Annotated in this window: 50 protein-coding genes and 1 tRNA gene (2 of these 51 cut by a window edge); 30 read left to right on the top strand and 21 right to left on the bottom strand. The window is 65.1% G+C overall.

All coding sequences use genetic code 11. The features are described from left to right. Window positions 1-884, bottom strand: the 5' portion of a protein-coding gene (locus ON058_RS03930) for a DEAD/DEAH box helicase (protein WP_274667711.1). Its footprint begins 736 nt before the window's first position; the window shows 884 of its 1,620 coding nt (coding positions 1-884); its start codon is at window positions 882-884; the stop codon falls past the left edge of the window. A gap of 212 nt (window positions 885-1,096) precedes the next feature. Next, the gene (locus ON058_RS03935; protein ID WP_274667712.1) at window positions 1,097-1,315 is read right to left on the bottom strand and encodes a DUF3107 domain-containing protein; all 219 of its coding nucleotides are present in this window, start codon (window positions 1,313-1,315) and stop codon (window positions 1,097-1,099) included. 52 nt (window positions 1,316-1,367) lie between these two features. On the opposite strand from ON058_RS03935, the gene ON058_RS03940 reads away from it, so the two are divergent. From ON058_RS03940 to ON058_RS03950, 3 genes are read left to right on the top strand one after another with little or no spacing between them, the layout of a single operon-like run. Next, a complete protein-coding gene (locus tag ON058_RS03940; protein ID WP_274667713.1) occupies window positions 1,368-2,360 on the top strand; it encodes a DUF3152 domain-containing protein in 993 nt (330 codons plus the stop codon). A 60-nt stretch (window positions 2,361-2,420) separates the two neighbouring features. After that, the gene (locus ON058_RS03945) at window positions 2,421-5,579 is read left to right on the top strand and encodes an ATP-dependent DNA helicase (RefSeq protein WP_274667714.1); all 3,159 of its coding nucleotides are present in this window, start codon (window positions 2,421-2,423) and stop codon (window positions 5,577-5,579) included. Then, window positions 5,576-8,881, top strand: coding sequence for an ATP-dependent DNA helicase (locus ON058_RS03950; RefSeq protein ID WP_274667715.1), 3,306 nt, complete (start codon window positions 5,576-5,578; stop codon window positions 8,879-8,881). The genes ON058_RS03945 and ON058_RS03950 overlap by 4 nt, the downstream gene beginning before the upstream one ends. On the opposite strand, the gene ON058_RS03955 is transcribed toward ON058_RS03950, so the two are convergent. Further along, on the bottom strand, window positions 8,878-9,813 hold the full coding sequence (locus tag ON058_RS03955) for a phosphotransferase (protein ID WP_274667716.1): 936 nt from the start codon (window positions 9,811-9,813) through the stop codon (window positions 8,878-8,880). The genes ON058_RS03950 and ON058_RS03955 overlap by 4 nt on opposite strands. Window positions 9,814-9,945: 132 nt before the next feature. Between ON058_RS03955 and nudC the strand changes: the two genes are divergently transcribed. Next, window positions 9,946-10,872, top strand: a complete 927-nt coding sequence (gene nudC / locus ON058_RS03960) for an NAD(+) diphosphatase (RefSeq protein WP_274667717.1) — start codon at window positions 9,946-9,948, stop codon at window positions 10,870-10,872. Window positions 10,873-10,886: 14 nt separating this feature from the next. After that, entirely contained in the window at window positions 10,887-12,866 is a 1,980-nt protein-coding gene (locus tag ON058_RS03965) for an ATP-dependent helicase (RefSeq protein WP_274667718.1), read from the top strand. Between the two features lie 925 nt (window positions 12,867-13,791). Here ON058_RS03965 and ON058_RS03970 read toward each other — a convergent pair. Together ON058_RS03970 and ON058_RS03975 are read right to left on the bottom strand one after the other, a co-directional pair. Continuing rightward, a complete protein-coding gene (locus tag ON058_RS03970) occupies window positions 13,792-13,950 on the bottom strand; it encodes a DUF5679 domain-containing protein (protein WP_143340430.1) in 159 nt (52 codons plus the stop codon). A gap of 138 nt (window positions 13,951-14,088) precedes the next feature. Next, window positions 14,089-15,516, bottom strand: coding sequence for a zinc-dependent metalloprotease (locus ON058_RS03975; protein WP_274667719.1), 1,428 nt, complete (start codon window positions 15,514-15,516; stop codon window positions 14,089-14,091). A gap of 108 nt (window positions 15,517-15,624) precedes the next feature. Between ON058_RS03975 and ON058_RS03980 the strand changes: the two genes are divergently transcribed. The 4 genes from ON058_RS03980 to ON058_RS03995 all read left to right on the top strand — a co-directional run bounded on the left by ON058_RS03980 (window position 15,625) and on the right by ON058_RS03995 (window position 21,501). Next, window positions 15,625-16,728, top strand: coding sequence for a PDZ domain-containing protein (locus ON058_RS03980; RefSeq protein WP_274667720.1), 1,104 nt, complete (start codon window positions 15,625-15,627; stop codon window positions 16,726-16,728). Between the two features lie 46 nt (window positions 16,729-16,774). After that, window positions 16,775-19,822, top strand: a complete 3,048-nt coding sequence (locus ON058_RS03985; RefSeq protein WP_274667721.1) for a UPF0182 family protein — start codon at window positions 16,775-16,777, stop codon at window positions 19,820-19,822. 66 nt (window positions 19,823-19,888) lie between these two features. After that, window positions 19,889-19,962, top strand: a tRNA-Met gene (locus tag ON058_RS03990). A gap of 213 nt (window positions 19,963-20,175) precedes the next feature. Continuing rightward, window positions 20,176-21,501, top strand: coding sequence for an APC family permease (locus tag ON058_RS03995; RefSeq protein WP_274667722.1), 1,326 nt, complete (start codon window positions 20,176-20,178; stop codon window positions 21,499-21,501). A gap of 10 nt (window positions 21,502-21,511) precedes the next feature. Here the strand turns inward: ON058_RS03995 and ON058_RS04000 are convergent, their stop codons facing one another. The 3 genes from ON058_RS04000 to ON058_RS04010 are packed head-to-tail and all read right to left on the bottom strand — an operon-like array spanning window position 21,512 to window position 22,766. Beyond that, window positions 21,512-21,877 carry a CrcB family protein gene (locus tag ON058_RS04000; RefSeq protein ID WP_274667723.1) on the bottom strand — a complete coding sequence of 122 codons (366 nt, stop codon included), beginning with the start codon at window positions 21,875-21,877 and terminating at the stop codon, window positions 21,512-21,514. Further along, window positions 21,874-22,272: a CrcB family protein gene (locus ON058_RS04005; RefSeq protein WP_274667724.1), complete on the bottom strand. Its 399-nt coding sequence runs from the start codon at window positions 22,270-22,272 to the stop codon at window positions 21,874-21,876. The genes ON058_RS04000 and ON058_RS04005 overlap by 4 nt, the downstream gene beginning before the upstream one ends. After that, a complete protein-coding gene (locus ON058_RS04010) occupies window positions 22,269-22,766 on the bottom strand; it encodes a DUF2505 domain-containing protein (RefSeq protein WP_274667725.1) in 498 nt (165 codons plus the stop codon). Before ON058_RS04010 ends, ON058_RS04005 begins: the two co-directional genes overlap by 4 nt. 63 nt (window positions 22,767-22,829) lie before the next feature. Between ON058_RS04010 and ON058_RS04015 the strand changes: the two genes are divergently transcribed. Then, window positions 22,830-24,278, top strand: coding sequence for a sensor histidine kinase (locus ON058_RS04015; RefSeq protein WP_274667726.1), 1,449 nt, complete (start codon window positions 22,830-22,832; stop codon window positions 24,276-24,278). A gap of 89 nt (window positions 24,279-24,367) precedes the next feature. Here ON058_RS04015 and ON058_RS04020 read toward each other — a convergent pair whose 3' ends face one another. Further along, entirely contained in the window at window positions 24,368-24,622 is a 255-nt protein-coding gene (locus ON058_RS04020; protein WP_061960808.1) for a WhiB family transcriptional regulator, read from the bottom strand. Window positions 24,623-24,802: 180 nt separating this feature from the next. On the opposite strand from ON058_RS04020, the gene ON058_RS04025 reads away from it, so the two are divergent. Beyond that, complete coding sequence (locus ON058_RS04025) at window positions 24,803-25,183, top strand: hypothetical protein (RefSeq protein ID WP_274667727.1); 381 nt, start codon at window positions 24,803-24,805, stop codon at window positions 25,181-25,183. Here the strand turns inward: ON058_RS04025 and ON058_RS04030 are convergent. Next, the gene (locus tag ON058_RS04030; RefSeq protein WP_274667728.1) at window positions 25,067-28,090 is read right to left on the bottom strand and encodes an FtsK/SpoIIIE domain-containing protein; all 3,024 of its coding nucleotides are present in this window, start codon (window positions 28,088-28,090) and stop codon (window positions 25,067-25,069) included. The two genes, ON058_RS04025 and ON058_RS04030, sit on opposite strands and share 117 nt — an antisense overlap. A gap of 63 nt (window positions 28,091-28,153) precedes the next feature. Then, the gene (locus ON058_RS04035) at window positions 28,154-30,280 is read right to left on the bottom strand and encodes a hypothetical protein (protein ID WP_274667729.1); all 2,127 of its coding nucleotides are present in this window, start codon (window positions 30,278-30,280) and stop codon (window positions 28,154-28,156) included. Between the two features lie 92 nt (window positions 30,281-30,372). Between ON058_RS04035 and ON058_RS04040 the strand changes: the two genes are divergently transcribed. Both ON058_RS04040 and ON058_RS04045 read left to right on the top strand, forming a co-directional pair. Next, entirely contained in the window at window positions 30,373-31,050 is a 678-nt protein-coding gene (locus ON058_RS04040; RefSeq protein WP_274667730.1) for a response regulator transcription factor, read from the top strand. Between the two features lie 9 nt (window positions 31,051-31,059). Further along, complete coding sequence (locus ON058_RS04045) at window positions 31,060-32,367, top strand: ATP-binding protein (RefSeq protein WP_274667731.1); 1,308 nt, start codon at window positions 31,060-31,062, stop codon at window positions 32,365-32,367. Here ON058_RS04045 and ON058_RS04050 read toward each other — a convergent pair. Then, window positions 32,345-32,884 (bottom strand): GtrA family protein, encoded by a 540-nt coding sequence (locus tag ON058_RS04050; RefSeq protein ID WP_274667837.1) that lies wholly within the window; start codon window positions 32,882-32,884, stop codon window positions 32,345-32,347. The genes ON058_RS04045 and ON058_RS04050 overlap by 23 nt on opposite strands. Window positions 32,885-32,923: 39 nt before the next feature. Here ON058_RS04050 and ON058_RS04055 point away from each other — a divergent pair, with 39 nt between their 5' ends. Together ON058_RS04055 and purE are read left to right on the top strand one after the other, a co-directional pair. Next, window positions 32,924-34,063: a 5-(carboxyamino)imidazole ribonucleotide synthase gene (locus tag ON058_RS04055; RefSeq protein WP_274667732.1), complete on the top strand. Its 1,140-nt coding sequence runs from the start codon at window positions 32,924-32,926 to the stop codon at window positions 34,061-34,063. Window positions 34,064-34,066: 3 nt separating this feature from the next. Then, complete coding sequence (purE, locus tag ON058_RS04060) at window positions 34,067-34,579, top strand: 5-(carboxyamino)imidazole ribonucleotide mutase (protein ID WP_274667733.1); 513 nt, start codon at window positions 34,067-34,069, stop codon at window positions 34,577-34,579. Window positions 34,580-34,599: 20 nt separating this feature from the next. On the opposite strand, the gene ON058_RS04065 is transcribed toward purE, so the two are convergent. Further along, on the bottom strand, window positions 34,600-36,240 hold the full coding sequence (locus ON058_RS04065) for an FAD-dependent oxidoreductase (RefSeq protein WP_274667734.1): 1,641 nt from the start codon (window positions 36,238-36,240) through the stop codon (window positions 34,600-34,602). A 95-nt stretch (window positions 36,241-36,335) separates the two neighbouring features. Here ON058_RS04065 and ON058_RS04070 point away from each other — a divergent pair, with 95 nt between their 5' ends. The 3 genes from ON058_RS04070 (at window position 36,336) to ON058_RS04080 (ending at window position 37,326) form a co-directional block, all read left to right on the top strand. Next, window positions 36,336-36,485 (top strand): hypothetical protein, encoded by a 150-nt coding sequence (locus tag ON058_RS04070; protein ID WP_274667839.1) that lies wholly within the window; start codon window positions 36,336-36,338, stop codon window positions 36,483-36,485. Next, entirely contained in the window at window positions 36,485-36,754 is a 270-nt protein-coding gene (locus ON058_RS04075) for a metal-sensitive transcriptional regulator (protein WP_274667735.1), read from the top strand. The genes ON058_RS04070 and ON058_RS04075 overlap by 1 nt, the downstream gene beginning before the upstream one ends. Window positions 36,755-36,837: 83 nt before the next feature. After that, the gene (locus ON058_RS04080; protein WP_274667736.1) at window positions 36,838-37,326 is read left to right on the top strand and encodes a hypothetical protein; all 489 of its coding nucleotides are present in this window, start codon (window positions 36,838-36,840) and stop codon (window positions 37,324-37,326) included. 172 nt (window positions 37,327-37,498) lie between these two features. Here the strand turns inward: ON058_RS04080 and ON058_RS04085 are convergent, their stop codons facing one another. The 4 genes from ON058_RS04085 to ON058_RS04100 all read right to left on the bottom strand — a co-directional run bounded on the left by ON058_RS04085 (window position 37,499) and on the right by ON058_RS04100 (window position 41,786). Further along, window positions 37,499-38,812, bottom strand: a complete 1,314-nt coding sequence (locus ON058_RS04085; protein WP_274667737.1) for an NAD(P)/FAD-dependent oxidoreductase — start codon at window positions 38,810-38,812, stop codon at window positions 37,499-37,501. Between the two features lie 300 nt (window positions 38,813-39,112). Beyond that, window positions 39,113-40,516, bottom strand: a complete 1,404-nt coding sequence (locus ON058_RS04090; RefSeq protein ID WP_274667738.1) for an aspartate ammonia-lyase — start codon at window positions 40,514-40,516, stop codon at window positions 39,113-39,115. A 68-nt stretch (window positions 40,517-40,584) separates the two neighbouring features. Next, window positions 40,585-41,511, bottom strand: a complete 927-nt coding sequence (locus tag ON058_RS04095) for a carbohydrate kinase (protein WP_274667739.1) — start codon at window positions 41,509-41,511, stop codon at window positions 40,585-40,587. Next, a complete protein-coding gene (locus ON058_RS04100) occupies window positions 41,508-41,786 on the bottom strand; it encodes an exodeoxyribonuclease VII small subunit (RefSeq protein WP_274667740.1) in 279 nt (92 codons plus the stop codon). The genes ON058_RS04095 and ON058_RS04100 overlap by 4 nt, the downstream gene beginning before the upstream one ends. 84 nt (window positions 41,787-41,870) lie before the next feature. Between ON058_RS04100 and ON058_RS04105 the strand changes: the two genes are divergently transcribed. Next, a complete protein-coding gene (locus ON058_RS04105; protein ID WP_274667741.1) occupies window positions 41,871-42,299 on the top strand; it encodes a hypothetical protein in 429 nt (142 codons plus the stop codon). A 49-nt stretch (window positions 42,300-42,348) separates the two neighbouring features. Here the strand turns inward: ON058_RS04105 and xseA are convergent, their stop codons facing one another. Next, a complete protein-coding gene (xseA, locus tag ON058_RS04110; RefSeq protein ID WP_274667742.1) occupies window positions 42,349-43,656 on the bottom strand; it encodes an exodeoxyribonuclease VII large subunit in 1,308 nt (435 codons plus the stop codon). Between xseA and ON058_RS04115 the strand changes: the two genes are divergently transcribed. Continuing rightward, a complete protein-coding gene (locus ON058_RS04115) occupies window positions 43,655-44,632 on the top strand; it encodes a 4-hydroxy-3-methylbut-2-enyl diphosphate reductase (RefSeq protein ID WP_274667743.1) in 978 nt (325 codons plus the stop codon). The genes xseA and ON058_RS04115 overlap by 2 nt on opposite strands. 100 nt (window positions 44,633-44,732) lie before the next feature. Here ON058_RS04115 and rmuC read toward each other — a convergent pair whose 3' ends face one another. Beyond that, the gene (rmuC, locus tag ON058_RS04120; RefSeq protein WP_274667744.1) at window positions 44,733-46,055 is read right to left on the bottom strand and encodes a DNA recombination protein RmuC; all 1,323 of its coding nucleotides are present in this window, start codon (window positions 46,053-46,055) and stop codon (window positions 44,733-44,735) included. A gap of 279 nt (window positions 46,056-46,334) precedes the next feature. On the opposite strand from rmuC, the gene ON058_RS04125 reads away from it, so the two are divergent. The 7 genes from ON058_RS04125 to ON058_RS04155 all read left to right on the top strand — a co-directional run bounded on the left by ON058_RS04125 (window position 46,335) and on the right by ON058_RS04155 (window position 54,568). Then, window positions 46,335-48,107, top strand: coding sequence for an ABC transporter substrate-binding protein (locus ON058_RS04125; RefSeq protein ID WP_274667745.1), 1,773 nt, complete (start codon window positions 46,335-46,337; stop codon window positions 48,105-48,107). Window positions 48,108-48,252: 145 nt separating this feature from the next. After that, window positions 48,253-49,770 carry an ABC transporter permease subunit gene (locus ON058_RS04130; protein ID WP_274667746.1) on the top strand — a complete coding sequence of 506 codons (1,518 nt, stop codon included), beginning with the start codon at window positions 48,253-48,255 and terminating at the stop codon, window positions 49,768-49,770. A 75-nt stretch (window positions 49,771-49,845) separates the two neighbouring features. After that, window positions 49,846-50,802 carry an ABC transporter permease gene (locus ON058_RS04135; RefSeq protein ID WP_274667838.1) on the top strand — a complete coding sequence of 319 codons (957 nt, stop codon included), beginning with the start codon at window positions 49,846-49,848 and terminating at the stop codon, window positions 50,800-50,802. A 2-nt stretch (window positions 50,803-50,804) separates the two neighbouring features. After that, on the top strand, window positions 50,805-52,526 hold the full coding sequence (locus tag ON058_RS04140; protein WP_274667747.1) for an ABC transporter ATP-binding protein: 1,722 nt from the start codon (window positions 50,805-50,807) through the stop codon (window positions 52,524-52,526). 154 nt (window positions 52,527-52,680) lie between these two features. After that, a complete protein-coding gene (ychF, locus tag ON058_RS04145; RefSeq protein ID WP_274667748.1) occupies window positions 52,681-53,766 on the top strand; it encodes a redox-regulated ATPase YchF in 1,086 nt (361 codons plus the stop codon). 146 nt (window positions 53,767-53,912) lie between these two features. Next, a complete protein-coding gene (locus tag ON058_RS04150) occupies window positions 53,913-54,146 on the top strand; it encodes an Arc family DNA-binding protein (protein WP_274667749.1) in 234 nt (77 codons plus the stop codon). Continuing rightward, window positions 54,143-54,568 carry a type II toxin-antitoxin system VapC family toxin gene (locus ON058_RS04155; RefSeq protein ID WP_274667750.1) on the top strand — a complete coding sequence of 142 codons (426 nt, stop codon included), beginning with the start codon at window positions 54,143-54,145 and terminating at the stop codon, window positions 54,566-54,568. The genes ON058_RS04150 and ON058_RS04155 overlap by 4 nt, the downstream gene beginning before the upstream one ends. A gap of 128 nt (window positions 54,569-54,696) precedes the next feature. On the opposite strand, the gene ON058_RS04160 is transcribed toward ON058_RS04155, so the two are convergent. Then, complete coding sequence (locus tag ON058_RS04160; protein WP_274667751.1) at window positions 54,697-55,404, bottom strand: YafY family protein; 708 nt, start codon at window positions 55,402-55,404, stop codon at window positions 54,697-54,699. 89 nt (window positions 55,405-55,493) lie between these two features. On the opposite strand from ON058_RS04160, the gene ON058_RS04165 reads away from it, so the two are divergent. The 3 genes from ON058_RS04165 to ON058_RS04175 all read left to right on the top strand — a co-directional run bounded on the left by ON058_RS04165 (window position 55,494) and on the right by ON058_RS04175 (window position 57,313). Next, entirely contained in the window at window positions 55,494-56,204 is a 711-nt protein-coding gene (locus ON058_RS04165) for an alpha/beta fold hydrolase (RefSeq protein WP_274667752.1), read from the top strand. A 127-nt stretch (window positions 56,205-56,331) separates the two neighbouring features. After that, on the top strand, window positions 56,332-56,688 hold the full coding sequence (locus ON058_RS04170; RefSeq protein ID WP_274667753.1) for a zinc ribbon domain-containing protein YjdM: 357 nt from the start codon (window positions 56,332-56,334) through the stop codon (window positions 56,686-56,688). 88 nt (window positions 56,689-56,776) lie between these two features. After that, the gene (locus ON058_RS04175) at window positions 56,777-57,313 is read left to right on the top strand and encodes a hypothetical protein (RefSeq protein WP_274667754.1); all 537 of its coding nucleotides are present in this window, start codon (window positions 56,777-56,779) and stop codon (window positions 57,311-57,313) included. Here the strand turns inward: ON058_RS04175 and ON058_RS04180 are convergent. Beyond that, window positions 57,310-57,671 carry the 3' end of a MerR family transcriptional regulator gene (locus ON058_RS04180; protein WP_274667755.1) on the bottom strand. It continues 412 nt past the right edge of the window, so only the last 362 of its 774 coding nucleotides appear in the window; the start codon falls outside the window, past its right edge; it ends in the stop codon at window positions 57,310-57,312. The two genes, ON058_RS04175 and ON058_RS04180, sit on opposite strands and share 4 nt — an antisense overlap.

Raw genomic sequence — 57,671 nt, forward strand, 5'->3', positions numbered from 1 at the left:
TGGATGGCGCCAGCGGCGAATCCACGGTCGCGGAGCTCGTCCGAGACCTTTGCGGCGGTGCGCTTGGTCCGTGCGAACACCACGGTGCGGCCGCGGCCCTGAGCCTGCAGGAGACGAGCCAGCACCTCGATCTTGTCGAGCGCGTGGGCCCGGTAGACGACCTGCTTGATGGCCTTGACGGTGGCGCCGTCGTCGTCGGGGTCAGCGGCCCGAATGTGGGTGGGCTGGGTCATGTAACGACGTGCCAGCGACACGACTGCGCCCGGCATGGTGGCCGAGAACAGCATGGTGTGACGCGAGGCGGGGGTTGCGGCGAGGAGCTTCTCGACGTCAGGCAGGAAGCCCAGGTCCAGCATTTCGTCGGCCTCGTCCAACACCACGGTGCGGACGAAACGGAGGTCCAGGTGGCCCTGGTTCAGGAGGTCGATCATGCGGCCGGGGGTACCGACGACAACTTCGGCGCCGCGCTGCAGTGCTTCGATCTGGGGCTCGTAGGCACGGCCACCGTAGATCTGGACGATGCGCGTGGAACGCTTCTTCGAGGCAGTCTCGAGGTCGCCGGCCACCTGCACCGCGAGTTCGCGGGTCGGGGCAACGATGAGGGCCTGGGGCTTGCCGGGCTCGGGGAGGTCGTCGAATCCCTCTTCACCGGGTGAAACCGTGCGGTGAAGGGCGGGAACACCGAACCCCAGCGTCTTTCCGGTTCCGGTCTTGGCCTGGCCGATGATGTCGTGGCCGGACAGCGCTACCGGCAGCGTCATGGCCTGGATGGGGAACGGTGCGGTGATACCTGCGGAGGCGAGAGCCTCAACAATCAGGGGATTGACGTTGAAGTCGGCGAAGGTCTGGTCTGCTGTTTGCACACTGGCGTGCGTGTCTGTCATGGATGTCCTCTGGAGGATTCGCGGGACGCAACTCAAAGGTGGTGCGTCCTCAAATGGCGGGTAGCCGATCGCGAATCATCGAGGTCCTGCGGCCTTCGCTTTCTGCAGCGGTTCCGCGCTTCACATGACGACCGGTCAACCCCGGGTCATGGGCATTCTACCGTGCAGCGCGCGGGTGAGCCAGAGCCCGTGCGAAACCGGGCTCTGCGGAGTTACGCTCCGAAGCCGACGCGACGCTTACTTTCCTCGCCAATCTCGACATAGCCGAGTGAAGCGGAAGGCACCACGATGCGGCGACCCTTCGCGTCGGAAAGGTCGAGTGTTGCCCCAGCAATGGCATCGGCCACAGCCTTTGCGACCTCGTCACCCGTGAGGTTAGTCTCGATGACAATCTCACGTGCCACGTTCTGGACACCGATGCGAATCTCCACTGTCGCCTCCGAAGTTGCGTTTGCTGGTGGTGGTGTTGACTATCGTAGAGGGGTGAAAGCGCGAGAGAAGGGCCTGTTCGCGGGCAGGGGAATCCACCTGCCGAGTTTCAAGGCCATCGCTCTCACGGTGGTCCTGGCATTCCTGCTGGGCATCGGTGTGGGGTGGTTTACCGGGCAAGTTGGCTCGAACTTGGCGGCTCCTGAGGTCACGCCCAGCGCAACCCCCAGCCCCACAGAGACCGCCGAGGTCGAGGTGTCGTTGCCTCCCTTGGAGCCCATCGACCGCGAGCTCGACGACGACGCTGCGGCGGGCGTCGTGACACTGGACGTGCCGACCACCGGACAAGGGACGTACACCATCGTCACTACCGATGGTTCGCCCCAGAGTGACGCCCTCGCCACACGGTACGTGCGTGTCGAGTACGAAGACGGCCTCGTCATGGACGGCACCGCCCTGGGCGAGTACGTCATGGACATCCTCAATGATCCGCGTGGCTGGGGGGCTCGCGGGCGCTACGAGTACGTGCCCACCACCGGCGCAGCAGACATCCGCATCGTCGTGGCATCTCCATACACGGCCGCCGCGACGTGCCCCCACCCTCACGCGCCGGCCTCGGTGGGGTTGGACGAGACGGCGACCACTGCCGACCCTTCGCCCTCCGCCGACCCGTCCGCATCGACGGAACCCAGCGCATCGGCCTCTGCTGAGCCGAGCGCGTCCGCGGAACCATCCGCCGACGAGACCCCGGAGTCGAACTGCGCCGACCGCGGCGTCGTGATGATTAGTGCATACGACTGGACTGCCGGCCTTGACTCGTACGGCAAAGAGAGGGCCGATGCGCGGACCTACCTGGTCAACCACGGTGTGGGCCACGTCAGGGGAGAAGAAGACGGCACCTGCGCGTCGGGTGAGGCGCTGATCATGACTGACCAGACCGACCTGTCAGACGACTGTGACGTCAACCCCTGGCCCTACCCCGACGAGCCCGTCCCGTCTGCCTCGCCGAGCCCCACAGCGTCGGCGACGCGCGCCGAAGACGAGTGACCCCCACTCACTCGACATGTCGACGGCGCTCATGTCAGCGCTGCGTGGTGAAGTAGTCCCATGTCCGTTCGCCTCACCTCGCCGGAGCACGCTCCGGTAGCGCCCACTCTCGACTCGTCGCAGCAGGCCGTCATTGAGGGAGTGCTGGGGGGCGGCAACCATGTCGTCGTCGGTCCTGCTGGATCAGGTAAGACCGTGACGGTCGCTGCAATCGCGAAGGCGGCATCGGTCCACGGGATCGCGCCCGAGCGGCTCGTGGTGTTGGCACCCACCCGCGAGGCGGCTGCCGGACTCCGTGACGGGGTGTCGGCTGCGCTCGACCGTCCGTCCGGTGTGCCGGTCGTGCGCACCCCTGCGTCGGTCGCTCACGCCATCCTCTCCGCACGGGCGCGCGCCGCGGGAGAACCCGAACCCTCCCTCATCACGGGCGCAGACCAGGACGCACTGCTCCGCGAACTCCTCGATGGGCATCGTGCCGGCGCCGGACGCCAACCCCAATGGAACGGCGTGGTCCCGGACGATGCGACCGCCCTGCCCGGCTTCCGCCACGAGTTGCGCGACCTCCTGATGCGCGCCACCGAGGCTGGCCTCAGCCCCGACGACTTGCGCGACTGGGGACAGGTCACCGGGCGTCGCGAATGGGTAGCCGGTGCAGACGTCATGGACGACTACCTCGACAACGTGTTCCTCCGCAGCCTCCCCAGTGACCAAGGACTGAAGTACGACCCCGCAAGCGTCGCGCGCGAAGCAGCGGCGGCCCTGCGCACCTGGGACCCGGCCTGGGGGCCCGCCCCCAGCTGGGACCTCGCCATCGTCGACGACTATCACGACGCCACCGAAGCCGTCGTTGACCTGCTTCAGGCCATTGTCGAAGGCGGAGCGCGCATCGTTCTCGCTGGCAATGCCGACGAATCCGTCCAGGGATATCGCGGAGCAGTCCCCGGAGCCCTCGCAGCAGCGACACAGCCACCGCAGTCCCGCGGCAGCGGACAACGCAACTGGGGCTTCGACGCGACCCTGTGGAAACTTCACGGCAACCACCGTCAGACCACCGCGCTCGCGGGCGTCACCGACGCGCTCGTGCAACACATCGGCACCCAATCCGTCGGATCCGCACGCGTGGCGCCCCGCCCCGCGGCAGGCGCCGACGTATCGATCACTGTCGCGCCACACCGCTACGCCCAGTCGCGAACCATCGCCGCGGCACTCCGCCGGGCCCGCATCGGCACGTCTCAGGACCGGCTCCCGTGGTCCCGCATGGCCGTGATCGCACGGTCCAACACTCAACTGCGCGAGTTACGGGCCGACCTCCTGGGCGCAGACATTCCGTGTGACGCGCTCGGCGACGGCGTCGCACTCCATGAACATGGCGCTGTAGCCCCGCTGCTGCTCATGGCGCGCCGGGCCGCCGGGCTGGAACCGTGGACCGAGGAAGAAGTGGTCGACGTCCTGTCGTCGCGCGTCATCGGGCTTGACCCTGTAGGCGTGCGAAGAGTGCGACGCGCGCTCGTCAGAGAAGAACGCTCGTCAGGCGGCATGCGCAGCTCGGCAGAACTCCTGATCGAGGCCATGGGGCATCCCGAAAGGTGGGCCAGCCTCGACGGGCCCGAGGTGCGGGCAGCCGAGCGGGCGAGCACCGCAGTCGCCAACGCCCGCCACCTGATCGAAGCGGAACAGGCGTCACCACGGCGCGTGATCTGGGCGCTGTGGACCACCGTCGACGTCGTCGAGACGTGGCGGGAAGCCGCACTCGCAGGTTCAGCGCGGGACGATGCAGACCTTGACGCCGTCATTGCCTTGCTGCGTGAGGCGCAGAACTTCGAAGAACGCATGCCGTCGGGCCGCATGCGCCGCTTCATCGACCACCTCGAATCCCAGGACTTCGCCGCCGACAGCCTGGGGGCACGCGCGCAAGGAATAGACGCGGTCAGTTTCGTCACGCCCGCATCCGCCGCAGGCCGCGAATGGGACGTCGTGGTGCTGGCCGGGGTGGAAGAAGGCGTGTGGCCCAACCTCCGTCTTCGCGACTCCGTGCTCGGTGCGCAACATCTGGCCGAGATTGTGTCCGGCCGCGCGGCCCCGGAACTCCTCACCCCCGAACGGCGCACCCACATTGCTTCCAGCGCGCGACGTGCTGTCCTCGACGACGAAGCCCGGTCCTTCGCCGTCGGATTCTCACGGGCCCGCACCCGCGTGATCGTCACCAGCGTCCAAGACGATGAGACCCGGCCTTCCCGCTTTGTGGAATGGGTCGCCGCAGCCGCGAATGTTCCCATCGTCGAATCGGGAACGGTGCCGTACGTGGCCGACCTCAGACACGCCGTCGCATCGCTCCGCGGGCAGGGAGCCACCGCCGACCCTCCCGAACGCGACGGGTATGTCCAAGTACTTGCAGCGCTAGCCGACCGCGGTGTCAGCTGGGCGCATCCCCGCACCTGGCACGGCGTCGCCGACCCCTCCACCACCGACGGCTTCTACCCCGATGGGACTCCCGTGCGAGTCTCGCCCTCACGCGTCGAAGGAGTGGAACGTTGCGGGCTACGGTGGGCTCTCGAAACCGCTGGCGGTTCCGGAGCCGACACTCACAAGCAACAGTTGGGCACACTCATCCACGAGATCGCCCAAGACCTGCCCTCCGGGACTCACGAGGAACTGGCCGCCGAACTCGACGCGCGATGGTCCCAGATCGCGGGCACGGACACTCTTCCCGACAAGCAACTGCGCGCCAAAGCAGACGCAATGATTAGTCGCTTGGCGCACTATTTCATGACTCATCCCGTCGACAGCGTCGAACTCGAACAACGTTTTCGGGTGGAAATCGGGGACGCCGTCCTGTCCGGAAGCGCCGACCGTGTCGAACACGTCGACGGTGCCACCACGATCGTCGACCTCAAAACGGGCGACCCCGGACGCATGGGAGACGTGGCGACCCACGCACAACTGGCGATGTACCAGCTCGCGGCCGCCCATGGCGCATTCCGAGGCGTCGAGACTGCCAACGGTGCAGCGCTCGCCTTCGTAGGAGGGGCCAAGGTGACGTCCACCCGCACCTCCCAAGACCCCATCGACGTACAAGAACAACAAGCACGCCTCGAAGCAGTGGTGTCCACCATGCGCGCTTCCACCTTCCTGGCCGTGGAGAACGACATGTGTGACATGTGCCCTGTGCGGCGATCGTGCCCCGTGCAACCCCAGGGAAGACAGGTGAGCGAGTCATGAGCGACGAGGGCATCATTCTGGGACACTCACGGTCGGTCACGGATCTCAGCGCCATCGTGGATCCCACCACGACACCTACGCCAGAACAAGCCGCGATCATCGGCGCGGGACTCGAACCGACCCTGGTGGTGGCCGGCGCAGGCTCGGGGAAAACCGAGACGCTTTCAATGCGGATGGTCTACCTGCTGGACCACGCCGAAGAGCTCTTTGGGCGCCCCCTCAGCCCCGACGAAATCCTGTGCCTCACCTTCACCCGCAAGGCAGCGGCAGAGATCGCCCACCGGTCGACGTCGCGCATTGCGGCGGCGTTCGGCGAAGACCCGTCCCGACCACCCGTCTCAGTCGCGACGTACAACGGGTATGCCGCATCCTTGGTCGCAGAACACGGTCTGCGCCTTGGTGTCGATCCTGACTCCGCCACGTTGACGCAAGCTGCCCTCTGGCAGATCGCACACGACATCGTCTCCGGCTGGGTTGACCCTGTTCACAGTTCCGCAGCTGAAAGCACCCTCACCCAGGCGGTCGTGAGCCTCAGCGGACAGACGCGGGAGCATCTCACCACACCCCAAGCGGTGCGCCAGTGGGCCGAGCGGTTGCTCGCGGACTTTGCACAGATGCCGGCTAAGCCCGGCGCGCGCGCTTCAGCGGGAACTGCACTCGTGAACCGCAACGGCAACCCCACTGTGCATGCCAAGGACCTCAGGCACCTGCACACCCTCATCGACCTGTCATCGATGGTCGAAGAGTTTCAACGGCGCAAGCGCACCGGCGCGTTCCTCGACTTCTCCGACCAAGTTGCCTACGGCGTCGAACTTGCCCAAGTCGAGGCAGTTCAAGCCATTGAACGCAGCCGCTACCGCGTAGTGCTGCTGGACGAGTTCCAAGACACTTCGCCGGCTCAACTCCGCCTGTTCTCCACCATCTTTGGCGCGGACCACCCCGTGATGGCTGTGGGAGACCCCAACCAAGCCATCTATGGTTTCCGTGGCGCATCGGCCAGCGCTTTGTCCTCATTTGTCACCGAGTTCGGTGGCCCCGGTGCGGTGACCTCCCAATCGCTCTCCGTGTCGTGGCGCAACGAGGCCGCCGTCCTTGGCGTCGCCAACACCGTCGCCAGTGCGCTCCCGCACCATCCGCAAGTCTCCGTCGCGCCGCTCAAGTCCACCGGACAGTATCTGCAACGCGACGAGCCAGACCGGGCCTCCGCCGCAGTCGAGGCCGTGATGGCAGCGGACCTTGAGGACGAGGCCGCGCGGCTCGTGGCGTTCATCCAGGACCGGCGCGAAGAACTGCGTAAGCCCGGCCGCGAGGTTCCCAATGCTGCGGTGCTGTGCCGACGCCGAGTCCAGTTCGGCGCAATCATCGCGGCCATGGAGGCCGCGGGACTGGACTATGAGGTCGTGGGCCTGGGCGGCCTCATGGACACGCCCGAGGTTGCAGAACTGATCGCACTCCTGCAAGTGGTGCACGACCCCTCCCGAGGCGACTCCCTCATGCGCGTGCTCGCAGGGGAGAAGGTGATGCTGGGACCAGCCGACCTGATGGCGTTGAAGGACTGGGCACAACGAGACGCACAACGTGACGACGACGAGTCCGTCACGATTGTCGATGCGCTCGACGATCTGCCTCCCGCCGGATGGGTATCACCCGAGGGACGGCAGCTGACCGCGGAAGGGCGGCGTCGACTGAATGCGCTCCACACCGTCGTTCGATCGATCCGCGAACACAGCTACCTGTCGCTCACCGAACTGATCGTGTTCACCGAACGCGCGTGGGGCCTCGACATCGAAGCGGCTGTGGCCCGCCCCGACGGCCGTGCGGCCCGCAACGTTGACGCGTTCGTTGACGCCGCCCGAGGCTTCGCCGTGGGTGCAGAGCGTGCCACGCTCGGCGCATTCCTGGCCTGGCTCGACGCTGCCAGTTCCGAGGAACGCGGGCTCACCGCACCCGTAAAGGACCCCGAACCCGGCGCGGTGCAGATCCTGACCGCGCACGCATCGAAGGGTCTGGAATGGGACATCGTCGCGATCCCGGGTCTCACGGAAGGCACTCATGGGACGTCCAGGAGCCAGTTCCCTTCGGGTGCCGTGCCCAAGCTCGTCGACACCGATGACGGTCCAACGTTGGTGGTGAAGAGCAGCGCGTGGATGGGTGAGGCCGGTGCGTTGCCTTATGAGTTGCGACTCGACCGCGCGGACCTGCCGGTCTGGGACCTGGCTGATGTCGCTGACGGCGCGTCGCTCGGGGCCTCGATCACCGCGTTCAAGGAAGAAGCCGGGTTGCATGCCGTCGACGAGGAACGGCGGCTGTTCTATGTGGCGCTGACGCGGGCACGCTCGCATGTACTGCTGAGCGGTTCCTGGTGGACTACCGGCAAGTCCCTTGCGCGGCCGTCGTTGTTCCTGCGCGACTTGCTGGACGCGGGCTTGGTGACAACAGAGGGGTGGAGTCCCGAACCGGACGCCGATGCCGAGAAACCGGAGTCCGTTCCTGCGCAAGCATCGTGGCCGCCCGCACCCACTCCTGAGCAGGAGCGCAGGCGTCAGTTGGCGCGCGAAGTGGTTGACGCGCTGGAAACTCGCGGCCATCTTGCTGACCCTGCTGAGGGCACGTCCGCGCCCGAATCCCTGCACCCCGACTGGCCGCTCGCCGCAGAAGTCGAAGCCATGCTCGCCGAACGTGACGAGTACCTTGGCGCGAGCGCCTCAGTCGCGCTGCCCAGTCACCTCACCACGTCCGCTCTGGTGGCGTTGAGGCGAGACCGTGAAGCGTTCGCTCAGCAGCTGCGGCGGCCAGTGCCGCAGGAACCCACGGTTGCAGCAGAGATCGGCAACGCGTTGCATGCGTGGATCGAGGCCCATTACGGCCACACTGCGTTGCTCACCGCCGAAGACATCGAGGCGGGGGATGCCCCGCAACACTCGGAAGATGTGCGGCATTTGCGTGAGACCTTCGCGAGTTCGGAGTGGGCGCCGCGCGTGCCCAGCGACGTGGAAGTGCGTGTGGAACTCCCGCTCGAAGGAGTCACGGTCCGTTCCCGGATCGATGCGGTGTTCCCGCCAGGTCACGGCCTTGACCGCGTCACGGTGGTGGATTGGAAGTCAGGCAAGCCGCCACGGGACGCCCAAGAGAAAGCGGCACGTGAGGTGCAGCTCGCGTTGTACCGCCTGGCGTGGTCCGAATGGAAGCAAATCCCGCTTGAGGACGTCGACGCCGCGTTCTATTACGTGGGTGCAGACGTGACGGTGCGGCCCGAGCGGCTGTTGGACCGCGAAGAGATTGTCGCGCTGATCCGCGGTTAAGCCTCGTCGGTGTCGTCGAACAGCATGGTGGCGAGGTCCGCCAGCATGCCTTCGCCGTCCGCAATGACATCCGCGTTGTCGGTTCGGACGCCGTACATGAGCCATCGCAGCAGCGCGAGTTCTGACGCCAGGCGTGCACGGTCCAGCAGGTGCGCGTCGGGAGTTTCGCGCCGACGCATCTGGTAGGCCTCGACGACCGCATCGACAATGTCCTCGGGTGCGGATGCGACCAGCCATGCGAGGTCGTCGGCAGGGTCGGCGACGCGGGCGTCCATCCAGTCCACCACTCCACGCACCGTGTCGCCGGACACCATGATCTGGTGTTCGCCCAGGTCTCCGTGGACCACACAGGGTTCAAAGCGCCACCATGACACGTTCTCGAGTTGGCGCTCCCAACGGTCGGCGAGGCGTGGGGGGATCTTGCCGGTGTGAATACCGGCATCGAGTTCCGCGAGCCGGCGTTGGCGGTATTGCTCGGCGTCATAGGTGGGCAGCCCCTCGTCTTCGACGAGAGTGGGGGGAAGCTCGTGAATCTCAGCAAGCGCGCGGCCCAGGTTGGCGGCCAGTCCGGGACCAGGCTCCAGCCTTGCCATCATCAGTGGTGCTCCCGGGACTTCGGAGTACACGATTGCGCGACCATCGTCCGTTCCCGACATCGAGGCCGCGCCCTTGGGGCGGGGCACATCGAAGGAAATGAGGCCGGTGTCGTGTGCGCGTCCCAATGCCTTGAGGAGTCCGCGCTCGGCTTCCAGGGCGGCCCCGGCGGCGGCGCGGCGTGGTGCGCGGACGATCCACCGTTGCCCGGTGGAGTCTTTGACGACCACAACATCAAAGTCGGCATCTGAGTGGGGGCTGCGCAGCACGTCGTACACGTCGAGGCCGGGCACGGCAACCGACGCGAGCGCGGCTAGCGCTAGCGGAGAACGAGGCACCTGCTCACCGTAGAGCCATTTTCCGGGGCGCGCTATGACCCACGCCGTTGCACGGTCCAAGCGGCGTGAAGTGCCGTCGGTGGGGTCCATCGCTGGTCCGGGCCGGTGGGGCGGGTGCCGTACCGTGAGCGAGTGACTCGATTCCGTCCTCTCCATGGCCCGTTGTTGATTGATCGTGCTGCTCACCGGCGTGACGTTGTTGACTTGACGCAGTGCCCAGCGGTGCTGGTACACCGGGGGTCTGTGGCGGTTGCTGACGGGAGCCTGGCGATTGTGGAGCTGGGGGACTCCGTAGCGCCGGACTTGCGTGTGTATGCGGGTTCGTTCGACGGTCGGGACCTCGCGATGGTGGTTGTCGACACTGAAGCCGATGCGGAGCGGGTGGCCACCAACCATGGACTCACCTGGGTGACGTTGCGGGCGTTCCTGGCCGTGGCATCGGTCCGGGAAGAGGACGATGCGTGGACCGAGCTGGCGACCACGGCCGTGGCGCTGGCGCAATGGCATGCGAATCACCCGCGTTGCGCGGTGTGTGGCGACGGCACTGTTCCCGTGAAGGGTGGCTGGGTGCGGGCCTGCGAGTCGTGCGGCCGCGAGCATTACCCGCGCAGCGATCCGGCCATGATCGTGACCGTGGTGGACGATCAGGACAGGCTATTGCTCGCTCATGCGGCGCGCTGGTCGCAGCGACGTTTCTCCTTGTTGGCCGGGTATGTGGAGCCGGGGGAGAGCGTGGAGCAGGCCGTGCATCGTGAAGTGGAAGAGGAAGTCGGTGTTCGGGTCACGGACGTCGAGTACGTCGCCTCCCAGCCGTGGCCGTTTCCTGCGTCATTGATGATGGGCTTCCGCGCCCGAGCCGTGACCACGGAGTTGAGTCCTGACCTGGAGGAGATCACGGAGGCGCGGTGGATGTCGCGCCGGGATGTGGCCGATGCTGTTGCTGCGGGGGAGATGGTGCCGCCCCCGGTGGGGTCGATTGCGCGCACGATGCTGGAAGCGTGGTTCGGAGGCGACCTGGTCGTGGACGCGGGTTCCACCGACCATGTCAGTGACACCTGAGAACATAGGTGGCGATGTCAGCCGAATCCATTCTTGATGCCCTTGACCCTGAGCAACGTGAAGTTGCGACGGCGCTTCATGGTCCCGTGTGTGTGCTTGCAGGCGCAGGGACCGGCAAGACTCGCGCCATCACGCATCGGATCGCATATGGGGTCCGGGTAGGGGCATACAACCCGCAGTCAGTGCTCGCGGTGACGTTCACTGCGCGTGCTGCAGGGGAGATGCGGCAGCGTCTCAAGGGTTTGGGTGCGCACGGTGTGCAGGCCCGTACTTTTCACGCCGCAGCGTTGCGGCAGCTGAGTTACTTTTGGCCGCAGGTCGTGGGCGGCCAGATGCCTCAGCTGGTGGAGCAGAAGGCGCCGCTGGTGGGACGCGCGGCTCGTCAGGCGGGGCTGAGCCCTGACCGGCTGATGGTGCGCGACCTCGCTTCCGAGATCGAGTGGTCCAAGGTGGCGCTGGTGTCCCCCGAGGATTACGCGGCTGTGGTGGCGAAGGAGGGACGGCCCACGCCCGCAGGCGTCGATGCTCAGCAGATGGCCGATGTCATTCGCGCCTATGAGGAAGCGAAGACGCAGGCGGTGGTGCTGGACTTCGAGGACATCCTGTTGCTGTTGGCGGACATCATTGGCCGCCACCACGAGGTGGGCGACCAGATCCGCCGTCAGTATCGCCACTTTGTCGTGGACGAGTACCAGGACGTTTCCCCGCTCCAGCAGTTCCTGTTGGAGCAGTGGCTGGGCGGCCGCAATGACCTGTGCGTGGTGGGCGACCCCGCTCAGACCATCTACTCCTTTGCGGGGGCGTCGCCGCAGCATCTGTTGGGGTTCACACGGACCTATGACAATGCGCACGTGGTGCGGCTCGTGCGGGACTACCGGTCGACTCCGCAAGTGGTGAAACTCGCGAATGGGCTGATGGCACAGCGCGGAGCCGGACAGGCAGGCGTGGAACTGGTGGCGCAACGCCCCCACGGCCCCGAACCGGTGTACCGCGCCTACGAAGACGAGCAGGCGGAAGCTGAGGGTATCGCCGACAGCATCGCTCGCCTCATGACGCAGGGTGTCGCGGCATCCGAGATTGCGGTGCTGTATCGCGTCAACAGTCAGTCGGAAGTCCTCGAGGAAGCGCTCGCGGAGCGGGGCATCGGCTACCTGGTGCGTGGCGGCCAGCGGTTCTTCGACCGGGAAGAAGTGCGCAAGGCGATGGTGCTGCTTCGCGGTGCGGCGGTCTCCGCCACCGAAGATCCCCTTGGCGAGCAAGTGCGGTCGGCGTTGCTCGATGCGGGCTGGAAAGAGGAAGCCCCCGCCGCGCGCGGTGCGGTGCGCGAACGGTGGGAGTCCCTGCAATCGCTCGTTCAGCTCGCGGATGATTTTGACGCCGATGCTGGTGGCGCCAGCTTGCGAGAGTTCGTCGAGCACCTCGTGGAGCGCGCGCAAGCACAACACGCGCCCACCGTGGAGGGAGTCACCCTCACCACCATGCATGCTGCCAAGGGCCTGGAATGGGACGCCGTGTTCATCGCTGGCTGCTCCGAAGGGTTGTTGCCCGTGTCAATGGCGGAAACTCCGGAAGCGATTGAGGAAGAGCGGCGCCTGCTCTATGTGGCGATCACTCGCGCCCGGGAACACTTGCAGTTGAGTTTTGCTCGCGCACGCAAGGCAGGCGGGCGGTCCACCCGTAAGCGCACCCGCTTTCTTGAGAAGTCTTGGCCCGATGCCGTGGCCCGCAAGCCCGTACGCCGCTCCACCAACGATCGCTTGAGCGAGTTGGGTCCGGAAGACTTGCGGCTGTTCGAGTCGCTCAAAGCCTGGCGTGCAGCCGTCGCGAAGGAGGCCGGTAAGCCAGCTTTCACGGTGATCGTCGACTCAACGATGGCCGAAATCGCTCGGGTCCGCCCCGGAACCCTGGGAGAACTCGCAGGCGTCCATGGCATCGGCGCTACCAAACTGCAAACGTTCGGACTCCAGATCCTCGAGATCGTCGCCGAACACTAACCCCGCCCCCACGGAGCCAGCCGCGCCGCAGTGACACTCTGGATGAGGCGGCGGTGGAGGCGAACTCGTCAAGGAGCCCTGCTCCACCCGCCACACCTCAGCCCCAGGATCCACTGTTGGCGCGGCACAGATCCGCGACACCAACGCCGCAACATCGATACGCAACGCCGCAGGAATCCGCGGTGCCCTGCCCTGGCATTGGATCGCGACATAGGGCCACGTGGGGTCTCCTTCCGTGCGCCATAAGTCCACACATACGCCGCACGCGCTCACACCGGGCACCACCACCGGCCCCACTGTCACACCCCACTCGTCTGCCACGACCAGCACATGCGGAACGTCCTCAGCCACGAGCGCCCGGGTCACAAGCGCCGGACTTCCCATGGCCACACACACCTCGATATCCACGCGATCCCAGTCCTCCACCCGGGCAACGTCAGACTCGTCCCGGCGGAGGTAAGCACGCGTCACCCGCGGCGCTGCACTGGCCACATCCCACGGCGCAGGAGACGCGGCACCGACGCGCAACCCCCGCGCACGCAAAGCATCCACCACCGGTCTCGCGATCGCGTCAGTGGCGCGCACCCGCACCGACCTGGCCGGAGCATCTGCCCTTGACTGGCCCGAAGCGGTCTCGTCACGTGGAGACGCCCGACGGGGCTGATGCGGGGGAGAGCCCTCGCCTGCGCTCAACTGCGCACGTTGGGTATCCGTCAACCCTTCCGTGATGGTGTGACGGTGAATCCCCAGGCGCACAGCGCCATCGGGGAGGGCAAACACGGGGACGCGCCAGGACTGATCCATGTCCTCAGCGTGTCAGCCAGCACTCAGGTCGACGCCGTTGTCCACAGGAGCAAAAACATCAGCGGGCCGCCTCCACGAAGGAGACGACCCGCTGAGACGCGTGTGCGTTAAGTGCTAAGCCTTAGGCCTTGCCGAGGATGCGGTTCAGCTTGGTGCCGCACTCGGGGCAGACAGCCTTCGCCATGCGACGACCGTTTTCGGAGACGACGACGTCGCCTTCGGTGGTGCGCTTGTCCTTGCACTTCACGCAGTAGAACTCACCCTGGTACTTGTCGGCCATTGCCTTCTCCTTCTCTTGTCCGCCCGGCGCCGGGACGCCGAGCACATGGTGGCCACGAGGGCCGATCATCAGACAGCGTAGACGGCGTACACGCGTTTTGCGCACAAGGTCCGCCTCCGCCGTGTCGCACGACCGCAGTTATTCGGGCCGTTCGTCACCGTTGCCATCGCCAGAGGAGTCACCCTCAGAACGCTCCGGAGCATCATCCTCAGAGCTCTGTCCAGCGGCGGCATTCAACAAGGCTTCCAGCTCGCGGTCGACCTCATCCTCCGCGTCCGGGCCCGCAAGCCACCGGTCAATCCAAGCGCTCGCGGTCTGGAGGTCATCGCCCGTGGGCAAGATGTCAGGGTGGGACCACACGCGGTCACGCTCGTCCTGGCCAGCGCGAATCGTCAGCTCACGCCACAACGCCGTCGCCTCACGCATGCGGCGGGGACGCAACTCCAACCCCAGCAGAGTCGCGAACGCGTCTTCGGCAGGGCCACCAGCGGCGCGGCGGCGACGCAGCATCTCGCTCAGCGAACCAATCGCCGGCAGGTGAGGAGCCGCGGCACGCAGCGTGACCTCATCCACCCAGCCTTCAATCAACGCCAGCAACGTCTCGATCGAGGCGAGCGTCGCTTCCTGCCCCTCCGAATGGCGGGGCTGGAAAATCCCGCGGGTGAGCGCTTCCTGCAACTTGGCCGGATCAGACATCCCCACCTGCGACACCGCATCGTCGAGCGCCTCAATGTCAATGTGAATGCCCGCGGCATACCGTTCAATCAGATGGTGCAGATGGCCGGGAAGCCACGGAGCGGCCGTGAACAGGCGCACGTGCGCGGCCTCGCGCAACGCCAGGAACGTCAGCACTTCATCCTCGGGAACTTCGAGGCCGTCGGCGAACTCCTTGATCACGCTCGGCACCAGCGCCACACGCAACTCCGTCAACAGCGGGAAGCCCAAGTCCGTTGCACCAAAAGTCTCCCGCGCCATCTGTCCCGCAGCCTGGCCCATGTGCATCCCACATACCGTGGGGCTGACCGAACCCACCAGCGCAGAAGCATCGGCCCCCGGCATCATCGCCGCAAGTGACTCATCCTCACGGGCGCCGCGCAAGATTCCACCAAGAGCCTTCGACACGCTCACCGCCACAGGACCTGTCAGCACGCGCCACGTAGGAAGGGTGGCCTCGACCCACTCAGCACGGCTCCACACCTTGGGATCCAACGGAGACGGGTTAAAGTCCGTGACCGCGTCCAGCCACAGCTCTGCACGAGACACCGCCGTCCGATGAGTCTGCGCGACCGCCTCCGTCACCGTGGGGTCGCCGCCCTGTGCTGCCACCCCGCGCGCCACATCGTGCGCCAGCGTCCAGTTCACGTCCTCGCCGGCCGACTGCGAGATCAGCGACCGAATCTGCGACAAAACATGGTCCATCATGGCGGGGTTGTCCAGCATGCCCGACGCCTGCGCGAGCGCACTCGGATCCATGCCCATGCGCTGAAGTTCCTCCATCGCAGCCTCGGCATCGTCACCAAAAAGTTCGCGCAACAGGCGCATCCACGGGGTGTTGTCGTCGCTCACGTCACGTCTCCTGGAGTTGATGACGGGCGTCCGTCGTGCGCCCGCGTCCAAACTAACCCGCCTTGCCCGGAGTTGGGCGCATCGTTCGCTATAAGCAATGATGGGCAGGTGACGCCTCACGATGAGACTGACATTGAGCACACGGAAGCGCCCGAGATCGGTGCCCACCGCTACACGGTGATGTCTGTTGCAGGCCTCACAGCAGCCGTGCTCATGGCTGTGCTGTCGGTCCTTCCGGCACAGTTCGCCATCGGCGGACCCGGCCCCACCTACGACACCCTCGGTGAAGACGCCGACGGAGTCCCGCTGGTGCAGATCGACGGTGCAGAAACGTTCGCCGCCTCAGGGGAACTGCGCCTCACGACGGTGTCCGTCGGCCGGTCCAGCTCGGAACTCTTCACCATGGGCCCGGTCCTGCGCGCCTGGATGTCTCCCGAGCGCTACACCCAGCCCGAAGAAGCGGTGTTCGGCACTCCCGACGAAGAAGAAGAGTTCGACGAACAGTCCCAGGTGGAATGGGTGACCTCCCAAGAAGCCGCCACCGTTGCGGCCCTTGAAGTCCTTGGCGAACCCGTCCCCGCCACCCTGACCGTTGCCGCGCTGTCACCCACCTCAAACGCCCAAGGCCTCATCGAAGCCGACGACGTCATCCTTGCGTTCGACGGCCAACCAGTCGCGACCTTCACCGAGTTGACCGACGCCATCGACGCCCTCCAACCGGGGGACGACGCCACGGTGACCTACGACCGTGACGGCGTCGAAGGCGAGGCGACATTCGCGCTCGATGACGACGGCGCCGGTAACCCCGTCATGGGGCTGTACATCGACCCGAACTTTGACCTTCCCATCGACGTGACGGTCCAAATCGACAAGGTCGGCGGCCCGAGCGCCGGCATGATGTTCTCGCTCGGCATCCTCGACAAGCTCACCGAAGAAGACGAACTCAACGGTGCCCACGTCGCAGGAACGGGTGCACTCACCGCAGACGGCGACGTCCACCCCATCGGCGGAATCCAAATGAAGATGTTCGGTGCCCGCGATGCCGGCGCTACCTACTTCCTGGCCCCCGTGGAGAACTGCGACGAAGTTGTCGACCACGTGCCAGAAGGACTCGAGGTGTTCGCGGTCGACACCGTCGACGACGCGTACGCCGCCATCCAGGCGATCGGTGCTGGTGATACCTCAGCACTGGCCACCTGCACCGCTCCCTGATTACGCTTAAGCCAGTTCCATAGCTGTGACATAAAGGACTCCATCAGTGACCTTCGACGACCGATCTGCCGACCGACCAAGGCCCACGCGGCCCGTAGCCGAGCCCCCGCGCCGGCGCTCGCCGCTCCTCGTAGCGCTTGTTGCGCTGGGCATCTTCCTCCTCCTGACCGTGATCTTTGCGCAGGTCTGGACGGAAGTTGCCTGGTATCAGCAACTGGGCTTCGAGTCCGTGTTCTGGACCCAGTGGGTGGTTCGCCTCATCCTGTTCGCCATCTTCGGCGTTGTCGCCGGAGGTGCCGTCTGGCTGTCGCTGTGGCTCGCCAAGCGTGCCCGGCCCGCGGTCAGCACCCGCCGCACCCCCGTCGACCAGCTGCGCGAACAGGTGCAGCCTCTCGAACGCGCCATCATGGTCGCCCTGCCCATCTTCGTGGGTGTCATCGCGGGCTTCTCGATGTCCGGCCGCTGGGAAGACTTCCTGGCCTGGTGGAACCACGAGCCGTTCGGCACCGTTGACCCCCAGTTCGGGTTCGACGTCTCGTTCTACGTCTTCACCCTGCCCATCCTGCAAACGCTCGTGGGCTTCTGGCTGGTCATCAGCATCCTGTGCACCCTGCTCGCCGCGTTCGTGCACCTCGTGTACGGCGGTATCGCCGGTGGCGGTCGCGTGTTCGTGGCATCGGGCGGCGCGCGCATCCAGCTCGCGATCTCCGGCCTCCTGGTGATGCTGGGCATCGCCGCGAACTACTGGCTTGAGCAGTACGCCCTCCTGAACTCTCAGGGCGAAAAGTTCTATGGCGCCGGCTACACCGACATTCACGCCATCCTGCCTGCCCGCATCATCCTGGTCGGTATCGCGATCCTTGTGGGGCTGATGTTCCTGGCCGTGATCTGGCGCGGTGACTGGCGTATCCCGATCGCGGGTGTATCCCTCATGGTGCTGTCTGCCGTCGCGATCGGTGGCATTTACCCCGCGATCGTCCAGAACTTCCAGGTGGAGCCCAACGCTCAGGAACTGGAAGCCGAATACATTCAGCGCAACATCGACGCGACGTTGGAGGCGTACGGAATCGACCAAGTCGAAACCACCCAATACGACGCTGCCACCGAGGCAGATCCCGACGCCCTGCGTGCCGACGCTGAAGCCACTGCCCAGATCCGTCTGCTGGACCCGAACATCGTCTCCCCGGCGTTCCGTCAGCTCCAGCAGAACAAGCAGTACTACAACTTCCCCGATCAGCTCGCAGTTGACCGCTACCGCATCGACGGCGAAATCCAAGACACCGTGATCGCAGTCCGCGAGCTCGACCTCAGCGGCCTGTCCGACGCCAACCGCACCTGGGTGAACGACACCACGGTGTACACGCACGGATTCGGTGTCGCCGCCGCATACGGCAACCGCAGCACCTCCGACGGTCAGCCCTCCTTCTACGAAGGCGGCATCCCCTCGACCGGTCTGCTCAACGTGGAAGAGCCCCGCATCTACTTCGGTCAGACCCTCCCGCCGTACTCCATCGTGGGTGCACCGGAAGGCACCGAGCCATGGGAGCTTGACTACCCGGACGACGATGCCCCCACCGGCCAGGTGAACACCACCTACCAAGGTGAAGGTGGCCCCAGCATCGGTAGCTTCTTCGAGAAGCTGATGTACGCCATCAAGTTCGGAGAACAGCAGATCCTGTTCTCCGACCGCGTGACCTCCGAATCGCAGGTGCTGTACTACCGCGACCCGCTGGAGCGCGTGGGCCGGGTGGCCCCCTACCTGGAGCTTGACTCCAAGACCTACCCCGCAGTCGTGGACGGCCGCGTCGTGTGGGTGGTGGACGGATACACCACCACTGACCGCTACCCGTACTCCGCGCCGGTGAACTCCTCCGCGTTGTTCGCCAGCTCGGAAACCAACCCGCTGCCGTCGCAGCTCAACTACATGGCCAACTCCGTGAAGGCCACCGTGGACGCCTACGACGGCTCCGTGACGCTGTACGCCTGGGACGAAGAGGACCCCATCCTCAAGACCTGGAGCAACATCTTCCCCACGGCCATCCAGCCCATGTCCGAAATCTCGGGCGACCTGATGAGCCACCTGCGGTACCCGGAAGAGATGTTCGCCGTTCAGCGCGCATTGCTCGAGCGGTACCACGTGACTGACGCATCGGCCTTCTACTCCGGTCAGGACGAATGGAACACGCCGGACGACCCCACCTCGGGCGACTCCGTGCTGCAGCCTCCGTACTACCTGACGCTGCAGATGCCCGGCCAGGACGAGCCCTCGTTCTCGCTCTACACCACCTACATTCCTGGTGGTAACACCGACCGCAACATCCTCACCGGATACCTTGCCGTCGACTCCGAGACCGGCGACAAGGACGGCGAAGTCGCAGAAGGCTACGGCCAGTTGCGTCTGCTTGAACTGCCGCGCGACGTGTCCATCCCCGGACCCGGTCAAGTCCAGAACGACTTCAACTCGGACTCCAACGCCCAGACGACCCTGAACCTGCTGCGCCAGGGTGAAACGGACGTGATCAACGGAAACCTGCTCACCCTGCCTGTGGGCGGCGGACTGCTGTACGTCCAGCCGGTTTACGTCCAGGCCTCCGAGGGCACGCAGATTCCGCTGCTGCGCAAGGTGTTCGTGTCCTTCGGTGAGGAAGTGGGCTTTGCCGACACCCTCCAGGAAGCACTGGACCAGGTGTTTGGTGAAGGAGCCGCCCCTGAGGCACCCGACGAGACCGAAACCATCACGGACGACGGTCAGATCGCGGAAGAAGGCGACGCCGGCGAGGGCACCGTTGACGAACCCACGGACGGTTCCACGACGGACCCCAGCACCGAGCCTTCGGAAACTTCCACACCCGAACCGACCGAAACCTCGGACGGCAACTCCGACCTCGCTACCGCGGACCTTGCAGCCGCCCAGGCCGAACTGCACTCCGCCCTCGCGGACGCCCAGCAGGCCATCGAGGACGGCAACGCTGCACTGGCTGACGGCGACTTCGCCGCCTACGGTGAGGCACAGGATGCCCTCGAGGAGGCACTGGCTCGCGCCGTTGCCGCCGACGACCGCATTGTGGAGCTGACGAGCGGCTCCACGGAGTAGTTCTTCACCTCGTCAGCGGAGGCGATTTGGACTGTGGCCCCGCGTCGGTTAGAGTTATCAGGCCGACGCGGGGTGGAGCAGTTCGGTAGCTCGCCGGGCTCATAACCCGGAGGTCGCAGGTTCAAATCCTGTCCCCGCTACTAGTAGCGAGATAGCCCCCTGATCTGGGAAACCGGATCGGGGGGCTTCGTCGTTCCCGGACTGCGCCAACCGGCCCCGCGGACCCACCAACCTCCCCGGCCGCCCCGCCCCCCTTTTTCCTCAAATGGCTCCATTTGGCTGTTATAGGAAGCCAAAACAGCTAAATGGAGCCATTTGGCGGGTCTTCACCTTGCCTCGCTAGAGTCAGCGCCATGACAGGTGCGCGGAAGATCACGCTGTGGGGAGCGATCGGCATCGGCGTGGGGTCGATGCTGGGCGCCGGGGTGTTCTCTGGCATGTGGGCCGATGTCCTTGGGGCCGGCCGCTGGTACCTTGCCGCAGTCCTGGTCGCCGCCGGCGTCGCCTTGGCGAACGCGCTCAGCACAGCCCAGTTGGCGGCCGCGTATCCGGTCGCGGGCGGCGCGTACGCCTATGGCCGCGCGGAGTTGGGGCGCACCGCGGGCCACGTGGCGGGTGCAGCGTTCGTGGTGGGCAAGACCGTGTCCGTTGCTGTCGCGGCGACCGTGCTGGGTGCCTACGTGCTTCCGGGGCATCCGCAGTGGGTGGCGACGGCCGCGATCGCTGCTGCGTGGGCTTTGAACTCGCGTGGCATTACCAGAACTGCCTGGGGTGCGACCGTCATTGCGGTGGTGGTGGTCGCGGTGTTGGTGGTGCTGGTGGGGATGTCGCTGGGAGGGCCGCACACGATGGGGTGGTTCGACGTTCCCGAACCTGACCTCCTTGGTGCCGCCCACGGCACCGGCACCGACGGCACCGGCAGCGACAGTGGGGTAGGGGCATTCCTGGTTGCGGCTGCTGCAGCGTTCTTTGCCTTCGCGGGTTATGCGCGCATCGCCACGCTGGGGGAGGAGGTGCGGTCTCCTGAGCGCACCATCCCGCAGGCGATTGTGGCCGCTTTGGCGATCGTGGTGGTGCTGTATCTGGCGTTGGCGGTCGCGCTGCACGCGTGGGTGGTTCCGGCGAGCGGGGGTTCCGCTGCGGACATGCGCTTGGAGGAAGCCCCGTTGCAGAGTCTGGCCGATGCTGTGGGCATGCCCGTATGGATGGTGACGGGAGCGGCGGTGCTCAGCATTGGTGGGGCGATGTTGGCCGTCTTGGCGGGGGCTGGACGCACGGCGATGGCGATGGCGCGTGAGGGTGACCTGCCGCGCATGCTCGCGGCTCAAGGAGCCGGCGGTGCCCCCTGGAAGGCCGAGGGCGTCATCGCCATTAGCGCAACCGCGTTGGTGTGGACGCAGGGAGTGGCACTGATTTTGGTCTCTGTCGCCAGCATTTTGACGTACTACGCCGTCGCAAACCTGGCAGCGATAAGGCAGCGCCGTGTGGGGCGGACGTCGACACTCAGGGTGCCTGTTGCGGTCAGCGTTGCTGGGCTGGGGGCATCCGTGGTGCTTGCGGTGGTGGCGTTGGGGTCGGCAGGGACGTCCGTATGGCCCACGATCGTGGTGATGGTGCTGGTTCTGGGTTGGCCGGTGAGTGCGGCGCTCCTGCGAGGCTCACGCGAACCTCAGCGATGAGCCGGGAGCGCTAGCCCACCAGAGCAGACGCCACAGCCCAACCGGCCCATGCCGCCACGAAACCCGCCGCAAAAGTGACGGCGAGATACCCCACGGTGTGGCGGCGTCGGCCCTCATTCCACAAGATCACGGCATCCACCGCGAGTGAAGAAAACGTGGACAGCCCTCCGCCCAGACCTGCGGCCAGCACCAGGTTCCAGCCCGGATAGAGAGCGGCAAGTGCGGCAAGCGCGCCCACCAATGCGGCGGCAACGGTGTTCGCGACGACCGTGCCCCACGGGAAGTTCGCGCCGTAGTTCACCCGGCCCAGCTGATAGCGCAGCACCGCGCCCACACCACACCCCAGTGCTGCGGCTACGTACCACCAGACGCTCATGCGGTGGCCTCCACGGCATCGGCCCGGCGCACGCCCCACCGCCAACCTGCGGCGGCCGCGACAACGGACACCAGCATCGTCCCGCCTAACACCACCGCGCCCTGGATCAGGCCAGTGTCAGCAGCCCACGGAAGGGCAGCAATGGCGGAGAACGTGGTGAAGCCACCGAGGACGCCGGTGCCCACCATGGGGAACCACCATGCGCGGCCCATCACCAGGGCCCAGCCGTTGAGCGCACCCAGCAGCGCAGAGCCGAGCACATTGATCGCGACCACATCCCAGGGCACTTCCCATGAGGGGGAGCCGATGCTGGGGATCCAGTAGTCGATGAGGATCCGGAGCGCTCCGCCGACAGTCCCGCCTAGGAACACCAGGACGACGGTGCGATCTTTCATGCCCGGGAGGCGAGCCATTCGTCGGCGACTGCGAGTTCGTCTTCGAGGCCGGTGCTGACGGACTTCACCAGGGACTTCTCGATCATCGAACCAAACAGCGGGATGCGGACGGAGACGGACCCTTCGAGCTCCAGGTCGGTGCCGCCATCCGAGGGGATCAGCGACAAGTTGCCGGACGCATGCCCGGGAGCGCCCACGATCTCGACGGAGAATGTGCCTTGACGGGTGCCGCCGGTGTTGGGCTCCCACACCTCGGTGTACCGCACCGACAAGTCTGAACCCACGAATCCGCGGAACTCTTGCGGGATGGAGGTGGAGGGCACCACCCGGCGAATCGACACCGTGAAGCCTTCCGCCACCGAACCGCTCAGCAGTGCGTCACCGTGCTCGTCGCCGGATGACTGGGCGCGGCGCTGCACAAAGTCGTCGTCGGCGAACATCGCAATGACGTCTTCGACGTTTGCGGCGAAGTGATGAGAGTAGGTGAAGTGCATGAGGACCCCTCGTGACGGTGCCACCAGGCTACCGCGCGTCGGCGGGGCACCTAGGCTAGGGACGTGGCCACGTTGAGAGACACTGCAGAAAACTACGGATCGCTGACGGATGCCGAGGCCGAATGGCTTGCGCTCCTCACCTCCGACTGGCAGATCATTGCCGACCTGTCCTTCGCCGACCTTGTGCTGTGGCGCGCCGTCGATGATGGTTTTGTGGCGATCGCCCAGTGCCGTCCCTCCACCGGGCCCACTGTCCATCAGGACGATGTGGTGGGCACCATGGCTGCCGCTGGCCGTATCGCTCACCTGCAGAAGGCTCTCGACGAAGGCGGCATCATCGCCTCCCGTGAACCGCGCTGGGATGACACGTATGCCGTGCGTGAAGACGCGCTGCCCGTGATCATGGAGGGGCGCGCCATCGCAGTGCTCACGCGTGAAGTGTCGCAAGCAGTGTCCCGCTCCTCGAGCCGGCTGGAGCTGAACTACAAAGGTGCCGCCGACGACCTCCTGCACATGATCACGCGCGGCGAGTTTCCCGTGGCCACCTCCGTCACTGGACCACGCCGCGGCGCGCCACGCGTGGGAGACGGAGTGCTCCGGCTCGACGCCGCCGGACACGTCACATATGCCAGCCCCAACGCGCTGTCCTGTTTCCACAGGCTGGGTGTCACTGGCTCGCTGATGAACCGGTCCCTGCCGCGCGTCACCAGTGAGTTGGTGCACGACAAGGGCCACATCGACGAAACGCTCGCCATGGTGGTCATGGGCCGTGCCGCCTGGCGCACCGACCTGGAAGCCAACGGCGCCGCACTTTCCCTGCGCGCGATCCCCGTGACGATCCACGGCGACCGCACTGGTGCAGTGTTGCTGTGCCGCGACGTGTCAGACCTGCGCCGTCGCGAACGTGAACTCATCACCAAAGACGCGACCATCCGCGAAATTCACCACCGCGTGAAGAACAACCTGCAGACTGTCGCCGCGCTGTTGCGCCTGCAGTCACGCCGTGTCCAAGCTCCAGAGGCGAAGGAAGCGCTCGCGGAGGCAATGCGCCGTGTATCCACGATTGCGCTTGTGCACGAGACGCTGTCGGGGACGTTGGACGAACTGGTGAACTTCGATGACCTCGCTGCCCGTTCGATGCGTATGGCGGCGGAGATCGCGTCCCCGGGTGTGCAGGTCAAGATCGTGCGTGAGGGCGACTTTGGCTTGATCCCGGCTCAGTATGCATCGTCGTTGGCGCTCGTGATCACTGAGCTGGTGACGAACGCTGTGGAGCACGGGTTTGAAGGCCGTGACCTGGGCACCATCACGGTGACGTCCCACCGTGAGAACGAGCGGCTTTCCGTGACCATCGCCGATGACGGTGTGGGCCTGAGCGCCGAGCCGTCTGGTCTGGGGTCGTCGATTGTGCGCACCCTCGTGGAGAACGAGCTCAGCGGTCAGATCACGTGGCGGGCCACCGGCTCTGGTTCTGCGGTGGAGCTCGAAGTCAAGGTGAGCGAAGAACGCTAATACCGTCGCCAGCATCGGTCCTCCCGTGCTGGCGCAGGCATAACAAAAGCCCCCTCCTGCACCGGAGGGGGCTTTTGTATGAAGAAGTGTTACTTCGCTGCGCGGCGTGCGCGTGCGGCGCGACGCTTGAGCGAGCGGCGCTCGTCTTCCGACAGGCCGCCCCAGACGCCAGAGTCCTGGTTGTGCTCCATGGCCCACTTGAGGCACACTTCGCGAACTTCGCACGTGCCGCAGACGGCCTTGGCCTTCTCAATCTGCACGAGCGCGGGGCCGGTGTTGCCGACGGGGAAGAAGAGTTCGGGGTCGTCGACGTCAAGGCATGCTGCGTTACTGCGCCAATCCATGGGTTCCTCCGGTGGGTGGTGGGAAGGCGCGGCGAAGCCCTGCTTCAAGTGTCTTGAGGAGGGGACTATACCGCTGCCATCGCGTATGTCACTGCGTCTAGGTTCTCATTGTTAACAAAGGATGACAAGAGTTCGTTTATGTGTGATGGCTCACATTGTGCGGCCGGTAGTTTGGATGCCATGGACAAAGGCCCTTCGCTGACCGACCGTTTTGCCCGTCCAGTCGCCATTGGATTGGTGGCTGTTGAAGCGCTAGCACTGCTGGTATTTGCGGCACTCAACACTCTTGAAGCGGTCCTCTACAACGGTACTGACCTCGCGCTGGCAGTTGCCGTGACGTTGGCGATTTTTGCGGTCGCGCTGGCGTTCGCGGCGAGGGCCCTTCAGCGTGGTCAACGGTGGGCACGGTCGTACACCATCATGTGGCAGATCCTGCAGGTGGCCTCATGCGTGCTGTTGTTCAGCGACGCCCCCGTGCTCGCGAGCATCGCGATTGTGGTGGGGTTGGTCTGCCTGGTGGCGGTGGTGCTGGACGCTGTCGCCGAGATGCCAGACGAGTGAACCGAGTTGGACGGCCTGGGCGCGTCCGTCGGTAATGACGACGACGCGACCCTGGACAGGGGTCGGGTCTACCACTCCCGCTGAATCGGCATGGGCGAGGTGGCGCACGTCGCGCGCTCGCGGTGCGGTCAGTACGGCGGGTGTTCCTGAGGGCACCACGGTGGCCAGTTCGTAGGTGCGGGTGGTGTCGCCGAGCGACTGTTGTACCGCGTCACGCAGAGCAGAAGGCGGCCCCACCACTACTGCGCCGCGGGGGGCCTCCACCGTCGTGGCGTGGTCTCCGCCGATGCCCCACACCTGCGCGGGCAGGCCGTCGGGGAGGGAAGACACCAGCGGGTGGCTGAGCGTAGCCAGAGGCGTGTTCTGAACGGTGGCGAGCTGTGCGCGGTGGACTCCGCCTGACCACTTCACCCATCCTCTGCCGGGGGCGCCGTGCGCGGTGGTTGAGGTCCGCGGCGCACCCCAGAGTGCGGCTTGTGTGGAGTCTGCACCGTCAAAGATCGCGATGATCGCCGCGTGGTGAGCAAGGCGCGACGGTAGGGCCGTGGTGCCGGCGATCACGGTCGGCAAGCGCATGCTGAGGCGGGTCAGCAGCATTTCGTAGGCGCCGCCATCGTCCACGCTGTGCAGACGGCTGATGGCGGCGTCGGCATCGTCGATCATGAGCAGGACGGTGGGGTGGCTCGCCGCGAGCGCGAGGGTGCGTGCGGCCTCGCGGGGGCAGGCGGGTAGCGCCACAGGGCGGAGCCCTCGGTGACTCGCGTGGGTGGCGATGTGGGCGAGCGCGCTTGTCCGGCCGGTGCGGGCGGGGCCCACGATCAGCAGTGCGCCGTCGTCGGGGGTCCACGTGACGTGGTGTTGGCTCCGGGTGGCGGGAGCGTCTGCGAGTGCCACCGTCAGGGGGCCTGGGGTGGCCCCGTCGCTGGCGGACGGGTCGCTCGCCGGTGAGTCACTGGCCGGTGAGAACGTCTCTGGCAGAGGTGGGCACCAGAGGGCTGGCGGGCGGGGGTGCTCGTTCCAGCGTTCGTGCGCTCGATCAGCAAGGGAGGGGCCGGGAGCGACGGGGCTGTCGGTTCTGCGTAGTGCGGGGGACCGGAGCGCGGAGGGGCTGGCAGTTTGCATGACGGTGTCGCCGTCGGGACGCGACACGATGGCGCGGCCAGGACTGTGGTGGGGGAGTTCGGCGGCGGCCGTTGACCCGAGGAGGTCACGGGACTCGCCGTCGCTTGCTACGCGCAGCACCACGGTGGAGCCGATGTTGGCGCGCACCTCCGGCGTGACGGCCCCTGAGGGGCGTTGGGTAGCAAGGATGAGGTGGAGTCCGAGTGAGCGACCTTGGGCGGCGATACGCGCGATCTCGGGAAGGAAGTCGCGCATGCGCATGGAGATTTCTTGATACTCGTCGATGACGACGAGGAGTCGTGGGGGAGCGGCCTCGTGTGCTTCCCAGTCTTTCCATGAGGTGAAGCCGGCGGCGGCGAGGGTGAGTTTTCGTTGGTGGAGTTCGTGGGCCAGGCCGGCGAGAGCTCGCGACGCGTGGTGCTGGTCGAGGTCGGTGACGGTGGCGGTGACGTGGGGCAGGGTGAGGCACGAGTGGAGTCCCGCGCCACCTTTGAAGTCCATGAGGGCGAGTGAGAGGTCGTGGGGTGCGTGGTCGAGGGCGAGTGCACTGACGAGGGTGTCGAGGAAGACGGACTTTCCTGAGCCGGTGGTTCCTGCGACCAGCAGGTGGGGGCCGTCGCGGTCGAGGTCGAGCGTGACTGGCCCGTCCTGCGCGAGGCCCACGGTTGCGGCCAGGCGGCGTGGGCTAGGGCTGCCGGGAGTGGAGTTGAGGGCGGAGGGCGCCGTAATGTCCGCCCACCCGACTCGGGCGGGGAGGGTGTGGGTGTGGTGTGCGGAGGCGGCACGCCGTGCGAGGAGGTCGGCCGATGCTGCTGAGACTCGCCACGGATGGGTGGCGGTGGTGCCGTGTGGGGTGGTGACGGTGCAGGAGTGGGCATCGACGTCGATGGTGGCGTTGCACCAGGAGGGGGCTTGCTGGCTGGGGCTGAGCAGGTGGACGTCATGCAGGACGGGAGTGTCGCCGTGGTGGTCGGGGGCGGTGAGCCACCGTGTCCATGGTTCCTGCCAGCCGGGGAGTGTTCCGGCCCGTTCGAGCATGACGGCGCGTGCATATCCGTGGACCCACGTGGTCTCGCCGCGGATGGCGAGGGAGCCTTCGGGGATGGTGGCGAGGGGAGTGCCTGGTGGAGGGCGCCGGAAGCGGCGAGCGAGTTCCACGAGGAGCATTGCCAGGGGCAAGGCAAGCCCGATGAACGCTAGGTACCAGCGACCTGTCATCGCCGCGATGATGCCGCCGCTGGCGATGCCGCCGATGAGCGCGGTCCACGGGAATGTCACCGGCGGCCGTGTGGGGGTGTCGTCGGGTGGCGTGAGACCGTGGGCGGTGATGAGGGAGTTTCCTAGCAGCACCCCTCCCGTGGTGGGCCAGGTGCGGCGTGTGGACCAGCGGGTGCCGATGCCGTTGGTGGACCCGAGATCGATGACGCGTGGCGGCTCGCTGTGAGTGACGCGGGCGTGTTCGCGCGATAGCGCGGGATCGTCGGCGCGCAGATCAGCGTGGGGGGAACTGCCAATGGTCACTGATCCTGTGAGCGGATGGAGGGCACCAGCATCGGGCCCCTGCGCAATGCTGAGGTAGGGGCCAGCGGGAAGGTGCGACAGCGGCCCTGGGGAGGTGCGCAGTTGCGCGCCGTGGACGAGCGGCGGTACGCCAAAGGGGTGTTCCGGGGTGAGTGCGGTCTGCCCGCACCACAAGGTGTCTACTCCCCAGGCTGCCGCTGCCTCCTGGGTGCTGGTCCCTCGAGTGATGTCCCAGTCATGGCCGAAGGGGTCGGTGACGCGCATGAGTCGACCTTCGCATCGGCCCTACCTGCCAGATGCCTGCCCGGCGGTATCTGTGGATACCGGTCAGGGCGCAGTGATGCTGGGGGCGGCAGTGATCGGTTCCACGGCTCCGGATGGCGTGACGACGCCGGCGTACCAGTGGTAGTTGCGCACCATTGACGTGCGCGGGATGCCTTGCAACGTGTAGGCCGAATGCGTGACGCGGGAGGACACGACGACCGCTGCTTCCTCGGTCCACGGAAGCTCATCGCCTTGGCGAGTGAACACCACCGGTGCCTCACCCCACGCCTCATATGCCGCAGCCAAGTGCGCCTCTGTGGGGTTGCCCAAATGCAAGATCACCGGCACATCACACGTCACCCGAATAGAGCCGTAGTGCGAACTGTCGGACGCCAGAATCACGGGCCGGCCGTCAGCGACTGCGCACAGCTCGTCGATCTGGGACCGCGCGCCCACCATCTCCCGGGTCGTCACATTCACCGCCCCGGAAATCGGATACTCCGCATCCGGCGAGATGCTGATCCACGTCGACAACGGCAACACCAGCATGCCCACGCCCACGGCCCGCCGCAGGCCCGCGCGCACTGATTCCTTGCGCGCAAGGCTCGCGAGCATCCACCCTGCCGCTGCAGCCGCCAAGATGAAGCCAGGAAGCGTGGCGGGCTCAAAGCGCCGAATCGCCCAAATCTGGTCCGGCACAATCGACGGCCGCCACAAGTACAGCAGTGTCGGAGCCATAATCGCGCCCAGGAACACCGCCCAGGGGGCGTCACGCCGGACCATCCTCATCGTCGCCCAGCCGAAGCCGATGATCGCCAGAATCACGATGGGCCACGTCAAGTAATACGACAGCCACGTCACGGTGGACTCGGCGTACGTGCGAGTGGGCTCGATCTCTAAGCCCTGAGCTTTCTGGAAACTCTCCACCACGCCGTTCGTGAACTGGTGGCGAGGGTTATCTGTGCTGCGGTACACCGTGGTCCACAGTGGCCGCGACGCGAGAACAGCCAGACCCGCCGCCACGACCGCTCCTGCAATCCAGGCCCCGCGCCGGCCCCACGCATCGGACAGCCGTTCGATCCACCTGCCCGGAGCACCCGTCCACATCAACGACCACACGACGAGTGCGATCACGAGCACCGCGTAGACCGCCAGCAGCGCATGCGTTTCGTCCGCCAGACGCTCCAGATACTCCGTGGACCACAACGCGACCGACAAGTACCCCATGCCGATCGTCATGGCTTGCCAACCAGCGAACGTCAACGCCGCGCTGCGCCGCCACCGCGGATCCGCCTCCACGCTGGCAAGCGCCAACCCCACACCCGCGATGGCGCCGATGGCGAAACTCGGCCCGTCGACCCGCACCAGCATCGTCGCGCCAGAAGCCACCGCACCCAAGGTCAGCAGAGGGATCGAACGCTCAGCGACACCACGCCAGGCCCACAGGATGCCGGCGATCACCAGCAGCAAGGTCAACGGCTCCGTGTACGCCGGCCGCGACAAGCCGATGTGCGACACGGTGAGCGCGAGGGCACCCGCGGGGGCGAGCGCAGCCATGGGGGACAGGAACTGTCGAGCAACAGCGAACACCGCCAGAATGCCCACCGCGCCGATGACGGCGTTGGCGCTCAACACTCCGGTTTCACCAGCCAACCAACCGCCGATCGCGATCGTCGCGGGCAGCATCTTCGCCCCCTGGGGCTGGACCACGTCACCCTTGAGGTTCCACGCCTCCGAAGCATCGGCCAACATGTTGCCGTTGGCAGCGGCCGCTTCGACAGCGCCCGCAGCGGGAATGTCGGTGGAGCCGTGATCCACCAGCCACAGGCCGGAGAGGGTCAAAAAGCCAGGGTCGCGCACCACGAGCAGGTATTCGGCGTGCATGGCGAGGTTGACGATCGCCCACAGCGCCGCACCGCCGACGGCGATGGCGCTCGCGATGGCGCCGCGCACCGTGACATCGCGGGGAGTGGCTGCGCGCCAGGCCACAGTGATGATGAGAGCAGCCGCTGGGAGTACGGTCCACCAATAGTGGGCACCCACCGTGACCAAGAGACCTGCGGCCAGCGCCACCCCCACGGTGATGAGGACGATGCGTTCCGGCAGCGCCCCGAAGACGCGAACGGCCATGGGAACGGCGTCAGTGTTAGTGCGGGCAGAGGCTGGCGCAGCAACGGGGGAGGCACTCACGTGCGCCACCCTATCCCTGCACGTTGTCCACGTATCCCCACCCCGCCGGGTCGGAACGTTGCAAACTTGGAGGCCACGGGTATCGTTGCCCCATGACTCGAATTGTCTTGGTCGAAGATGACCCGACCATTTCAGAACCCTTGACCCGCGCTTTGGGTCGAGAAGGCTATGACGTGGAGTGGCACGGGACCGGCATGGGAGGCGTGGGAGCAGCAGATGACGCTGACCTCGTCATCCTCGACTTGGGACTTCCCGACATCGACGGCGTAGACGTCGCACGCCGTATCCGCGACAAGGGCCTTCAGGTTCCGATCCTCATGCTGACGGCACGTGCCGATGAGGTGGACCTTGTGGTCGGGCTCGATGCTGGTGCGGATGACTACGTCACCAAGCCTTTCCGCCTCGCGGAACTGTTGGCGCGCGTTCGCGCCTTGCTGCGCCGTCGTGTGACGGGGGAAGCAGGCGGAGAACTCGCGGTGGGCGGTGTCCGGGTGGATGTTGCTGCGCACCGTGCCTTCCTGGATGACCGTGAGCTTCAGCTCAGTGGCAAGGAGTTTGACCTCCTGCACCTGTTGGTCGCGAACGCAGGCTCCGTGGTCTCCCGCGAAACGTTGATGCGTGAAGTGTGGGAGGCGGATGCTCAGGCACCGTCGAAGACCCTCGACATGCACGTGTCGTGGCTGCGCCGCAAGCTCGGCGATGACGCGACCTCGCCGCGGTTCATCACCACCGTGCGTGGCATGGGCTTTCGCTTCGAGAACGACGACTAAGGGCAACCCGTGCGGCGGCGAGTCCTCCGTGCGACCGTCGCTGCGCTCGCGGTCGCGGTCATTTTGCTGGGCATCCCGCTAGGGATTGCCGCCGTCCAACTGGTGAGGGCCGATGCCCTGACGGACTTGGACTTGCGTACCGCCACCGCGGCTCGCGCCCTTGAGGTCCGGCATCGGGCAGGGGAGACCATCACCGAAGGTGTCCTGGACTCGTATGTCTCCGACGCTGCAGGTGCGCCGCAATACATCTATGTGAGCCTTCCTGACGGTCAGGTGTTGACGGCGGGTGAGGAGCCTCAGCCCGCGTTCTCCGACAGTCATGTGACGGAAGACGGCCTTGTGGTGGTCCTCTACGTGTCGTGGTGGGACATGTTCTGGTCTGCGGCAAGGTTTGTGTTGTTGGTCGTGGGCGCGGGTCTGATCGCGGTAGCGGCAGGCGTGGCGATGGCGATTTGGCAAGCCAACAGGCTCACGGCACCACTGGTGTATTTGGCGGCTTCCGCCGAGCAACTGGGCAGCGGTCAAGTGCGTCCGCGCCTGGAGAAGTCCGGCATTGAGGAGATCGACCAGGTTGCGGAGGAGCTGTCCAGGTCAGCGGACCGTATGGCGGCACGCTTGGCGACGGAACGGCAGTTCGCTGCCGATGCCTCGCATCAACTCCGCACCCCGCTGACGGCATTGACAATGCGATTGGAAGAGATCTCCGCGTTGTCGGACCAGGACGAGGTCCGCGAGGAAGTGGAGAAGTCCCTCGAGCAGGTAGAACGGCTTGTGGGTGTCGTGGACGAGTTGTTGGGGCGTTCCCGCCGTGCTTTGGGGTCCGGTACTGAACTCGTGATGCTTGAAGAGGTCTTTGAGCAGCAGCGGGAAGAATGGACCGACGCATTCGCTGCTGCGGGACGCGAACTGGTGATTCACGAAACTGATGCCACCGTGTTCGCGACCCCCGGCGGGTTGGCGCAGGTGTTGGCCACACTGATTGAGAACTCCCTTCACCACGGCGCGGGCACCACATCCGTGACAGCCCGTGAGTCAGGCACCAACCATGCCGCAGTGGTGGAGGTCCGTGATGAGGGGGCCGGAGTCCCCGAGGACCTTGCGCCGCGAATCTTTGAGCGCGAAGTCACCAGTGGCCGCGGTACCGGGCTGGGCCTTGCGCTTGCCCGAGACCTTGTCACGGCGGATGGTGGCCGACTCGAGCTTGCGCACCGTGTCCCTGCGGTGTTCGCGGTGTTCTTGCAGGGAGTCCCGCAGATGGTGGACCTAGATTCAGTGATCCCGCACGGTCGCGCGGTCAGGACTCGTCGGCGTCGCTGACCGGGGTATCACCGCTGGCAACAGAAGTGTCAGTTGAGGCGGAATGCAAGGTGTCGCTGGCATCGGGCGCTTTGCCTTCTGAGGTGAAGACAAACAAGTCGTATCCGATGTACCTGGTGATCGTTCCCAAGCCGATGCCGATGATCGACGCCACATTGTCGGCAAACAGTGACACGTAGCCCAAGCCATGGTGGCTGACGGCGACCACTGCGGCCTCCACGGCCAACGCAGCACCATTGACGAGTCCGAAGAGGACAAGTTCGCGTGTGGGGGTGTGTCGCTTGGGGCCGCGGAAAGTCCACCCCCGGTGGGCCCACCAGGCGAACAGGATTGACACCACTGTCGCGATGATTTTGGCGGTCACCACCCGGTCATCGTCACCCGCGATCTCGCTGTCAGGTGCCAAGGGGCCCAGCCGGAGCAGGTTAAAAACGCCCAGATTGACGACGATTCCCGCCACTCCCACCGCACCAAAACGCAGCAGTTCACCCATGCGGGCACGGAGCGCGGTCACCATCGTCACGAGTCAAGAGCCTAGCGCCGGTAGTTTGTACGCATGACTTCCCCGATTGTTGCCGTCGTTGGTGGCGGGCAGTTGGCGCGCATGATGGCGCCCGCGGCCACCGCAATGGGCGTCACGCTGCGCGTCTTGGTCGAATCCGACTCTGCCGCCGCTGCCGCTCCCGCCCACGAGACCGTGGTGGGGCTGCCCACCGACCCAGAGGCCATCGAGCGGCTGCTGGCCGCACCGCGTCCTACCGTGCTGACGTGGGAACACGAACACATCCCGGCAGAGGTGTTTGAGGCTGCCGAGTCGGCAGGTATCCCGGCCCGGCCGGGTCTGCAGGCGCTCCGGTACGCGCAGGACAAGATCGAGATGCGCCAGCGGATGGACGAACTCGGCTTGCCCAATCCCGATTGGGCTATTGCGCACACCCGGGAAGACGTCCAGGCATTCCTGGACACCCACGGCGGTGAAGCGATCCTGAAGACGGCACGGGGCGGCTATGACGGCAAAGGCGTCATGGTGGTGCGTGCCGTGGACGATGCTGCGCCCTGGCTGGAGGCAGCGGCCGGAGGAGGGCCGCGATTGCTCCTGGAACAGAAAGTTCCGTTCACGCGTGAGCTTGCGGTCCAGATCGCTCGCCGGCCCTCCGGTGAGGCGCGCACGTGGGTCACGGTCGAGTCCATTCAGCGTGACGGGGTGTGTTCCGAAGTCACCGCGCCCGCACCGCACTTGGACCCCACACTCGCTGCCCAAGCAGAAGGCATCGCACGCACCATCGCGGATGCCCTGGATGTCACGGGTGCGCTTGCCGTGGAACTCTTTGAAGCCGACGGCGCCATCCTCATCAACGAGCTCGCCATGCGCCCCCACAACTCCGGTCACTGGACCATGGACGGCTCCGTGACCAGCCAGTTCGAGCAGCACCTCCGGGCCGTGCTGGACCTGCCCCTGGGTGACACCACCCCCACCGCCCCCTGGACGGTTATGGCCAACGTCTTGGGCGGGGCAAGGGAAGACCTCGAAAGTTCGCTTGCTGACGTCACTGACGCATCGGCCAAAATCCACTTGTACGGCAAGGGCGTGCGCCCCGGCCGCAAGGTGGGCCACGTGAACCTGTCCGGCGCTGACCGGACCCAGACCTACGAGCGTGCAGTGGCCGCAGCGGCTGTGGTGCGGGATGGAGCGTAAACGATGAGTGAAACCCTGAAGGTAGGCATCGTGATGGGGTCGGATTCCGACTGGCCCACGATGCAGGCAGCAGCGGAAGCGTTGCGCGAGTTCGGCATCGAGTTCGAAAAGGATGTGGTGTCTGCGCACCGGATGCCGGAAGAGATGATCGCCTACGGGCGGCAGGCGGAGGAACGCGGCCTGCGAGTCATCATTGCGGGTGCCGGCGGTGCCGCCCACTTGCCCGGCATGCTGGCATCGGTGACGACACTGCCGGTCATCGGTGTGCCGGTGGCGCTCAAGCATTTGGATGGCATGGACTCACTGCTGTCGATCGTGCAGATGCCCGCCGGTGTCCCCGTGGCGACAGTGTCGATTGGTGGGGCGCGCAATGCGGGCCTCCTGGCCGCCCGCATCTTGGGCGCAGCCGACACCGACGAGGGTGCGGCGCTGCGCGCCAAGATGCGGGACTTCCAGGCTCAGTTGCGTGACGTCGCCTATGCGAAGGGCGAGTCGCTGCGCGCTCAGGAGATCTAGCGCCTCCTGGCGGGTGGCAGTTACCGCTGGGTTGCCGCCATGCCGTCGCGCCAGGTGAGGTAGCCGCCGTCCAGGTTGACGGCGTCGTAGCCCAACTGGCGCAGCAGGCGTGTCGCGGTGTGGCCGCGTTGGCCCACCTGGCAGTGGACCACGATGCGCGCGTCCTTGGGAAGTTCCCCGTGACGTGCGCGTAGATCGTCCACGCTGATGTGTGCGGTGCTGGCACCTGCGGTGACGTAGCCACGTTCGTGTTCGGCCGCGGTGCGCACATCGAGCACGACATCGTCCTGGGCGATCTGGTCCCACTGGATCGACGGGCTTTCGCCCATCGCGGCATTCTCTGCCACATAACCCAGCATGTTGACGGGGTCCTTGGCTGACCCGTATGCGGGCGCGTACGCCAGTTCCAGGTCAGCCAACTCGCTTGCGCGCAGGCCGCCACGGATCGCTGTAGCGATCACGTCAATGCGCTTGTCCGCGCCATTCTCGCCCACCGCTTGAGCGCCCAAGATCAGGTCCGTCTCCGGGTCCACCAGCAACTTCATCGCCAGGGCCGATGCGCCGGGGTAGTAGCCAGCGTGGTTCATGGGATGGGTGTGGATGGCCCGGTAGGGGCGGCCCTCCGCACGGAGGCGACGTTCTGTACGGCCCGTCACGGCTGCGGTCAGGCCAAACACGCCCACGACTGCGGTGCCGATTGATGCCGTGGCGCGGGAGTCGCGGCCAGTGATGACGTCTGCGACCCGGCGGCCGTGGCGGTTGGCTAGGTTGGCCAGCGGGATGAGTGTGGGCTCGTCAGAGAAGTGATCGGACTTCGCTGCGGCGTCTCCTACCGCGAAAATGTGCGGGTCTGAGGTGCGCAGGTCGTCGTCCACGGTGATGCCGCCGCGTGCGTTGACGGCGAGTCCGGCATCGGCTGCCAGCGAAGAGTCGGGGCGCACGCCAATGGCGGCGATGACGATGTCTGCGGGCACCTCGTGGGAGCCGTCCGCTGCGGTCGCCACCACGGCATCGGCCGTAATAGCGCTTGCCTGGGCGCCGGTCAGGACACGTACGCCGTTGGCGACGAGTCGCTGCTCAATGCGGATAGCCAGTTCAGGGTCGATGGCGCTGAGGACTTGATCCGCGAGTTCCACCACGGTGACCTCGAGGCCGCGGTGTGCGAGGTTCTCTGCAATCTCCAGGCCGACGAAGCCCGCGCCTATGACGGTGGCGCTGCGTGCGCCTGCCATCGACTCGACGATGCGGTCAACGTCTGCGACGTCACGCAGGGTGAGGGCGCGCTCTGCACCCGGGATGGGAGGGACGATGGGGCGTGCGCCGGGGGCGAGGACCAGATTGTCGTAGGGGAGCGTGTAGCTGCCGCGGTCCGTTGACTCCACGGTGACCGTGCGTGACGTAGGGTCGATAGCGGTGGCGCGTGAGTGAATGCGCACATCCAGGTTGAAGCGCTCGTGAAGTGACTGCGGGGTCTGCAGCAGCAGGGCTTGACGCTTTTCGATCACGCCGCCTGCGTAGTAGGGAAGTCCGCAGTTGGCGAATGAGACGTGTTCGCCGGCTTCGAGCACGACGATGTCTGCGTCTTCGTCGAGGCGGCGTAGGCGCGTGGCGGCTGACATGCCAGCGGCCACGGCTCCGATGATGACGACCTTCTGGGCCATGAATGTTCCTCCTTGGGTTGCAATCAGAATACCCCCGGGGGTATCGTTGGTGCAAACGTCCCCGACGAAAGGATCATTCCCCCATGTGTTCTCCCATGACCTGCCGCCAGTGCGGCAAGACCACCTGGACCGGCTGCGGCCAGCACGTTGACTCGGTCAAGTCCCGCGTCCCCGCATCGCAGTGGTGCGAAGGTCACGAGAAGCCTGCCGGCCGTTCGTTCTTCCCCTGGCTGCGAGCCCGTTAATGGACACTCCAGATCCTGAGGTTCAGCGCGCGGCGCTGAACAGGCTCAAGCGGGCCCGCGGACAACTCGACGCCGTGATTCGCATGGTGGAAGAGGGCCGCGAGTGCGAGCCCACCATCACGCAACTTGCGGCCGTGTCGAAAGCGCTTGACCGTGCCGGCTTCATGATCATCTCCGCCTCCGTGCGCGAGTGCGTCATGTCTGCAGACGAGGAAGGCCGGGAGGCCGATCTGGCGCGCCTAGAGAAGGTGTTCCTCTCGCTGGCGTAGGTGTGCTGCCTGCGCGTCTCACTCGTGCGACTTTCGCAACAAAGGTATTGCGTAAATGGCGTGCGTGAGGCTACCGTGGCGTCATGTCGATCACCGTTTCAACGCTTGGCCACGTCGCAGCATTGGCTGCCGCAGTTCCCCAACTCACGGTGTCCCTCGACACTCATAGCGGCTCCACCATCATCATTGGCGACTTCGCGGAAGCGTCCATGTGCTCGCATGCGTTCCGTCACGTGGTGTCGCAGTGGCCTGAAGAAGGTATGCACCAGCCCTGCGTTGAGACCATTCACTTCGACGGTGCCACGCCCCGCGGCCCCGTCCTCGCGACAGGGCCGGTGCGCTGGTTCGCTACCGACTTGTGTGCGCAACGGACAGTGGGCGCACTACGCACCGTGAAGCCGCGCGCCGCAGGGGCCGATGCCCAAGTGCGTTTCGACACCGTCCTCGGTATTTGCGTGGTCCGGTTGGAGTCGGAGACTCTCACTGACGAGGAGCTCGACGAACTTGCTACTCGGGCCTACGCCGCGTGCGTCACCGACCACCTGCTGTGGGAAGCGGAACTCGCGGCTTAACCCACGCATCGGCCCGCCCCCCGGACCGTCAAATGGCTCCATTTCGCTGTTATAGCTAACTAAAACAGCCAAATGGAGCCATTTGACGGGGGCGGGAGAGCGGGGAGAGCGACGGGAGGGGCGGGGCGGCGGAGCTTGAGCCCCACCGCCTTGCCGCCCGACCGCACGGCCCCTAGCTGTCTGACGCTTCCTTGAACGCGCGGCGCGGCTCGTGAATACGGCCCATCGACACCAGGTCGCGGCGGAAGAACAGGGCAGTCGTCCAGTCCACGACCACGCGAGCCTTGCGGTTAAACGAGGGAATTTGGCTCATGTGGTAGGTCCGGTGCATGAACCATGCGGGCCAGCCGCGGAGCTTCACACCCATGATCTGGGCCACGCCCTTGTTGAGGCCCAGTGATGCGACCGTTCCCAGGTGCTTGTGCTTGTATTCCTTGACGGGGCGCCCGTGCAGTGCCGCGGCCATATTTGCACCCAGGAGGCGGGCCTGACGGACGGCGTGCTGGGCGGAAGGTGCGCACCACGCGCCTTCGCCCTTGGCCAGGTCCGGAATCTGCGCGCAGTCTCCGGCGGCCCAGATGCCAGGGATGACGTTGCCATCGTTGTCGGCCACCTGCAAAGTGGGGAGCGTGTTGATGTGGCCGCGCGGGCCGGTGGGAAGGTCGGAGCTGGAGATGACGGGGTTGGGCTTCACGCCTGCGGTCCACACCACCGTGTCGGCGTCGAACTTCTGGCCGTCGGACAGTTCGATCCGCCCGTCAACGCAGCTTTCCAGGCGCGTCGCAAGGTAGATCTCCATGCCGCGCTTGCGGAGCACTTCGAGGGTGTAGCCACCCATCTCCTCGCCCATTTCGGGAAGGATGCGGGTGGCGGCTTCCACCATCACGAAGCGCAGGTCTGCGGGCTGCAGCTCGGGGTAGTGACGGAGCGCGGCGCGGGCCATGTCTTCGGTTTCGGCGAAGGCTTCGATTCCTGCGAACCCGCCTCCGACGAACACGAACGTCAGTAGCTTGCGGCGCAAGTGGGGGTCTTCGGTGGTTGCGGCGCGCGCGATGCGACCCAGAACCATGTTGCGCAGGTTGATCGCTTCCTCAACCCACTTGAAGCCGATGCCCATTTCCGCGAGGCCGGGAATCGGCAGGGTGCGCGGCACGGCGCCGAGCGCGATGACGACCTCGTCGTACTCGATGTCGCGGGTGTCGCCAAAGTCGGTTTCGACGCGTGCGCGCTTGTCGGCGTGCACGATCTCAGTGATCTTGCCCTGCACGATCCGGATGCCCTCGAGTTCGCGACGCAGGGGAACCACCACGTGGCGCGGTTCGATGGATCCGGCGGCCGCTTCTGGTAGGAACGGCTGGTAGGTCATGTAGGGGCGGCGGTCGACCATGGTGATGTCGACGTGGTTGCCGGCCTTCTTCTTGAGCGTGAGGGCGGTGTAGAGGCCTACGTAGCCGCCACCAAGAATCAGTACGCGTGTTGCGCTCATGTGAAGCCTCCTGGGCTCGCAGTCGTGGGGTGCGCGTTCCAGTGCAACCACGATGGCGGTCGCCCTGTTCCGTCACCGTGGGGATCAGAGGGACAGACGCGCCGATGCGCGGGCGGCTTCCGCACACAGGTGCGACGCCGACCTCGCGGAGAGGTGGGGGACCATTGGCGCGCCACGCGAGGGGCGGCTCCTTCTCCACTGAGGCACCAGTGTAGCCGCCGGGTTGCGCGGTGGTGCAAACGGCAGCGAGCCCCGCACCGTGAGGGTGCGGGGCTCGCTGCCGGACGGTTCTGAATGTGGCTAGCGCTTGCCGACCATGGTGGTGACGTCGAGCAGGGCGTCGAGTTGTTCGAGGCTGATCTCCCCGCGTTCCACGAAGCCCAAATCGATGGTGGCTTCGCGCACGGTGAGGCCTTCCTTGACGGAGTGCTTGGCGATCTTGGCGGCGTTTTCGTAGCCGATGACGCGGTTCAGTGGGGTGACGATCGACGGGGATGCTTCGGCGAGGCGGCGTGCGCGTTCCACGTTGGCGGTGATTCCGTCGATGGTGCGTGCGGCGAGGACTTCTGCGGCGTTGCCGAGCAGGCGCATGGATTCCAGGACGCCGAGTGCCATGACGGGGATCTGGACGTTGAGCTCGAAGGATCCTGACGAGCCGGCCCAGGCAACGGTGGCGTCGTTGCCGATGACGCGTGCGCACACCATGAGGGTTGCTTCCGGGACCACGGGGTTGACCTTGCCGGGCATGATCGACGATCCGGGCTGGAGGTCGGGTAGGGCGATTTCACCCAGGCCGGTGTTGGGGCCGGAGCCCATCCAGCGCAGGTCATTGCAGATCTTGGTGAGCGAGACGGCGATCGTCTTCAGCGCGCCGGAGACTTCCACGAGGCCGTCGCGTGCGGACTGTGCTTCGAAGTGGTCGCGTGCTTCCGTGATGGGCAGCCCGGTGTCTTCTGCGAGTAACGCGATGACGCGCTGGGGGAAGCCTTCGGGGGTATTGATGCCTGTGCCGACAGCGGTGCCGCCCAGGGGGACCTCGGCGACGCGGGGCAGGGCGGCTTCGAGGCGTTCGATTCCGTACCGGATTGCTGCGGCGTAGCCGCCGAACTCCTGACCGAGCGTGACGGGGGTGGCGTCCATAAGGTGGGTGCGGCCGGACTTGTAGACCTCGGCGAACTCGGTGGCTTTTGCTTCGAGCGACTGTGCAAGGCGTCCCAGTTGAGGCAGCAGGTCGTTGACGAGTTGCGAGGTCGCGGCGACGTGTACGGAGGTGGGGAACACGTCGTTGGAGGACTGCGAGCAGTTCACGTGGTCGTTGGGGTGGACGTCAGCTCCGAGCGCGTTGGTGGCAAGGGTCGCCAGCACTTCGTTGGTGTTCATGTTGGAGCTGGTGCCGGAGCCGGTTTGGAACACGTCGACCGGGAAGTGGTCGTCGTAGTCGCCGGTGGCGACCTGGTCTGCGGCGGCGACGATGGCATCGGCGATGGCGGGGTCAAGGACGCCGAGTTCGGCGTTCGCGCGTGCGGCGGCCTTCTTGACGCGAGCGAGCGCTTCGATGTGGCGGCGTTCGAGGGTGATGCCGGAGATGGGGAAGTTCTCGACTGCGCGTTGGGTTTGTGCGCGGTAGAGGGCGTGTGCGGGGACACGGACTTCGCCCATGGTGTCGTGTTCGATGTGGTACTCAGGTGCGTCGTTGCTTGCCATAGGTCACATTCTGGCAGGACTTAGTGCCTAGTTTGACCGCTGCTGTGCTGAGGGGGAGGGCCGATGCGTCAGTCGCTGAGTTCCGCTGCCGTGGGCGGGTTGGCGCCGGGGCGGGACACGGTGATGGCGGCGATGCGGGCGCACCTGTCGAGGACGGAGGTGAGGGTGGCGCTGTCGATGGCGCGTAGGGCGTCGCGACGGTTCGCGCCAAGGAGGTTGGCGGCCCAGAGGCCGTCGATGAGTCCGCCCATGAAGGAGTCGCCCGCGCCCACGGTGTCGGCGACGGTGACGGCGGGTGCGGCGATGTCGGTGCGGCCGTGTGCCGTCCAGGCGCTGGCGCCGGAGCCGCCACACGTGACGACCATAAGGGCAGGCCCGAGTGCGAGCCAGCCGTGGGCGATGGAGTCGATGGTTTCGTCTGGGCGCGCGATCCATTCAAGGTCTTCGTCGGAGACTTTGACCACGTCTGCGAGTGCCACGATGCGTTCGATGCTGGCGCGTGCCTGTGCGGGGTTTCCCATGAGGGAGGGGCGCGCGTTCGGGTCGTAGGTGATGGTGGCGGTGGGGCGTAGGCGTGTGAGGACCGCGTGGACCTCGGCGGCGCCGGGCTCGATGACTGCTGCGATGGAGCCGGTGTGGACGACGGTGGGGGAGTCCGGCAGGGTGAGTGCGTCACTCAGCGCCCATTCCAGGGCGAACTCGTAGGTCGCAGCGCCGTCCGTTCCTAGGGTGGCGGTGGCGACGGAGGTGGCGTTCGCATCGGCTGATCCCGGAACCAACGTGACACCCGAGGCGCGAAGGTGCGCCGAAACAAGATCGCCATAGCTGTCTGCGCCGATGTGGGTGAGCAGGTGTGCCTCACGTCCCAAGCGTGCGAGTCCCAGGGCGACGTTGGCGGGGGAGCCGCCGGGATGGGCCGCGACGGTGCCGTCCGTGGCGACGACCTCGTCCACGAGCGCTTCGCCGATGACGAGGGCCCTGGCCGGCTGGGTCATGCGTCGTCCTGGTCGGCAGGGGTGTCGTCAGCCGGGACGATGCCGATCACGCCTGCGTCGGCGTCATCGTCCTCGCCGCGGGCCTCCGTGATGCGGTCGCGGGCGCCGTCGAGAAGGTCTTGGCAGCGGGCGGCGAGGGCCTCGCCTCGTTCCCAGAGGCCTACTGACTCGTCGAGGGTTGCGGTCCCGGCTTCAAGCTTGGCGACGATCGCCACGAGTTCGTCGCGGGCCTCCTCGTAGGAGAGGTCCTCAATATTTTGTTGCTGCTGTGGCATATGTCTCAACTTTCGGCGTCATAGTTGGGGCTTTCAACCTTCTCATGAGACGCTTACGTTCCCTGGATTCACGACGGAGTGAACATGTTTAGCGAAAACTACTCGCGCCAAACCGCATTGGCCAGTCTGAAGGACATGGATGAAAACCTGTCCGACCACGACTTGGCGAACTTTGCCAAAGCGGATGAGGCCATGATCCGCGCTGCTGCTGCAGCGCACCCCAAGACACCTCTCACCACGCTGCTGAAGTTGGTACGTGACGAGTCCGCGACGGTGCGGTCTGGTCTTGCCAAGAACCCGCGGCCAGACATGCCTGAGGACATCTACCTCGACTTGTCGAACGACCGCACCCCCGAGGTGATTTACGCCCTGATCGCGAACCCGGCAGTTCCGGACGCCATCATCGGCAAGCTTGCACGCCAGTACCACAAGGAGTTCTCCGGTGCTGCGCGCGAACGCCTGTCGAAGAAGGGCGGCGCTTCCAAGCTGCTGGGAAAGCTGGGCATCGCGTAGAGACCAGTGGTACGGCCGGGTGCTACAACGGCGTGGCGCGCGGTCGCACTTACTCCTTGTCAGCGGAGTACACCTCGGTGACTTCCGTGTCCACCTGCCCGCGACCCAAGCGCAGGTGCACCGTAGCGCCACGGGTCAGGACCGATGCGTCGGTCAGCACCGCGCCTTCACTATCGCGGGCGATCGCGTAGCCCCTGTCCAGGGTTCCTTGGGGGCTGAGCGCACGCAGGCTTGCCGCGAGTTCACGGGTGGCCGCGTGGGCGTGGGTCACGATGCCCCGGAGCGCGGCGCCCGATGCCGCACGTAGCCGTGCAAGATGGTCGGTGTACGGGTCAAGCATTCGGTGTGGGTGCAACAGCACCGGGCGTGACAGGAACTGTGTGAGTCCGTCGCGCTCGCGGTTGACGCGGGCTTGCACGGCGGTGCGCGCGTCGGCCTGAAGTTCCGCTATCCATGCACGCTCAGCATCGGCGTCCGGGACGATGCGTTTGCCGGCGTCCGTAGGGGTGCTCGCACGGTAGTCCGCTACGAGGTCAAGGAGTGGACTGTCTTTCTCGTGGCCGATGGCGCTGACGAGCGGAGTCTCACAGGCGGCAGCAACGCGGACCAGAGCCTCGTCACTGAACGGCAGCAAATCCTCGAAGGAACCGCCGCCACGCGCCACGACGATCACGTCAACGTCGGGGTGCGCATCGAGTTCGCGGATGGCGGCTGTGGTCTCGGGAACGCAGCGCGCACCTTGCACGGTGACCCGGCGTATCTCGAAACGCACCGCAGGCCACCGGCGCTGTGCGTTCTCGATGACGTCATGCTCGGCGTCGCCTTGGTTGGCGCACACCAGGCCCACTGTCCGCGGAACAAGCGGAAGCTCTTGCTTGCGGGACACATCAAAGAGCCCTTCGGCGGCCAAGGCTTCCTTGAGCCGTTCGATTCTGGCCAGAAGGTCACCGAGCCCCACGGCACGCACCGTGTCGCCCGCGAACTGCAGGTCGCCGTTCTTCATCCACCAGCTGGCCTTCGCATGAACCACCACACGCGCGCCGTCCTCGAAAGGAACGCCCAGCGCATCGACCTCTGATGCGGGCAAGGTGACCTTGAGAGACATGTTCTCGTCGGTGTCGCGCAAGGTGAGGAACACCATGTGCTTCCAGCGCTTGGCGTTGAGTACCTGTCCCTCAACCCACACATCGGGCATACGCGCAATGAAGTCGCGAATCTTGGGGCTGAGATGCCGCACCGGCCAGGGCCGGTCCGCGCTGGTGTCCCCGGCTGTTGCTGGCACGCTCACGCTCGCGTGAGGGGTGGGGGAGGCGGGGTCGTTCACGGGCTCTAGCCTGCCACGTAGGATGGTTCGCATGCCCGACACCTCCTCTAAGCGCGTCCTGCTCGCTGCCCCCCGCGGCTACTGCGCCGGCGTTGACCGTGCCGTGATCGCCGTCGAGAAGGCGCTCGAACTCCACGGCGCACCTATTTATGTGCGCAAGGAAATCGTGCACAACAAGTACGTGGTCGAGACCTTGTCTGAACGCGGAGCGATCTTCGTCAACGAAACCGATGAGGTGCCTGAGGGTGCCCGCGTGGTGTTCTCTGCGCACGGGGTCTCGCCGGCAGTGCGTGAGAGCGCCGATGCCCGCAACCTCCTGAGCATTGACGCCACCTGTCCTTTGGTGACGAAGGTGCACAAAGAAGCAGTGCGGTTCGCGAAGGCGGAGCAGACGATTCTGTTGATCGGTCACGAAGGCCACGAGGAAGTTGAGGGAACGGCGGGCGAAGCTCCCGAACACACGATCGTGGTGAACTCGCCTGAAGAGGCGGACCATGTTGAGGTGCCGGACCCGGACAACGTGGTGTGGTTGTCACAGACCACGCTGTCTGTCGACGAGACGATGGAGACGGTGGCGCGTTTGCGTGCTCGCTTCCCGAACCTTCAGAACCCACCCAGCGACGACATTTGCTACGCGACTCAGAACCGTCAGGTGGCTGTGAAGAAGCTTGCCCCCGAGTGTGAACTCGTGATTGTGGTGGGTTCCGCGAACTCGTCCAACTCGGTGCGTCTAGTCGAGGTTGCGCTTCAGGCGGGTGCTGACACCTCCTACCGCATTGACCGTGCTTCTGAACTCGACGAGTCGTGGCTGGACGGCGTCACGACGGTGGGTGTGACGTCGGGCGCATCGGTTCCGGAGATTCTGGTGCGCGACCTGCTGGAGAAGCTCGACTCGATGGGCTACTCGACTGTCCAGGAAGTCCAGACGGCGACCGAGGACTTGATGTTCTCGCTGCCGCGGGAGATCCGTGCGGACCTCAAGGCTGCCGAAAAGGCGATGAAGGCCTAACTGCCCTCCACCGTCCCTTCAACCTCCCTCAGATGGCTCCATTTGGTTGTTTTGGTGAGCTAAAACAACCAAATGGAGCCATTTGAGTGTGGGGTGGGGGTTAGGAAGGGTTGTCTTCCAGGAGTAGTTCTGGTGCGGCCAACGCGCGAACGTCCGTGGTGGCTTGTGCCGGTGCGGGGAGTTCCGTCTCGATCTGTTGCATGTCGCCGAACTTGCGCGCCGTGACCAGCACGCGTGACTCCAGCGACGCCACCGTCTTGTTGTAGGCCTTGCTCGCGTTGTCGAGCGCGCGTCCCACCGAGGCCAGGTGTTCGCCCATGACACCAAGGCGCTCGTGCAGGAGCTTGCCGGCGGCGAGCACCTCTTGTGCGTTCTTGGCGAGTGCATCCTCTTTCCACGCATGGGCCACGGTACGCAGCATCGCCACCAACGTGGTGGGGCTCGCGATGAACACGCGGCGGCTGTACGCATACTCCTGAAGCTGGGGATCCTGCTCGAGCGCTGCCTGATAGAAGGCCTCCGAGGGCACGAACATCACCACAAACTCGGGTGCCGACTCGAACTGATCCCAGTAGCGCTTGCCTGCAAGATCGTCCACGTGTTTCTTGACGTGGCGCGCGTGGGCGGCGAGGCGTTCCGCCCTGACCTGTTCGTCGTCCGTCTCGAAGGCCTCAAGCAGGGCCGACAGCGCCACCTTGGAGTCGACCACGATGGTGCGACCGCCGGCGAGCTTGACCGTCATGTCCGGCCGCAGCAGGGCGCCGTCCGCGGTTCGCACCACTTCCTGCTCGAGGAAGTCCACGTGGGGGAGCATCCCCGCAAGTTCCACGACGCGACGGAGTTGGACCTCGCCCCAGTTTCCGCGGACATCGGACCTGCGCAACATATTGACGAAGTCGCTGGTGCGTTGATCCAACTTGTGGGAAGCCTCGAGCATTGCGCGGACCTGTTCAGACAACTGTGCCTGCGTCGACGCTCTGGCTTTGTCGGCATCGGCGGTCTGTCGTTGTACCTCCGCCAGGGACTTGGTGAGCGGTTCCACCATCTGCCGAACGGCGGCTTCACGCTTGGCGAGTTCGGCCTCGTTCAGCTCACGTTCCCGACTCAGTCGTTCGTGCGCTACTTCGAGCAGTGACTCCTGGGAGGCGCGCAGGGTCTTGGCCGACAACGCCTCAAACTCGCGGCGCATGGTGTCGTGATCGGAGCGCACCTGATCGACGTATCGCTCGTGCTGCGCGATGAGGTGCTGCTCGCGCTGCTCGAACGCGCGCTCTTGCTGGACCTGATGCTGTCCCAGCATCTCGATGCGCTGACGCGCGGCCAGCAACTCTGCATGAGTTCCCGCGGACCGTCGCTGAGCAAGCAAGTAGCCCACGACCAAACCCACGAGTATGCCAACGATCACGAGTGCTAGTTCGACCATGGCGACACCTTGCCATGTGGCTGTGACATAGGTCCGGGGTAGAGCGGCCTTGAGTGGGCATCTGGCGTGAAAAATGTCACAGCATGGAACAAAAGGTCTCAGTTATGTCACAGTTCAGGAACAATCCGCCTCAATCGTCCTTCTCGAAACACCTGAGACACAAAGCGATCTTTACTCTGTTTCGCACGAGCGGGGAAACTCCCCGCTTGCCCTTCGCGCTCGACGGTGCCGTCCCCACCCCGGAAGCACCGCCGGGCGCGTGATGCGAGAGGAAACAGTATGAAGATCGGCACGATGAGCAAGGGAGTGGCGCTGTTCGCGGCCGCAACCATCGCTCTGGCAGCGTGCACGTCGGATGCTGGCACCGAGGACGAGAACTCGACCAGCCCCACGGCAGATGCAACCGCGACCGCTAGCGGCACCAAGGACGACACAGTTTTCGTGTCGGTCGGTGAGGACGAGTGGGACGGTTACAACGACCTGACCCCCGCGACTTACTCGACGTACAACTCGGTGATCAACGAGCGTGTGCGCCAGACCTTCGTCTACTTTGACGAGAACTCCGCCATCCAGATCAACGAGGAGTTCGGTAACGTCGAACTCATCTCGGAAGACCCGATGGTCGTCGAGTACACCATCAACGAGGACGCAGTCTGGTCCGACGGCGAGCCCATCAAGTACGAAGACGTGCTGCTGACCTGGGCTGCGCAGAAGTTCACGGACGGTGAAGACGCAGACGGCAACCCCGTCGCGCTGTTCGACCACGTTGGCGGTCTTGACTACGGCGAGCGCGTGCTTGAAGGCCCTCAGGGTGAAGCAGGCGGCAAGTCGTTCACCGTCGAGTACGAGAACCCGTTCCCTGACTACATGCTGACCACCGTGGTCGACTTCCCTGCACACATCGCTGCGGAGCAGGCCGGCGTTTCGCTGGAAGACCTCGTCACCGCGATCCAGGGTGGCGACGTCGAGGCACTGCGCCCCGTCGCTGAGTTCTGGAACACCGGTTGGTTGTCGCCCTCCGCTGGCGAACTGCCCGACCCCGCCATCGCGCTGTCGTCCGGTCCTTACACCTACGGCTCGTGGGAAGCCGGTCAGTCGCTGACCCTCGTTCCCAACGAGAACTACTGGGGCACCCCGCCGGCAACCGCGAACCTCGTGTTCCGTTTCGCCTCGGCTGACACCCACGTGCAGGCACTGCAGAACGGTGACCTCAACGTCATCGAGCCTCAGGCCACCATCGACACCCTCGACCAGCTCGCCGCTATTGGTGACGCTGTGACCGTGGGCACGTTCGACACCCTCATCTGGGAGCACCTCGACTTCAACTTCGGTGAAGGCGGCTCGCTCGCAGACAGCCTTGAGCTCCGTGAAGCATTCGCTCTGTGCGTGCCTCGCCAGCTCATCGTTGACAACCTGATCGCCCCGGTCAACCCCGAGGCACAGATCATGAACGCCCGTGAGGTCTTCCCCTTCGAGGCTGACTACGACACCATCGTGTCCGCTGCGTACGACGGCCGTTACGACACCGTTGACATCGAGGCTGCAGCTGCCAAGATCGAAGAGGCTGGCGTTGACACGCCCGTCCAGGTCCGCATCGGCTACAACACCCCGAACCCCCGTCGTACCGACGTCGCCGCCCTCATCAAGGACTCGTGCGACCAGGCCGGCTTCGAAATCGTCGACAGCGGTTCCTCGGAGTTCTTCTCCGCTGACCTGCCCTCGGGTAACTTCGACGTCGCCATGTACGCGTGGTCCGGTTCCGGCCAGATCGCTTCCGGCCAGAACATCTACGCATCGGACGGCGCTCAGAACTACACCGCCTACGCCAACGACACCGTTGACGCAGCTTGGGACACGCTGACTGCAACCCTCGACACCGAGGCTCAGCAGGAGCAGACCATCATCATCGAGAAGGAACTGTGGGACTCGCTGTTCGGTATCCCGCTGTTCGCACACCCGGGTGTTGCCGCTTGGGACTCCACGATCCAGAACGTGGCACCGACCGCTTCGCAGTCGGCCATCGTGTGGAACGCTGAGAAGTGGGTCCGCTAGGATAGCCCACCTAGTACAGCACTCTCCGGTGGGGTGGGGCTTCGCGGCCCCGCCCCACCGGTCACGTGTGTGGCGGCAGTGACGATGCGTTGTAGGGGCGCGGCGTGAGAAACTGTCACCTCACTGTCCAAGAGGAAGTCTCTTTATGACGCGTTACATCCTCAGGCGGCTGGCGATCTCCTTCGGGGTTCTTTTCGTCGGTTCTTTCCTGATGTACGTCCTGACGATCAACTCGGGCGACCCGCTCGAAGATCTTCGTGAATCGACGGCGAATAACCGCGACACACTCATCGCGGCTCGCATCGACAACATGGGGCTCGATTTGCCCTGGTACCAGAGGTACTGGCAGTGGCTCACCGGCGTTGGTGGCTGCTTTGTCGGTCGTTGTGATCTCGGTACCGACCGTTCTGGCAGCGATGTGCTGTCGCTTCTCCAGCAGTCTGCGAGCGCCACGCTCCGCCTGGTGACTATTGCGACCATCGCCGCCATCATCATCGGAATCATCGTCGGTATTCTCACCGCGATCCGTCAGTACTCCGGCTTCGACTATGTCGTGACGTTCCTGACGTTCCTGTTCTTCTCGCTCCCAGTGTTCTGGGCAGCGGTGCTCCTCAAGGAGTACGGCGCTATCCGCTACAACGACTGGATAGCCGATCCACATGTCTCTGTGCTTCAAGCGGTGCTGATAGGTATAGCCCTCGGCTTCGTCCTGCAAGGTGTGATGGGTGGCCGTATGAAGCGCCGCCTTCTCACCGGTGGCGTGACCGCAGTGTTCACGATCTCCGCCCTCCTGTACTTCACCTCAGTTGGCTGGTGGCGTAGCCCCGCACTGGGTCCGGTCCTCGTGATCCTGGTTGCCCTGGCTTTCGCGGTCGGTATCACGGCGCTCGTCGCGGGATTGGGCAACAAGCGCGTCCTGTACTCGACGCTCACCACCGTTGGCATCGGTTCGGTGCTGTACTTCGTTCTTGGCGGAGCGCTTGACGAGCCCAACTGGTGGCTCCTCCTGGGGCTGTTCGCTTCCGCGATCGTCGTAGGCCTCGTGGTGGGGTACTTCATGGGTGGCTACTCACGCGGACAGGCCATGGGATTGTCCGCTGTGACCGCCGCATTCATGGCGTTCCTGACATTCGCGGACCGTCTGGTTTACGCCTGGGGCAGCTTCCTGCAGCTGAAGCCGCGCCCCATCTCCACCATCGGTGCCTCCACACCCAACTTCCCGGGGGACTTCTGGGAGACCACCCTGGACTGGGGCGCACAGTTGCTACTCCCCAGCATCCTGTTGACGCTGATCTCCGTGGCGACGTACTCGCGTTACACGCGTTCGTCGATGTTGGAGACCATGAACCAGGACTACGTGCGTACTGCACGTTCCAAGGGTCTGTCGGAGCGCACTGTGATTACGAAGCACGCGTTCCGCAACGCCATGATCCCCATCACCACCATCGTTGCGCTCGACTTCGCAGCGCTGATCGGTGGTGCGGTTATCACGGAGAACGTGTTCGGCTGGAAGGGCATGGGCGCCATGTTCAAGACCGGACTGACGCAGGTGGACCCCAACCCGGTGATGGCGTTCTTCCTCGTGACCGGAACCGCAGCGGTGATCATGAACTTGGTTGCTGACCTCGCATACGCGTCCCTCGACCCGCGGATCAGGAGGTAATGACATGTTTTTCGCCATTACTACTGATGCGCACGAACGGAGTGGCTCATGAGTGACGAACGTCGCGACGCCGCCATGCAGGGCTCACCGGAGCCACTGCCGCACGCCGGCACCGAGATCGACGACCCTAAGTTCGCCGACAAGTCCTACAGTCAAGGACAGCTCGTCCGCCGCCGCTTCTTCCGGCACAAGGGTGCACTCGCAGGCCTCGCAGTCCTGCTGTTCATCACGCTGCTGGCTTTCACGTCGATCGGCATCGGGAGCATCCCGGGCTGGTGGGACAAGGACTTCACCACCACCGGTTCGATCGTCAACGGTGGCAAGCCCACGCTGGGTTGGTTCCACCTGGGCGAGCACCCCTTTGGGCAGGACACCACGGGACGTGACTACTTTGCGCTGGTGATGCGCGGCACGCAGATCTCGCTCGTCATCGCGTTCGTGGTTGGCATCGTCTCCACCATCATCGGCACCATCGTTGGCGCCATCGCGGGATACTTCCGCGGTTGGGCCGAAAGCCTGCTGATGCGTGTGACGGACCTGTTCATCATCATCCCGCTGCTCGTGTTTGCCGCCGTGCTGGGACGTATCGCTGGACAGTCGGGCATCTTCGCCCTTGCGCTCGTGCTTGCGGGTGTGACGTGGACTGGCCTGGCGCGCCTCGTGCGCGGTGAGGTGCTGTCGCTGCGTGAACGTGAGTTCGTCTCGGCCGCGCAGGCCATTGGTACGGGTCACTGGCGGATCATCTTCCGCCACATCCTTCCCAACACCATCGGCGTGATCATTGTGGCGACCACGTTCGCCATCGCATCGGCCATCCTGCTGGAGACCTCGCTGAGCTACCTGGGCTTTGGTGTGCAGCCGCCGGACATTTCGCTCGGTTCGCTGATTGACCAGTACCAGACGGCGTTTACGTCACGTCCGTGGCTGTTCTGGTTCCCAGGTCTGTTCATTCTTGCGATCGCGCTCAGCGTGAACTTCATTGGTGACGGTCTGCGCGATGCGTTTGACCCCCGCCAGGGTAAGGACGGTTGATCATGACGACGACTGACAACACCACGGAACAGCCCATCGAGGGTGCTCCGGTTCTGTCCTTCACCGATCTCGATGTGAAGTTCAACACCGAGTTCGGCAAGGTCCACGCGGTGAAGGGCATCTCACTTGAGGTCGCCCCTGGTGAGGTTTTGGCGCTAGTCGGTGAGTCGGGTTCGGGTAAGTCCGTGACTTCGACTTCCGCGTTGGGATTGCTGCCTCGCAATGCGACGGTGAACGGCAAGATCAACGTGGCTGGCAAGAGCGTCGACACGATGTCTGGCAAGGACCTGCGCAAGATGCGTGGTGACGACGTCGCAATGGTGTTCCAGGAGCCGATGACCGCCCTGAACCCCGTGCTGACGATCCGTACGCAGATGGTGGAAGCTCTTGAACTCCACGGCAAGGCGTACGGAAAGGAAGCCGACGCGAAGGCCATCGAGCTGCTCGCCATGGTGGGCATCCCTGACCCGGAGCGTCGTCTCTACCAGTACCCGCACGAGTTTTCGGGTGGTCAGCGCCAGCGCATCGTGATTGCGATGGCGCTGTCGTGTGACCCGACCGTCATCATCGCGGACGAGCCCACGACCGCTCTTGACGTGACGGTGCAGGCCGAGATTCTGGACCTGCTGCGCTCGCTCAAGGATGAACTGAACACCGGCATCCTGCTCATCACGCACTCCATGGGTGTGGTGGCGGATATGGCTGACCGCGTGGCCGTGATGTACAAGGGTGACCTTGTGGAGTCTGGCACCGTGCACGAGGTGCTGACGGCTCCCCGCCACGACTACACCAAGCGGCTGCTCGACGCGGTTCCGCGTTTGGGCTCACGCGGCGAAACTCCGCCCGTGGTCCAGACCGAAGGCCCCAAGGCGCTTGAGGTGACCGACTTGGTGGTGGAGTTCCACCGTCAGGGCCGGACGCCGTTCCGTGCCGTTGATGGAGTGTCGCTGAGTGTGTCCCGCGGTGAAATCGTGGGCCTGGTGGGCGAGTCCGGTTCCGGAAAGTCCACGATCGCTCGTACGGCGTTGGGTCTGATCCCTGCCGCATCGGGTGAGGTCGCGATTCTGGGTGATGACATCACCAAGATGAAGCGGGCCCCCCTCAAGGCGCTCCGTAAGCGCATTGGTGTGGTGTTCCAGGATCCCGCCAGCTCGCTGAACCCGCGCCTTCCGGTGGGTGACTGCATCGCTGAGCCCATGGACGTCCACAAGGTGGGTGACAAAGCTTCGCGCCGTCAGAAGGTTGCGGAACTGTTGGACGCGGTGGAGTTGCCGCGTTCGGTTGCGAACCGCTACCCCCACGAACTGTCCGGTGGTCAGCGCCAGCGTGTGTCGATTGCACGTGCTTTGACGCTGGACCCGGAGCTGTTGGTGGCTGACGAGCCGACGTCCGCGCTGGATGTGTCGGTGCAGGCCTCGGTGCTGGAGATGTTCACCGCCTTGCAGGAGGAGTACAACTTCGGTTGCCTCTTTGTGAGTCACGACTTGGCAGTGATCGACATGCTTGCCGACCGCGTGGTGGTCCTGAAGGACGGCCGTGTGGTGGAGCAGGGCGATCGCCAGCAGGTGCTGCAGAGCCCGCAGGAGGAGTACACCAAGCGTCTGCTGATGGCAGCGCCGGTGCCTCACCCTGACGAGCAGCGTGAGCGTCGTGAAGAGCGTCACCGCTTCCTGGAAGAGGTAGGCGAGAAGGAGCACGGTCTCCACCTCGACGCCGACAAGTAGCGTCTCAACGTTTCCACGGGCCGATGCGCGATTCAGTTCGCGCGTCGGCCCGTGTGCGTTGTGGGGGACATTGGGGTGTGGTGAGTAGGGGAGAGGCGCCGCCGCCACGCACACTGCACACACGCATCGTCCATACGAACTAGACTTGTGGCCCGTGGCACTCACTATCGGAATCGTCGGCCTGCCCAACGTTGGCAAGTCCACCCTGTTCAATGCTCTGACTCGCGCAGAGGTTCTCGCTGCGAACTACCCGTTCGCGACGATTGAGCCCAATGTTGGCGTGGTCCCGCTGCCTGATCCGCGGCTGGGCGAGCTTGCCAAGATTTTCTCTTCGGAGAAGGAACTTCCCGCGACCGTGTCGTTCGTGGACATCGCGGGCATTGTGAAGGGCGCCTCCGAGGGTGAGGGCCTGGGCAACGCGTTCCTGGCGAACATTCGTGAGGCCGATGCGATTTGCCAAGTGACCCGTGCGTTTGCGGACTCGGATGTGACGCGTGTGGACGGCTCCACCGACGAGGCCGGCGACCTGGAGACGATCTCCACTGAGTTGATTCTTGCGGACCTGCAGACCATCGACAAGGTGCTGCCGCGTCTGGAGAAGGAAGTCAAGATCAAGCGCGGCTCGCCCGAGCAGTTGGCTGCCGTGACCGCAGCCAAGGAAGTCTTGGAAGCCGGGCAGACACTCTTTGCCGGCGCTGCCGCCGCTGGCATCGACACCGCAGAGCTGCGTGAGTTCAACCTCCTCACTACCAAGCCGTTCATCTACGTCTTCAACACGGACGACGCCGGCCTCATGGACGAGGACAAGAAGGCCGAACTGGCCGCGCTAGTGGCGCCCGCCAAGGCGATCTTCCTGGACGCAAAGTTTGAGTCCGAGCTCATCGAGTTGGACGAAGCCGAAGCACGCGAAATGCTCGAGTCCACCGGTCAGACAGAGTCCGGCCTGGACCAGCTCGCGCACGTGGGCTTCGACACCCTCGGCTTGCAGACGTACCTCACCGCTGGCCCCAAGGAAGCGCGTGCCTGGACCATCCGCAAGGGCTGGACTGCACCGCAGGCCGCCGGGGTGATCCACACGGACTTTGAGAAGGGCTTCATCAAGGCAGAAGTCGTGTCCTTTGCTGACCTGATGGAGTACGGCTCCATGGCCGATGCCAAGGCAGCGGGCAAGGTCCGCATGGAAGGCAAGGACTACGTCATGGTTGATGGCGACGTGGTGGAGTTCCGCTTTAACGTGTGATCAGTTCTGCGGATCGTTGATCTGAGCATCGCCCCGGTGGCCTCGTGACGAGGGGACCGGGGCTGTGTCGTATTGGGAAGGTCCTCTCCCTGGAAGAGCGCTACGCACGTTGCTATCATGATTGATAGCAGAGGAGGTGGTCGCTCATGTCATCCATCATCGTTCGCGGTCTTGATGACGCTGTGAAGCAGCAACTCGCAGCGCAGGCGAAGGAACACGGTCGGTCTATGGAAGCTGAGGTTCGCGCCATCCTGACCAATGCTGCGCGCAGGCCGCACATCGGAATCGCTCTACTGGCTGCCGCACAGGCTGTTGGTGGAGTCGAAGATCTGCCGATCCCAGTGCGCGATGACGTCGCGCGGGCGGTGGACTTCGGGTGATCATTCTCGACACGAACGTGATCTCGGAGATTTTTCGACCCTCGCCTGAGCGGCGTGTGGTGGACTGGCTCGCGTCCCTGGAGGGTGACGTCGCGATCACGTCCATCGCACTCGCGGAACTGTTGGCGGGTGTGCGACGGCTACCCGATGGTCGGCGCCGAGAAGCGCTGGCTGGGCGCATTGAAGTGGCGCTCGCACCGTACCGGGGTAGTGGCGCTGTGCTGCCGTTCGATGACGTGGCGGCCGGCCGCTATGCCGACGTGCTCGTGGCTCGAGACCGCGCAGGAGCGCCGATCAGCACCGCCGACGCGCAGATCGCCGCGATTTGCCTGGCGCACGGCGCAATCTGCGCTACGCGCAATGTGAAGGACTTCCAGCACACCGGCGTAGAACTGGTGGACCCATGGAGAGTCGACGCGTGAAGCTTCAATTGGTCGAGATTGTTGCCCACCAGGATCTCTCCGAGGCAGATCTGGGCGGACGGACTGGGTGGTCGCTGACTGTAGATGGTCGTATGTATCGGAGTTCGGCGGAGCTCCACTTCAACGTCTCACGCTCCCTCCTCCCGCTGACTCTGTACGGATCGTGACGTCGCTGGCGGTGGGCCCACCTCGTCGATTCCGTGATCGCCGCAGGGGAGTTGGGTGACGCGTGCGTGGGTGATGCGGGACAGCGCGAACCACCGTATGCCGTCGCGTAGTCGGCACCAGCCGATGAGATACCACCGGCCCTCGACAGAGCCGAAGAGGATGGGCTCGACGTCTCTCCTAGTCTCGACATCGTCACGTGAGGTGTAACGGATCCGTACCACGCGCTGGTCTGTCATCGCTGCCTCAAGCGCTGACCGGATGGCGCGCTGCGGGGAGGGCGGGGAGTCGATCCAGATGCGACTGGCAAGCGCATCGGCCTTGTTCCGAGTGTCCGGGTCAAGTACGTCAAGAATCTTCTCTACGCCCGCAGCGGCGAGGTCCGCATAGGGTGCGTCCCGGGACGTCGAGACCGCTGCGAGTAGCGCCGCCGCCTGGGCGGGCGAGAGTGTCACTGGGGGCAGTGTGGTCCCAGCGGCGAGGCCATATCCGCCGTGGGGTCCTGGTCGGGACCAGACGGGCACGCCGCTGCGTGAGAGTGACGCGAGGTCCCGCTTGATGGTGCGGACGGAGACGTCAAACTCCGTGGCGAGCCAGTCTGCTGTGCACCCCCGTGAGCCGCGCCGGCGAAGCGTCTCCGACAGTGCGTGCAGTCTCTCTGCGCGTTTCATCGCCTCACCTCGCAGATCATCGCCTCACCCCAAGTTCATGCCATAAATAGTGACATCCCATTGTCCAAGCGGCCGCTGACAATGGCCACATGACAACAGATGAACACCCACCAACCGTCCTCCTGATCGCTGGCTACTGGCTCGGTGCCTGGGCGTGGGATGAGGTGGTGGAGCAGCTTGAAGCGGCAGGGAGGCGAGCTGTACCGCTCACGCTTCCGGGCTTGGATCCTGAAGACGCAGAACGCGCGACCAGGACGCTCGATGATCAAGTGGACGCAGTTCTCGAGGCAGCGAGCTCAGAAGAGCATCCGGTGTTGCTGGTGGCACACAGCGGTGCCAACGCCCCGGTCAGTATGGTGCTCGATCGGCGGCCCGATCTTGTCTCCCGTGTGGTGTGGGTCGACAGTGGGCCCGTGGCTGATGGCGCCGTGGGGAGCCTTCCGCCTGAAGTCGCTGACCTCCCGTTGCCGCCGTTCGAGGAACTCGCAGCCAGCGCGAGCCTCGAAGGTCTGCGGGCAGGCCAGCGTGAGGCCTTCCGGGACCGCGCTGTCCCGCAACCAGGGGCAGCGATCCGTCAGCCGGTGGCCTTGCGCAACGATGCGCGACGCTCGGTACCAACGACGCTGGTCTGCTGCTCGATATCGAGTGAACAGTTGATGGACCTGGCCAGAGCCGGTCACCCGATGTTCGCGGAAGTCGCGCTACTGACCGACCTCGAGCTGGTGGATCTTCCGACTGGTCACTGGCCGATGTGGAGCAGGCCCAGCGATCTTGCTCAGGTGCTGATCGAGGCGTCCTGAAAACGAGACGGCCGATGCGCGCTCAAGGACCGTGGTCCGTCTCTGAGCGTGGTGTTCAGGAGTAGCATCCCTGGTGTGCGATCAACAGCGGTTGTTCGGCTACGACACATGCTGGAGGACTCGTTCCATGTCTGACTCACTTCCTGCGTGCCCCGAATGCGCGGAGAACTACACCTACGAGCAGGGTGCGCTCTTGGTGTGCCCTATGTGTGGTCACGAGTGGTCTGCTGAGGCAAATGACGCTGCTCCAGCCGCTGATGCGCAAGTCCGGGATGCGGTCGGCAACGTGCTTGCGGATGGCGACACTGTCACGATCGTTAAGGACCTCAAGATCTCCGGTGGGGGCGGTTCCTCACTCAAGGTCGGCACCAAGGTCAAGGGCATCCGCCTCCTCGCCGAACCTGTCAATGGTCATGACATCGATGCGACCGTGCCGGGCTGCGGGCGCCTGCAGTTGAAGTCGTCGGTGGTCAAGAAGGCCTAAGGGGCCGGACCTGGGTGGCAACGCCCAGCGCAACTTGGACGCACGGTGCGGCCAGAAGTTCTCAGACTCACGCATCTATTGTCGAGTCATGGTCAGAAACGTTCATGAGCGTCGTGTCCGCGGCAGCCTCGACGAGGCTGGAGCACTCCTCGACTCCTTGTCGAGCAAGGACGATCGGCTGTGGGCCCGTGGCCAGTGGCCACGCCTGTGGATGGACAAGCCGTTAGGAGTGGGGGCCTCGGGCGGGCATGGCCCTGTGCGGTATGCCGTCGATGAGTATGAGCCCGGCCGGTACGTGCGGTTCCGCTTCATCAAGCCGGCCGGCTTTCACGGATATCACGCCTTCTCCGTCACAGAGGATGCGGACCCGAACTTTGTGGTGTTGCGTCATGAGCTGGTGATCTCCCCGGCTGGCTTTGCCCGCGTATCGTGGCCGCTGTTCTTTGGGCCGATGCATGACGCACTCATCGAGGACAGCTACGACCGGGCGCAGGTGGAGTTAGGGCATGCGCCTGAGGCCTTCGCGCAGTACTCCTGGTGGGTGAAGTTTCTGCGGGCGGTGTTCCCTGTTCCGCGCAAACCCAAGGCCACGACGGTGCCTCACGACCACATTTCGGGAAACTAATCCCAGAACTCCTCTGTGGTGTGGAGCCGGAGCGCCCCGGCCGCGAACCTTGCCGCCTCAGCAGTCCCGAACGCGACATGAAAGTCCGGGTCCTGCTCGTACTGATCAGCCATGCCGTGCACCATCGCTACCGCGGTGTTGGCATTGCCGTCATGCGCGGGCGTGCCGGGAATCTCGCTGAACCATTCCAGATGCGTCCGGACATGTGCAGCGGCCTCGCGTGACTCCACCGCCAGACCGTTCTCATGAATGGCGCGCCACCGTGCAAGGAGAGACTCAGCGCGGGCCTTCCACGCCTGTTGTTCTGCGACAGACTTGCGATGCCACCACTGGTGAGATGCATCGAAGGCCTCTTGCC

Origin of the sequence: Demequina sp. B12, from assembly GCF_028823635.1 — a bacterium.
In the GTDB taxonomy this organism is placed as follows: Bacteria; Actinomycetota; Actinomycetes; order Actinomycetales; family Demequinaceae; genus Demequina.

Bases quoted from the DNA above. Each gene is read 5' to 3' on its own strand.
- ON058_RS03945 (WP_274667714.1), top strand. From the start codon at position 2,421: ATGTCCGTTCGCCTCACCTCGCCGGAGCACGCTCCGGTAGCGCCCACT.
- ON058_RS03950 (WP_274667715.1), top strand. From the start codon at position 5,576: ATGAGCGACGAGGGCATCATTCTGGGACACTCACGGTCGGTCACGGAT.
- ON058_RS03965 (WP_274667718.1), top strand. From the start codon at position 10,887: ATGTCAGCCGAATCCATTCTTGATGCCCTTGACCCTGAGCAACGTGAA.
- ON058_RS03970 (WP_143340430.1), bottom strand. From the start codon at position 13,950: ATGGCCGACAAGTACCAGGGTGAGTTCTACTGCGTGAAGTGCAAGGAC.
- ON058_RS03995 (WP_274667722.1), top strand. From the start codon at position 20,176: ATGACAGGTGCGCGGAAGATCACGCTGTGGGGAGCGATCGGCATCGGC.
- ON058_RS04000 (WP_274667723.1), bottom strand. From the start codon at position 21,877: ATGAGCGTCTGGTGGTACGTAGCCGCAGCACTGGGGTGTGGTGTGGGC.
- ON058_RS04005 (WP_274667724.1), bottom strand. From the start codon at position 22,272: ATGAAAGATCGCACCGTCGTCCTGGTGTTCCTAGGCGGGACTGTCGGC.
- ON058_RS04010 (WP_274667725.1), bottom strand. From the start codon at position 22,766: ATGCACTTCACCTACTCTCATCACTTCGCCGCAAACGTCGAAGACGTC.
- ON058_RS04020 (WP_061960808.1), bottom strand. From the start codon at position 24,622: ATGGATTGGCGCAGTAACGCAGCATGCCTTGACGTCGACGACCCCGAA.
- ON058_RS04025 (WP_274667727.1), top strand. From the start codon at position 24,803: ATGGACAAAGGCCCTTCGCTGACCGACCGTTTTGCCCGTCCAGTCGCC.
- ON058_RS04030 (WP_274667728.1), bottom strand. From the start codon at position 28,090: ATGCGCGTCACCGACCCCTTCGGCCATGACTGGGACATCACTCGAGGG.
- ON058_RS04040 (WP_274667730.1), top strand. From the start codon at position 30,373: ATGACTCGAATTGTCTTGGTCGAAGATGACCCGACCATTTCAGAACCC.
- ON058_RS04050 (WP_274667837.1), bottom strand. From the start codon at position 32,884: ATGGTGACCGCGCTCCGTGCCCGCATGGGTGAACTGCTGCGTTTTGGT.
- ON058_RS04055 (WP_274667732.1), top strand. From the start codon at position 32,924: ATGACTTCCCCGATTGTTGCCGTCGTTGGTGGCGGGCAGTTGGCGCGC.
- purE (WP_274667733.1), top strand. From the start codon at position 34,067: ATGAGTGAAACCCTGAAGGTAGGCATCGTGATGGGGTCGGATTCCGAC.
- ON058_RS04065 (WP_274667734.1), bottom strand. From the start codon at position 36,240: ATGGCCCAGAAGGTCGTCATCATCGGAGCCGTGGCCGCTGGCATGTCA.
- ON058_RS04070 (WP_274667839.1), top strand. From the start codon at position 36,336: ATGACCTGCCGCCAGTGCGGCAAGACCACCTGGACCGGCTGCGGCCAG.
- ON058_RS04075 (WP_274667735.1), top strand. From the start codon at position 36,485: ATGGACACTCCAGATCCTGAGGTTCAGCGCGCGGCGCTGAACAGGCTC.
- ON058_RS04080 (WP_274667736.1), top strand. From the start codon at position 36,838: ATGTCGATCACCGTTTCAACGCTTGGCCACGTCGCAGCATTGGCTGCC.
- ON058_RS04085 (WP_274667737.1), bottom strand. From the start codon at position 38,812: ATGAGCGCAACACGCGTACTGATTCTTGGTGGCGGCTACGTAGGCCTC.
- ON058_RS04090 (WP_274667738.1), bottom strand. From the start codon at position 40,516: ATGGCAAGCAACGACGCACCTGAGTACCACATCGAACACGACACCATG.
- ON058_RS04095 (WP_274667739.1), bottom strand. From the start codon at position 41,511: ATGACCCAGCCGGCCAGGGCCCTCGTCATCGGCGAAGCGCTCGTGGAC.
- ON058_RS04100 (WP_274667740.1), bottom strand. From the start codon at position 41,786: ATGCCACAGCAGCAACAAAATATTGAGGACCTCTCCTACGAGGAGGCC.
- ON058_RS04105 (WP_274667741.1), top strand. From the start codon at position 41,871: ATGTTTAGCGAAAACTACTCGCGCCAAACCGCATTGGCCAGTCTGAAG.
- ON058_RS04115 (WP_274667743.1), top strand. From the start codon at position 43,655: ATGCCCGACACCTCCTCTAAGCGCGTCCTGCTCGCTGCCCCCCGCGGC.
- xseA (WP_274667742.1), bottom strand. From the start codon at position 43,656: ATGCGAACCATCCTACGTGGCAGGCTAGAGCCCGTGAACGACCCCGCC.
- rmuC (WP_274667744.1), bottom strand. From the start codon at position 46,055: ATGGTCGAACTAGCACTCGTGATCGTTGGCATACTCGTGGGTTTGGTC.
- ON058_RS04125 (WP_274667745.1), top strand. From the start codon at position 46,335: ATGAAGATCGGCACGATGAGCAAGGGAGTGGCGCTGTTCGCGGCCGCA.
- ON058_RS04130 (WP_274667746.1), top strand. From the start codon at position 48,253: ATGACGCGTTACATCCTCAGGCGGCTGGCGATCTCCTTCGGGGTTCTT.
- ON058_RS04135 (WP_274667838.1), top strand. From the start codon at position 49,846: ATGCAGGGCTCACCGGAGCCACTGCCGCACGCCGGCACCGAGATCGAC.
- ON058_RS04140 (WP_274667747.1), top strand. From the start codon at position 50,805: ATGACGACGACTGACAACACCACGGAACAGCCCATCGAGGGTGCTCCG.
- ON058_RS04150 (WP_274667749.1), top strand. From the start codon at position 53,913: ATGTCATCCATCATCGTTCGCGGTCTTGATGACGCTGTGAAGCAGCAA.
- ON058_RS04160 (WP_274667751.1), bottom strand. From the start codon at position 55,404: ATGAAACGCGCAGAGAGACTGCACGCACTGTCGGAGACGCTTCGCCGG.
- ON058_RS04165 (WP_274667752.1), top strand. From the start codon at position 55,494: ATGACAACAGATGAACACCCACCAACCGTCCTCCTGATCGCTGGCTAC.
- ON058_RS04170 (WP_274667753.1), top strand. From the start codon at position 56,332: ATGTCTGACTCACTTCCTGCGTGCCCCGAATGCGCGGAGAACTACACC.
- ON058_RS04175 (WP_274667754.1), top strand. From the start codon at position 56,777: ATGGTCAGAAACGTTCATGAGCGTCGTGTCCGCGGCAGCCTCGACGAG.